Origin of the sequence: Sporichthya brevicatena (assembly GCF_039525035.1) — a bacterium.
GTDB classification, from domain to species: domain Bacteria; phylum Actinomycetota; class Actinomycetes; order Sporichthyales; family Sporichthyaceae; genus Sporichthya; species Sporichthya brevicatena.
In genome coordinates this window covers 71810-129480 of record NZ_BAAAHE010000014.1, presented here as the reverse complement: position 1 = coordinate 129480, position 57671 = coordinate 71810, and the positions used below count along the sequence as shown (strand labels likewise).

General features: G+C 72.2%; 51 protein-coding genes (1 of these 51 cut by a window edge). 19 read left to right on the top strand and 32 right to left on the bottom strand.

What is annotated here, in order from left to right; genetic code table 11:
- Positions 1-602, top strand: the 3' portion of a protein-coding gene (locus ABD401_RS09545; RefSeq protein ID WP_344604006.1) for a TetR/AcrR family transcriptional regulator. 4 nt of this gene lie to the left of the window's left edge; only the last 602 of its 606 coding nucleotides appear in the window; the start codon falls outside the window, past its left edge; it ends in the stop codon at positions 600-602.
- 21 nt (positions 603-623) lie between these two features.
- On the opposite strand, the gene ABD401_RS09540 is transcribed toward ABD401_RS09545, so the two are convergent.
- From ABD401_RS09540 to ABD401_RS09475, 14 genes are all read right to left on the bottom strand, one after another.
- The gene (locus ABD401_RS09540) at positions 624-1187 is read right to left on the bottom strand and encodes a TetR/AcrR family transcriptional regulator (protein ID WP_344604004.1); all 564 of its coding nucleotides are present in this window, start codon (positions 1185-1187) and stop codon (positions 624-626) included.
- Between the two features lie 140 nt (positions 1188-1327).
- Entirely contained in the window at positions 1328-4009 is a 2682-nt protein-coding gene (locus ABD401_RS09535; protein WP_344604002.1) for an NAD-dependent epimerase/dehydratase family protein, read from the bottom strand.
- Complete coding sequence (locus ABD401_RS09530) at positions 4006-4665, bottom strand: nitroreductase family protein (RefSeq protein ID WP_344604000.1); 660 nt, start codon at positions 4663-4665, stop codon at positions 4006-4008. Before ABD401_RS09530 ends, ABD401_RS09535 begins: the two co-directional genes overlap by 4 nt.
- Positions 4665-6902, bottom strand: coding sequence for a molybdopterin-containing oxidoreductase family protein (locus ABD401_RS09525; protein ID WP_344603998.1), 2238 nt, complete (start codon positions 6900-6902; stop codon positions 4665-4667). The genes ABD401_RS09530 and ABD401_RS09525 overlap by 1 nt, the downstream gene beginning before the upstream one ends.
- Positions 6857-7423: a carboxymuconolactone decarboxylase family protein gene (locus ABD401_RS09520; RefSeq protein ID WP_344603996.1), complete on the bottom strand. Its 567-nt coding sequence runs from the start codon at positions 7421-7423 to the stop codon at positions 6857-6859. Before ABD401_RS09520 ends, ABD401_RS09525 begins: the two co-directional genes overlap by 46 nt.
- Positions 7424-7435: 12 nt before the next feature.
- On the bottom strand, positions 7436-7891 hold the full coding sequence (locus tag ABD401_RS09515; RefSeq protein ID WP_344603994.1) for a nuclear transport factor 2 family protein: 456 nt from the start codon (positions 7889-7891) through the stop codon (positions 7436-7438).
- 6 nt (positions 7892-7897) lie between these two features.
- Positions 7898-8914, bottom strand: a complete 1017-nt coding sequence (locus ABD401_RS09510; RefSeq protein WP_344603992.1) for an NADP-dependent oxidoreductase — start codon at positions 8912-8914, stop codon at positions 7898-7900.
- A 24-nt stretch (positions 8915-8938) separates the two neighbouring features.
- A complete protein-coding gene (locus tag ABD401_RS09505) occupies positions 8939-10435 on the bottom strand; it encodes an ABC transporter substrate-binding protein (protein WP_344603990.1) in 1497 nt (498 codons plus the stop codon).
- The gene (locus ABD401_RS09500) at positions 10432-11154 is read right to left on the bottom strand and encodes an ABC transporter ATP-binding protein (RefSeq protein ID WP_344603988.1); all 723 of its coding nucleotides are present in this window, start codon (positions 11152-11154) and stop codon (positions 10432-10434) included. Before ABD401_RS09500 ends, ABD401_RS09505 begins: the two co-directional genes overlap by 4 nt.
- A complete protein-coding gene (locus tag ABD401_RS09495) occupies positions 11147-11962 on the bottom strand; it encodes an ABC transporter ATP-binding protein (RefSeq protein WP_344603987.1) in 816 nt (271 codons plus the stop codon). The genes ABD401_RS09500 and ABD401_RS09495 overlap by 8 nt, the downstream gene beginning before the upstream one ends.
- A complete protein-coding gene (locus tag ABD401_RS09490) occupies positions 11959-13923 on the bottom strand; it encodes an ABC transporter permease (protein WP_344603986.1) in 1965 nt (654 codons plus the stop codon). The genes ABD401_RS09495 and ABD401_RS09490 overlap by 4 nt, the downstream gene beginning before the upstream one ends.
- Complete coding sequence (locus ABD401_RS09485) at positions 13920-14351, bottom strand: hypothetical protein (RefSeq protein ID WP_344603984.1); 432 nt, start codon at positions 14349-14351, stop codon at positions 13920-13922. The genes ABD401_RS09490 and ABD401_RS09485 overlap by 4 nt, the downstream gene beginning before the upstream one ends.
- Entirely contained in the window at positions 14348-14695 is a 348-nt protein-coding gene (locus tag ABD401_RS09480) for a hypothetical protein (protein WP_344603982.1), read from the bottom strand. Before ABD401_RS09480 ends, ABD401_RS09485 begins: the two co-directional genes overlap by 4 nt.
- Positions 14692-15927: a hypothetical protein gene (locus tag ABD401_RS09475; protein ID WP_344603980.1), complete on the bottom strand. Its 1236-nt coding sequence runs from the start codon at positions 15925-15927 to the stop codon at positions 14692-14694. Before ABD401_RS09475 ends, ABD401_RS09480 begins: the two co-directional genes overlap by 4 nt.
- Positions 15928-16139: 212 nt before the next feature.
- Here ABD401_RS09475 and ABD401_RS09470 point away from each other — a divergent pair, with 212 nt between their 5' ends.
- Entirely contained in the window at positions 16140-17438 is a 1299-nt protein-coding gene (locus tag ABD401_RS09470) for a cytochrome P450 (RefSeq protein WP_344603978.1), read from the top strand.
- Positions 17439-17554: 116 nt separating this feature from the next.
- On the opposite strand, the gene ABD401_RS09465 is transcribed toward ABD401_RS09470, so the two are convergent.
- The gene (locus tag ABD401_RS09465; RefSeq protein WP_344603976.1) at positions 17555-19471 is read right to left on the bottom strand and encodes a linalool dehydratase/isomerase domain-containing protein; all 1917 of its coding nucleotides are present in this window, start codon (positions 19469-19471) and stop codon (positions 17555-17557) included.
- Positions 19472-19561: 90 nt separating this feature from the next.
- Here ABD401_RS09465 and ABD401_RS09460 point away from each other — a divergent pair, with 90 nt between their 5' ends.
- Positions 19562-20176 (top strand): TetR/AcrR family transcriptional regulator, encoded by a 615-nt coding sequence (locus ABD401_RS09460; protein WP_344603974.1) that lies wholly within the window; start codon positions 19562-19564, stop codon positions 20174-20176.
- Positions 20177-20247: 71 nt separating this feature from the next.
- Here the strand turns inward: ABD401_RS09460 and ABD401_RS09455 are convergent, their stop codons facing one another.
- The 4 genes from ABD401_RS09455 to ABD401_RS09440 form a co-directional block, all read right to left on the bottom strand.
- On the bottom strand, positions 20248-21807 hold the full coding sequence (locus ABD401_RS09455) for an AMP-binding protein (protein WP_344603972.1): 1560 nt from the start codon (positions 21805-21807) through the stop codon (positions 20248-20250).
- Positions 21808-21819: 12 nt separating this feature from the next.
- Positions 21820-22590 (bottom strand): SDR family NAD(P)-dependent oxidoreductase, encoded by a 771-nt coding sequence (locus tag ABD401_RS09450; protein WP_344603970.1) that lies wholly within the window; start codon positions 22588-22590, stop codon positions 21820-21822.
- 40 nt (positions 22591-22630) lie between these two features.
- Entirely contained in the window at positions 22631-23779 is a 1149-nt protein-coding gene (locus ABD401_RS09445) for a thiolase family protein (RefSeq protein WP_344603968.1), read from the bottom strand.
- Between the two features lie 65 nt (positions 23780-23844).
- Complete coding sequence (locus tag ABD401_RS09440; RefSeq protein ID WP_344603966.1) at positions 23845-24612, bottom strand: enoyl-CoA hydratase/isomerase family protein; 768 nt, start codon at positions 24610-24612, stop codon at positions 23845-23847.
- Between the two features lie 105 nt (positions 24613-24717).
- Between ABD401_RS09440 and ABD401_RS09435 the strand changes: the two genes are divergently transcribed.
- From ABD401_RS09435 to ABD401_RS09400, 8 genes are read left to right on the top strand one after another with little or no spacing between them, the layout of a single operon-like run.
- Positions 24718-26223, top strand: coding sequence for an ABC transporter substrate-binding protein (locus ABD401_RS09435; protein WP_344603964.1), 1506 nt, complete (start codon positions 24718-24720; stop codon positions 26221-26223).
- Positions 26211-27536, top strand: coding sequence for a hypothetical protein (locus tag ABD401_RS09430; protein ID WP_344603962.1), 1326 nt, complete (start codon positions 26211-26213; stop codon positions 27534-27536). Before ABD401_RS09435 ends, ABD401_RS09430 begins: the two co-directional genes overlap by 13 nt.
- Positions 27533-27889 (top strand): hypothetical protein, encoded by a 357-nt coding sequence (locus ABD401_RS09425; RefSeq protein ID WP_344603960.1) that lies wholly within the window; start codon positions 27533-27535, stop codon positions 27887-27889. The genes ABD401_RS09430 and ABD401_RS09425 overlap by 4 nt, the downstream gene beginning before the upstream one ends.
- A gap of 15 nt (positions 27890-27904) precedes the next feature.
- Complete coding sequence (locus tag ABD401_RS09420) at positions 27905-28333, top strand: hypothetical protein (protein ID WP_344603958.1); 429 nt, start codon at positions 27905-27907, stop codon at positions 28331-28333.
- Positions 28315-30228, top strand: coding sequence for a branched-chain amino acid ABC transporter permease (locus ABD401_RS09415; protein WP_344603955.1), 1914 nt, complete (start codon positions 28315-28317; stop codon positions 30226-30228). The genes ABD401_RS09420 and ABD401_RS09415 overlap by 19 nt, the downstream gene beginning before the upstream one ends.
- A 1-nt stretch (position 30229) precedes the next feature.
- On the top strand, positions 30230-30922 hold the full coding sequence (locus ABD401_RS09410; protein WP_344603953.1) for an ABC transporter ATP-binding protein: 693 nt from the start codon (positions 30230-30232) through the stop codon (positions 30920-30922).
- The gene (locus ABD401_RS09405; protein WP_344603951.1) at positions 30919-33561 is read left to right on the top strand and encodes an NAD-dependent epimerase/dehydratase family protein; all 2643 of its coding nucleotides are present in this window, start codon (positions 30919-30921) and stop codon (positions 33559-33561) included. Before ABD401_RS09410 ends, ABD401_RS09405 begins: the two co-directional genes overlap by 4 nt.
- Positions 33561-34691 (top strand): acyl-CoA dehydrogenase family protein, encoded by a 1131-nt coding sequence (locus ABD401_RS09400; RefSeq protein WP_344603949.1) that lies wholly within the window; start codon positions 33561-33563, stop codon positions 34689-34691. Before ABD401_RS09405 ends, ABD401_RS09400 begins: the two co-directional genes overlap by 1 nt.
- Before the next feature lie 134 nt (positions 34692-34825).
- Here the strand turns inward: ABD401_RS09400 and ABD401_RS09395 are convergent, their stop codons facing one another.
- Positions 34826-35986, bottom strand: a complete 1161-nt coding sequence (locus ABD401_RS09395; protein ID WP_344603947.1) for an acyl-CoA dehydrogenase family protein — start codon at positions 35984-35986, stop codon at positions 34826-34828.
- A gap of 80 nt (positions 35987-36066) precedes the next feature.
- Between ABD401_RS09395 and ABD401_RS09390 the strand changes: the two genes are divergently transcribed.
- The 4 genes from ABD401_RS09390 to ABD401_RS09375 are packed head-to-tail and all read left to right on the top strand — an operon-like array spanning position 36067 to position 39787.
- Positions 36067-37230: an acyl-CoA dehydrogenase family protein gene (locus tag ABD401_RS09390; protein WP_344603945.1), complete on the top strand. Its 1164-nt coding sequence runs from the start codon at positions 36067-36069 to the stop codon at positions 37228-37230.
- Positions 37231-37234: 4 nt separating this feature from the next.
- Positions 37235-38212, top strand: coding sequence for an acyl-CoA dehydrogenase family protein (locus ABD401_RS09385; protein WP_344603942.1), 978 nt, complete (start codon positions 37235-37237; stop codon positions 38210-38212).
- Between the two features lie 58 nt (positions 38213-38270).
- Positions 38271-39038, top strand: a complete 768-nt coding sequence (locus tag ABD401_RS09380; protein WP_344603940.1) for an SDR family NAD(P)-dependent oxidoreductase — start codon at positions 38271-38273, stop codon at positions 39036-39038.
- Positions 39038-39787 (top strand): cytochrome c oxidase assembly protein, encoded by a 750-nt coding sequence (locus ABD401_RS09375; RefSeq protein WP_344603938.1) that lies wholly within the window; start codon positions 39038-39040, stop codon positions 39785-39787. The genes ABD401_RS09380 and ABD401_RS09375 overlap by 1 nt, the downstream gene beginning before the upstream one ends.
- 4 nt (positions 39788-39791) lie before the next feature.
- Here the strand turns inward: ABD401_RS09375 and ABD401_RS09370 are convergent, their stop codons facing one another.
- From ABD401_RS09370 to ABD401_RS09355, 4 genes are all read right to left on the bottom strand, one after another.
- Positions 39792-40967: an amidohydrolase family protein gene (locus ABD401_RS09370; protein WP_344603936.1), complete on the bottom strand. Its 1176-nt coding sequence runs from the start codon at positions 40965-40967 to the stop codon at positions 39792-39794.
- A gap of 149 nt (positions 40968-41116) precedes the next feature.
- Entirely contained in the window at positions 41117-41746 is a 630-nt protein-coding gene (locus ABD401_RS09365) for an HAD family hydrolase (protein WP_344603934.1), read from the bottom strand.
- Positions 41743-42927 carry an amidohydrolase family protein gene (locus ABD401_RS09360; protein ID WP_344603932.1) on the bottom strand — a complete coding sequence of 395 codons (1185 nt, stop codon included), beginning with the start codon at positions 42925-42927 and terminating at the stop codon, positions 41743-41745. The genes ABD401_RS09365 and ABD401_RS09360 overlap by 4 nt, the downstream gene beginning before the upstream one ends.
- A 41-nt stretch (positions 42928-42968) precedes the next feature.
- The gene (locus tag ABD401_RS09355) at positions 42969-43895 is read right to left on the bottom strand and encodes a ferredoxin--NADP reductase domain-containing protein (protein WP_344603930.1); all 927 of its coding nucleotides are present in this window, start codon (positions 43893-43895) and stop codon (positions 42969-42971) included.
- A 41-nt stretch (positions 43896-43936) separates the two neighbouring features.
- Between ABD401_RS09355 and ABD401_RS09350 the strand changes: the two genes are divergently transcribed.
- Positions 43937-45421: an aldehyde dehydrogenase family protein gene (locus tag ABD401_RS09350; protein ID WP_344603928.1), complete on the top strand. Its 1485-nt coding sequence runs from the start codon at positions 43937-43939 to the stop codon at positions 45419-45421.
- 184 nt (positions 45422-45605) lie between these two features.
- Here ABD401_RS09350 and ABD401_RS09345 read toward each other — a convergent pair whose 3' ends face one another.
- The 7 genes from ABD401_RS09345 to ABD401_RS09315 are packed head-to-tail and all read right to left on the bottom strand — an operon-like array spanning position 45606 to position 53494.
- Complete coding sequence (locus ABD401_RS09345) at positions 45606-46697, bottom strand: acyl-CoA dehydrogenase family protein (protein ID WP_344603926.1); 1092 nt, start codon at positions 46695-46697, stop codon at positions 45606-45608.
- Complete coding sequence (locus ABD401_RS09340; protein ID WP_344603924.1) at positions 46688-48088, bottom strand: NAD-dependent epimerase/dehydratase family protein; 1401 nt, start codon at positions 48086-48088, stop codon at positions 46688-46690. Before ABD401_RS09340 ends, ABD401_RS09345 begins: the two co-directional genes overlap by 10 nt.
- Positions 48085-49242: an ABC transporter substrate-binding protein gene (locus ABD401_RS09335; RefSeq protein ID WP_344603922.1), complete on the bottom strand. Its 1158-nt coding sequence runs from the start codon at positions 49240-49242 to the stop codon at positions 48085-48087. Before ABD401_RS09335 ends, ABD401_RS09340 begins: the two co-directional genes overlap by 4 nt.
- Positions 49239-50123 carry an SDR family oxidoreductase gene (locus ABD401_RS09330; RefSeq protein WP_344603920.1) on the bottom strand — a complete coding sequence of 295 codons (885 nt, stop codon included), beginning with the start codon at positions 50121-50123 and terminating at the stop codon, positions 49239-49241. The genes ABD401_RS09335 and ABD401_RS09330 overlap by 4 nt, the downstream gene beginning before the upstream one ends.
- The gene (locus ABD401_RS09325) at positions 50120-51406 is read right to left on the bottom strand and encodes a cytochrome P450 (protein ID WP_344603918.1); all 1287 of its coding nucleotides are present in this window, start codon (positions 51404-51406) and stop codon (positions 50120-50122) included. Before ABD401_RS09325 ends, ABD401_RS09330 begins: the two co-directional genes overlap by 4 nt.
- Positions 51407-52387 carry a hypothetical protein gene (locus ABD401_RS09320; protein ID WP_344603916.1) on the bottom strand — a complete coding sequence of 327 codons (981 nt, stop codon included), beginning with the start codon at positions 52385-52387 and terminating at the stop codon, positions 51407-51409.
- On the bottom strand, positions 52388-53494 hold the full coding sequence (locus ABD401_RS09315) for an NAD(P)H-dependent amine dehydrogenase family protein (RefSeq protein WP_344603914.1): 1107 nt from the start codon (positions 53492-53494) through the stop codon (positions 52388-52390).
- Between the two features lie 142 nt (positions 53495-53636).
- On the opposite strand from ABD401_RS09315, the gene ABD401_RS09310 reads away from it, so the two are divergent.
- The gene (locus tag ABD401_RS09310) at positions 53637-55073 is read left to right on the top strand and encodes an ABC transporter substrate-binding protein (protein ID WP_344603912.1); all 1437 of its coding nucleotides are present in this window, start codon (positions 53637-53639) and stop codon (positions 55071-55073) included.
- A 39-nt stretch (positions 55074-55112) separates the two neighbouring features.
- Positions 55113-55961: a mycofactocin-coupled SDR family oxidoreductase gene (locus tag ABD401_RS09305; protein ID WP_344603910.1), complete on the top strand. Its 849-nt coding sequence runs from the start codon at positions 55113-55115 to the stop codon at positions 55959-55961.
- A 14-nt stretch (positions 55962-55975) separates the two neighbouring features.
- On the opposite strand, the gene ABD401_RS09300 is transcribed toward ABD401_RS09305, so the two are convergent.
- Positions 55976-56566, bottom strand: coding sequence for a TetR/AcrR family transcriptional regulator (locus tag ABD401_RS09300; RefSeq protein ID WP_344603908.1), 591 nt, complete (start codon positions 56564-56566; stop codon positions 55976-55978).
- Positions 56567-56656: 90 nt separating this feature from the next.
- On the opposite strand from ABD401_RS09300, the gene ABD401_RS09295 reads away from it, so the two are divergent.
- Entirely contained in the window at positions 56657-57622 is a 966-nt protein-coding gene (locus ABD401_RS09295; RefSeq protein WP_344603906.1) for a hypothetical protein, read from the top strand.
- The last annotated feature ends 49 nt before the right edge of the window (positions 57623-57671 follow it).

The following is a 57671-nucleotide window of genomic DNA, read 5'->3' as shown; positions in this document are numbered from 1 at the left end:
GCACTCCGCCCCGCCGTCCGGCGCACCGGCCCTCGCGCCGCGCCGTCATCGTGCGCACGGCGCTGGAGCTCATCGCCGAGAGCCAGGCCGACGCGGTCACCATCGCCGACATCGCCGCCGCCGCGGACATGACGCCGGCCGCGATCTACTACCACTACGCCTCGCGCGAGGCGATCCTCATCGAGGGGTTCCAGGAGGTCAGCAAGACCTACCGGGCCGCCATCGACGCCGGGGTCGGCCGTGTCCAGGCCGGCGAGTCCGTCGGCGTCATCGCCGGCGAGATCCTCACCTGGGCGAAGTCCTCCCCCGGCGCCCGCGCGTACGTGCTCTCGGGCTCCGGCCTGTCCAGCGCCGTCGAGGGCGTCCTGCGCCACGACCGCATCTACGCCGTCGAGCAGTTCCGTGAGGCCGTGAAGGTGGCGCGGTCCAGTCTCAAGCCCGCCGAGTACGCGGTGCTCGCCGTCGCGCTGCTCTCCCTCATCGAGGCCGCCGTCGCGTCGATGCTCACCCTCGACCGCGCCCGCAAGGGTCTGTCCGAGAGCCGCTTCCGCCAGGAGGTCGAGTCGCTCGCGGAGAGCATCATCCACCCGCCGGCGGCGTGAACCGACCTCGAAGAGGGAGCGTCAGCTCCGCTCCTCCGCCGCGGCCATCATGCTCAGCGACACCTCTTCGTAGGCCTTGCGCAGGGCGGCCTCGGAGTGGCCGGCCAACGGGCCGTCGCCGAGTCGCAGCGAGTGCATGTTGGTCCCGAGGGCGAAGACGCTGCGCATGATCAGCGACAACGTCGTCCACCGCAATGCGGCGTCGCGCCGGTTGCTCGGGGCCGAGGGGGCCTTGAGGTAGTCGACCATCCGCTCGATGTGGCGGCGTTCGAACTCCTGCCGGATCTGCAGCGAGTTCGCCGTCGCGCCCGGGAGCTGGTGGTAGAGCAGCTTCGCGGGCTCGGGGTTGTTCTCCACCCAGTCCCACACCGCGCCCATGACGCGGCTGAAGCTCAGCTCGCCCTCCGGTTCGCGGGCCTCCTCGACGACCTCGTCGAGCTGCCGGAAGACGCTCTCGAGCGCGGCCTCGTACAGCTCGTCCTTGCTGGAGAAGTGGTAGTAGACCGCGGTCGTGACGACGTCCGCCTCGGCGGCGACGTCCTGGATCGACGTGCCCTGGTAGCCCTCCCGGGCGAACACGGTCACCGCGGCTCGGATGACGTGCTCGCGCCGGTTGGGCCGCCGTGCAGGCTGTCCCGACCGGGCCATCGCCAGCGTTCCCCTCCCCCGCGCATACCTCGCCTGGGGAGAATCCTGCCGGACGACGGCCTCGGGCCGGGCGGGGGTCACGGTGTCGCCAGCACGGTGACGGTGCCGGCGGTCCCGTCGACCTCGACCTCCATGCCGTCGACGAGACGGGCGGTCGCGGTCGCGGTGTCGCAGACGGCCGGGATGCCGAACTCGCGCGCGACCACCGCCGCGTGCGAGAGCAGCCCGCCGATGTCGGTGACGACCGCGGCGGCGTGGCCGAACAACGGGGTGTACCCGACGTCGGTGACGGCGGTGACCATCACCTCGCCCGGCTCGACCAGGTGCGCGGTCTCCGGGGTGACGACGCGGACGACGCCGCGCGCCTTGCCCGGCGCGGCCGCCACGCCGGAGAGCTGGTCCCCGACCCCGAGCGCCGTCGTCGCCGGCTCCGGTTCCCACGGCGCGACGAACGCGATCGGCAGCCGGATCGACGCCAGCCGCTCCCGCTCCGCGCGCCGCCGGGCGACGGTCTCCTTCGCGTCCGCGCCGGGCGCGAACAGCTCGTCGAACGTCAGGTAGAAGACGTCGGCGGAGGAGTTGAGCACACCCGCCGAGGTGAGCCGGCGGCCCTGCTCCCGCGCGATCGAGCGCATCAGGTGGATGACCCGCACCAGCGCGTCGCGGTCGCGCTCCCGCTCACCGGTCGCCCAGCGCGCGAGCTTGACGGCCGGCCGCGCCCGCCGCGGGACCAGCGGCTCGGCGTGCTCGGCACCGCTGCTGCGCTCCGGCGCGGTCGCGGCCTTGCCGACCGTCCGCAGGACCAGGTCCGGGTCGTCGGCGAAGACCCTGGACGCGAGCTCGCACTCCGCCGGGCCGCGGTGCCCGAAGCTGCTCAGTGCTTCCTTGACCGCGTTCGCGAACCGCGGCGAGACCTCCTGCACCCGCTGGTACAGCCCGGTGCCGCCGGAGGTGAGCACCTCCAGCACCGCCGGGTCGGCCGCGGCCAGGCGCGCGAGACGACGGACGCCGCCCAGACCCTCGGCGCTGGTCAGGCCCTCGCCGACGGAGCTGACGACGCCCTTCGAGCCCGCGAGCTGCTCCGCGGTGTTCGTCGCCGCACCGGCGAGGACGGCGCCGAGGCCGGCCAGGCGCCAGCCGTGGCACTGCAGGTCGTAGCCGAGGCTGAACAGCGACTCCAGCTGCGCGTCCGTGCGGTCGGCCGGGTCACCGACGAGACGGGAGAAACGCTTCACCTCGGCCAGCATCGTGTCGATGTCGCGGCGGTAGCCGGCGAGCACACCGGTCAGCCGGACACCCATGCCGCCCGCGACCTTGATCTGGCCCTGAATGCCCTCGGGCTTGTCCATGGGCAGGTCGGAGAAGTCGAGCGCGGGCAGGTCCTGGATGTGGCGGCCGAGGTACTGCGCCGCGAACGAGTCCGCGTCCCAGCCCGGCGAGAGCTCGCCGACGGCCGCGCCGGTCGCGACGTTCATGTAGACGCGGTGGCCCTGGATCGAGAACATCCGGGCGTAGGCCTCGTTCTTCGCGACGCCGGTCATCCCGAGGAAGTCGACGACCGCGACGCCGGCCTGCGCGAACGCCGGCGCGACCGCGGTCAGCGACAGCGGCGTCGCCGGGCCCGGCAGCGCCTCGGAGAAGTTCGTCGCGATGAAGCACGTGAACCGCGGGTCGACGGGGCTGTCGAACTCGCCGACCTGGTCGGGCTTGCCACCGAGCTCGAGCTTCACGCCGTCGAGCGCCGGGGTGTCGACGGGGACGCGGCCGGGACGGAACGCGCGCCGCCACGGGACGTCGACGGCCTTGTCGCCGATGCCCATCACACCGGTGAGCGAGAGGCGCGTGTCCTCGAGGGTGTCCGGGCCCGACCACGCGCACTCGAAGCCGAACTCCTCCTTGAGCTTCGTCGTGTCCAGCAGCGGCTGGAACAGCACGAACTCGAAGTCGCCGCGGTTCACCGGCATCAGCTTGCGCCGGTACAGGGTGTCGATGCCCTTCTCCAACCAGTCCTGACGCACCGCCACGACGCGCTTGCCGAACGCGCGGCCGACCTGCTCGACGTCGAGGATCTCCTCGCTCGCGAGGTTGACCGGCCCGGCGGGGCCGCGCTCGCAGGCGAGGGTGAAGAAGCGGCCGACGTCGTCGGCGTGGACGACCTGCCACAGGCTCGGCTGCCCCTTGACGACCGCGAGCGCCGGACCCGCCATCAGATTCCGGACGCGGTTGTCGATCCGGCGCCCGAGCACGATGCCGGCGCGGATGCTGATCGCGTCGACCGGCGCCGCCGCGAGCATCGCCTCGACCTCGGCCTTGTGGACCGCGTACGCCGCCTCGGGGTGCGGCGCGAGCGCGACCGACTCCTTGAGCTTGCTGCGGTCGTGCGGCCGGGGGCCGTACGCCGTCGACGAGCTCGCGAACACGATCCGGCTCGCGCCGGTCCGCTCCATCGCGGTCAGCACGTTGGCCGTGCCGTCGATGTTGATCGCGCGCTCGGCGGGGTCACCGAAGTGCGCGTCCATCGCCCACGCGCAGTGCGCGACGACGTCGCAGCCCTCCATCGCGCGGGTGACGGCGTCGACGTCGCGGATGTCCGCGGGGATGAAGGTCGTGCCGGGGTGGATGGACTCCGGTGGCCGGCGGGAGAGCCCGACCACCCGGTGCCCACGGCGGACCAGGTGTTCGGTGATCTCGCGGCCGAAGACGCCACTCGCACCGGTGACCAGGATGGTCCGGGGTCGGAACTCGGTGTCCGTGCTCATGGTGCTCCTTCAGGTTCCGGCCAGAGCGGCCGGTCGCAGTTCCAGTCGGGCGGGCAGGCCCAGCGTTCGGTGTAGACCATCTCGTGCAGCGGGCGTCGTTGCGCCACGCCCCAACGGCCCAGCGGGCGGCCGATGGGGATCATCGCGAACATCTCGTACTCGCTGTCCGGCGGCCGGCCGAGGAGAGCGTCCACCTCGGCCCGACGCGCCTTCAGCAACGTGGTGACCGTGCTGCCGAGCCCTTCGGCCCGCGCGGCCAGGCACGCGCTCCAGACCGCCGGGAACACCGACGACGCACCGTTGCTCAGTCCGTAGGCGAACAGCAGGACCGGCGCGGTGTGCAGGGAATCCGCGAGGTGGTTCGCCGACGCCGTCACCCGCTGCTGCGACGGATCCGCCGTGCCCGCGCGGACCGCGTCGGCGGCCCGCGCGTAACGCGTGCGGTACAGCTCGTCGAGCGCCTCCCGGTAGAGGACCTGCAGCGCCTTCTTCGTGTCCGCGTCGCGCACGACGAGGAACCGGAACGCGTGCGCGTTGCCGGCCGACGGTGCCCGGATCGCGGCGTCGAGGATGCGCATCAGCACCTCGTCCGGCACCGGGTCCGGTGCCAGCCGTCGCATCGCCCGGGTGGTGTAGAGCGCCTCGCGGACGTCCATCACCCTCCGACCGGAGCGGGTTGGCGCACGGGTGACAGGACCACCGGGATCCCGCTCATCCGGGGCTGGCCGGAGTAGCGGTCGTAGTCGTCCTCGACGTCCGCGAGCCGGGCGGTGCTGGCCCCCGCGCCCCACGGGTCGTCGACGTCCGCCTCGGCCGGGCCGTACGCGTGGCTCAACGCCACGACCCCCGGCCGCATCGAGTCGTCGACGCTGACGACCGCGACGACCGCCGCCCGCGCGGAGGCGATCCGCACGAGGTCGTCGTCGCGCACGCCGAGGCGCTCGGCGTCGGCCGGGTTCAGGTACACCGGGTTGTACCGGCGGATCCCGCGCGCGGCCTTCGCGTTGTAGGACGAGTTCGCCGCGTGCGTCTCCCGGCGGCCGACGAGGACGAACGAGTCGTCACTCGTGCCGTGGGAGCCGAGCGAACCCGCGATCGCCTCGAGGTCGGCCATCATCTCCGGGTTCGCCGCGTCGAGCTTCGCCGTGCACGCCGGGTCGGCGGGGGCGACGACGACGCGGGGCTCCGCCGCAGCCTCGCCCTCGAGCCCGTCGCGGTACTGCCGGACGGTGTCGAGCGGGATCCGGGAGCCGGCGCAGACGATGTCGAGCAGCTCCTCCTCCGTCGGCGGCTTGCTCATGTCGAGCGCGACCGGGTCGACCATGCCGAACGGGTGCGGGACCTCGATCGACAGGTTCAGCCGCTGCGCGAGGCCGTAGAAGAACTCCCACTCGCTCAGCAGGTCACTGCCCTCGGGCACGTCGAGCACCGCCGGGCCGTACTGGGCGTACGGGGCGCCGGGGCCGATGCCGAGCACCTGGAGGAAGTCGAGGATCTGCGTGACGTGCGGGACCTCGAGCGGCATCCGCGGCGCGATGACGTAGTCCGCGAACTGTGCGGTGTTCGACAGGAACGGGTCGACCGTGACGAGCAGGTCCAGCGCCTTCATCGCCGCCGTCGTACGGACCTGGTCGGGCCACGCGACGACGGGGTTGCCACCGACGCTGAACAGCGCGCGGACCTGCCCCTCCCCTTCGAGGAGGATCTCGTCGGCCAGCGCCGAGACCGGCAGACCGGCCGGGCAACTGGTCAGGTTGCGGACGCGCAACTGCTCCCCGAACCCGGTGGCCGGGGCCGGCGGCATCGGCTGCGCGATCGCCGGCAGCGCCGGGTAGAGCGTCAGCGGGTCCGGGACCGCCTCGCCCGCGCGGCGCACGTGACCGCAGACCGAGCGCAACACCGCGATGAGGTACTCCAGCGTCGACCCCGACTGGGCCATGTTCGGCCCGGTCCCGGCGTCCACGAATCCGGAGCGGGCGCTGCCGTACATCCGCGCGGCGCGGACGAGGTCGTCCGCGTCGATGCCCGCGTTCCGGGCGACCGCCTCGGGCGTGAACGGCGCGACGGCCGAACGCAGCCGGTCGATGCCGTCGACCCAGGACGCCATGAACTGACGGTCCCCCAGATCCTCGGCGAGGATGACCCGCAGCATCGCGGCGAGGATCGCGACGTCGTGGCCGGGCCGGACCTGCAGGAACAGCTCGGCCCGCCGGGCGGTCTCGGTCCGGCGCGGGTCGACGACGATCAGGCGCGCGCCCTCCTCCAGCCGCCGGTTCAGCCAGGTGCCCGGGTTGCCCGAGGGCAGCCCGAGCATGCTGACCAGCGGGTTGGCCCCGAACAGCAGCAGGACCTCGGCCTCGTCCGCCGTGTGGGCCGGCGCGAGCCAGCTCCCGTGCAGCGCGCGGGCGACCATCTTCCCGGGCTGGTCGATGGTCACCGAGTCGAACACCATCGGGGTGCCGATGGCGTTCAGGAACCCCTTGATGACCGGCATCGACGAGCCGGCGGTCTGGAACGCCTGGGTGCCGAAGTACAGCGCCACGGCCCGCGGGCCGTGCTCGGCGAGGAGGCCCTGCAGACGCTCCGCGATCTCGTCCATGACCTGGGCCGAGGAGATCGGCACGAACTCCCCGCTCGGCAACCGCTTCTGCGAGTGCAGGAGGCGGTCCGGCGAGTAGTGGTAGGCCAGCTGACGGCGCCCCTTGCCGCAGCTGAAGCCGGCGTAGTGACGGTTGTTCTTGTTCCCGGTGATCTCGACGGCCCGTCCGGCCTCGACCGCCACCTCGATCGGGCAGCAGTTGTGGCAGACCTGGCAGACCGTCGAGTGCACCGTCCGGAGGCCCGCCATCAGCTCGTGGCGGCGGCGACCTTCTGCGCCCCCGGGATCTCGCACGCGACGTTCATGGCGTCGATGACCGCGAACATGCGGCCCACCCCGATGAACTGGGCGACGTCGACGCAGAGCTCGACGACCTCCTCGACGCTGAAGTGCTCGTAGAGGCGGGCGAAGTCGGCGTCCCCGACCGAGTAGTGGTCGGTCGCCATCTTCTGCGCGTAGGAGATCGCGGCCTTCTCCCGCTCGGTGAACAGCGGCGAGTTCTCGGCGTCCGGGAGGGCAGCGACCAGCTCCTCGGTCAGACCCTCGTCGATCGAGTCCTGGTAGCGGCCGGCCAGGCAGTTGCGGCACTGGTTGATCTGCGCGATCGAGAGCCGGAACAGCTCGATCAGCTTGCGGTCGAGCTGACCGGTCGTCTGCAGGTTCCAGTAGAACTGCGCGAACGGACCGAGGATGTCGGGCCGGTGCGCGAGCGCACGCAGCGCCGTCGAGTCACCGGTCTGCTCCTCGACGGCCGCCACGAGTCCGGCGATCTCGGGGGGCATCTGGTCGGTCGTGGCCAGGGGGATGCGCGACATGTCCGGATCTCCTCAGTACTCGAACGGGGCCAGGCGGCCGTTGGTCGGGCTGTTCTCCGGGTCGTAGAAGAGGACCTGCTCGGCGAGCTTGGTGTCGAAGAACTCCCACACCTGACGGATCAGACCGTCGCGGACCTCGAAGATGTGCACGTAGCGCTGGTCGTAGCGCTCGCCGTTGGTGCCGGGACCGTCGGCGTCCATGATCCCGACGACGCGCTGGTCGTCCTGGCACATGATCTTCCAGTTCGTGAAGCGGAACTGGTTGAGGTCGAGCCGGCCGAAGACCTGCGGGAGAACCTCCTCCTGCAGTTGCTGGAAGTCGCAACGACCGGAGATCGGGCTGTGGCCGCTGATGTTGTACATGCAGTCGGACGCGTGCAGCTTCAGGAACCCTTCCAGGTCCAGGGTCTGCAGCGCGCGGTACCAGTCCTCGACGATCTGGGTGTGGGCGGGGTCGGCGGTTCCCATGTGGTGTCAGGCTTCCGGTGAGATGCGGATGAGTTGCATGCCGTGGTTCTCGCCCCGGGACAGCCGGTTCATCGCCACCGGTGCGTTCTCGAGGCCGTCGAGGATCTCCTCGGGGTGGACGAGGCTGCCGTCCAGCACCCAGGGCGTCAGGATCCCCATGACCTCGGCGTAGTGCGGGAGGTAGTCCAGGACGATGAAGCCCTGCATCGTGCCGCGCTGGTTGACCAGGTTCATCAGCCCGCGGCCGGCGGTCTGCTCACCGCCGAAGTAGGTCGAGACGAAGCCGCACAGGACGATGCGCGCCCGCAGGTTGATGCGGTCGAGCATGAGGTCCAGGACCGGACCGCCGACGTTCTCGAAGACGATGTCGATCCCGTTCGGGCACAGCTCGTCGAGCTTCGCGCCGACATCGTCGGACTTGTAGTCGATCGCGCCGTCGACCTTGCACACGTCGCGCAGCCACTGGCACTTCTCCGGGCCGCCGGCGATGCCGATGACGCGCAGGCCGAGCTTCTTGCCGATCTGGCAGACCAGCGAGCCGACGCTGCCGGCCGCGGCGGTGACGACGAGGGTCTCCCCCGCCTGCGGCTTGCCGACGTCGGTCAGGCCGCAGTAGGCGGTCAGGCCCTGGAAGTCCAGGACGTGCCGGTAGTTCGACAGCGGGATGTCGGGGTGCTTGTGCGTCAGGGGCATCAGCTCCTCGACGGCCGCCACCGCGTACTCCTGCCAGCCGCACATGCCGTTGACGTACGTGCCGACCGGCAGCCGCTCGTCGTTCGACTTCTCCACGATGCTCGTGGTGATCCCGCGCATCACGGTGCCGAGCGGGACGGCCGGGAGGTAGGTGTCCCGCTCGTTCATCCAGATCCGCATCGAGGCCGGGATCATCAGGTAGATGTTCCGGACCAGGACCTGGCCAGGACCCGGATCAGGCACCTCCTCCGTGCGGACGTCGAAGTGGCTGGCGTCGACTTCACCGGTCGGCCGGGAACGCAGGTACCAGGCCGTGTTCTTCAGGGTCACGCGGGTGTCCTCTCCGGGCGGGAGCTACAGGCAGCTGGGCTTGTTGCCGAACGGCGCGGTCCACTTTCCGTTCTGGATCTGCATCGGGAAGGCGCAGACGTTCTTCAGGTGCGCCGGGGGCTGACCCTTGACGTAGGTCAGGGGCTGGCTGGTGCCGCCGAGCGTCACGTTCTTGAAGCTCCACAGCCCCTTGAGGATCAGCTCCGTCGACGGGGTCGCGTCCGGCGCGATGCCGCGCTTGACCGCCTCGGCGAAGATGTTCGCCACGTTCCAGCCCTGGGCGTGCGACGCGAAGATCTGGTCGACCGAGATCACGCGGGACAGGACCGAGCGGAACCGCTTCTCCTCCGGCAGCTTGTCGTTGATGAACGGGAACTGCTGGCTCGGGGTGATGATCTTGTCGAACGCCGGGTTCGACGGGTAGCTCGGGTCGGTGAGGACCGGCGCCGTCACGTAGACCGGCTTGTAGCCCTGGCGCGAGCAGTCCCGGGCGATGCGCTTGACCGAGTTGATGTCGATCCGGAGGAACAGGATCTCGGCCTGGGCGTTACGCGCCTGGAGGCAGTTCGCGGTGAAGTCCGGGGCGGTCAGCGACGCGCGGCCGGCGAACACCGGGGTGAACCCGGCCTTCTTCGCGTACTCCGCGAAGCCCTGCGCGTAGTCCGCGCACTGCTGCACCTCCTGGCAGGAGATGAAGCCGGCCTTCTTGCCCTTGCCGACGAGGTCCCGCGCGGCCGCGAACTCGGTGCCGTTCAGGCCGAGACCGGCGGCGCCGAAGCCGAAGATCATGTGGCTGGTCGGGGCGAGCAGGTTCGAGTCGTCGCCGTCGAGGATCGGGATCTGCTTGGACTCGACGTAGTCGATCGCGGCCTGCGAGAGCGACGCGGCGTGCGTGTTGCCCACGAACGCGAGGACCTTGTCGCTCTCGACCATGCGCCGCAGCTGGGCCACGTAGGTCGACGGGTCGCCCGCGTCGTCGGCGACGATCAGCTTGATCGGGTGGCCGTTGACGCCGCCCTTGGCGTTCAGGTCGGTGATGTTCGCCTGGATGGCGTTCAGCGCGGGCCGGAACGAGGTCCCGTACAGGCCGGTGATCGAGCCGACGAAGCCGACGGTGATCGGCAGGTTGTTCGCCTTCGCCGTGCTGCCGGTCGCGCCGGTGGTCCCGGTGTTGCCCTTCGAGCCCGTCGAGTCGGTCGTGGTGGTCCCACCCGTGGTCGTGGCGGGACCCGCGGCCCCGGTGCCGGGGGCGGTCCCGGTCGAGCCGGGCTCGGTCACGGATCCGGGGGCGGTGCCCGGGTCGACCCCGGGCGCCACCGCGCCGGTCCCGGTGTCGGTGCCGGGGGCGACTCCCCCGATGGTCGACGGATCGACGCCCGCCTGGGCCCCGGCGCCGGCGGCGGCCGGGGCGCCGCCGGTCTGGGCGGCCACGATCTCGGCACGGTCGAGCCGGCTCGCGCAGCCACTGAGGACGACGAGGCTGCACACGATCGCGGTGGTCCGGAAGGTCCGGCGTTTCATCGCGGTACTCCTTGGGCTGACGACGCTCCGGCGGACTCGAGGCCCGCGTAGGAGGAGAAGATCTTTTCCTCGTCCAACTCCTGCGGTTCGCCCACGAACTGGACGCGCCCGCGGGCGAGCAGGACGACGTAGTCGGCGAGGGCGAGTGCCTTGCCGACGTACTGCTCGACGAGCAGCAGCGACGCACCCCGTTCCCGGACGGTCGCGAGGAACTCGAAGACCTCGTCGACGACGACCGGTGCGAGGCCCATCGAGACCTCGTCGAGCAGGACGAGCCGGGGGTTCTGCAGGTACGCCCGGGCGAGCGCAACCATCTGCTGCTCACCACCGCTCATCGATCCCGCGCGCTGGTTCATGCGCCGGCCGAGCGTCGGGAACGCCTCGACCGCGAGGTCGAGGGCGGAACTGTGGCCGTCCGCGAACAGCGTGAGGTTCTCGCGGACGGAGAGGTTGGGGAACACGGCGCGGCCCTCGGGGACCGTGCAGACCCCGTACCGGACGAGGTCGTGCGGCTGACGGCCTGTCACGTCCGAACCGTCGACGAGGATTTGGCCCCGCATCGGGCGCAGGGTGCCGCCGGCCACGCGGAGCAGCGTCGTCTTGCCGGCGCCGTTCGGGCCGAGCAGGGCGACGGTGCTGCCCGCCGGGACGATCAGGTCGACGTCGTGCAGCACCGCGGCGCCGGTGTATCCGGCGCTGATGCGTCGCAGCTCAAGCATGGGCGGGCTCCTCGACGGTGCCGAGGTAGGCCTGGCGCACCCGGTCGTCCCGCAGGACGGCCTCGGTCGGGCCGTCGCAGAGGTGGACGCCGAAGTCCAGGACGTAGAGGTAGGCGCAGATCTCGCGGACCAGCGTCATGTCGTGCTCGACGACCAGCACCGAGGCCCCGGTCGTGTCGACGATGCTGCGCACGATGCTCGCGAACGTCTCGGTCTCGCTCGGGTCCAGACCGGAGGACGGCTCGTCGAGCAGCAGCACCGAGGAGCGGCCGCACGCCGCGCGGGCGAGCTCCACCAGCCGGCGCTGACCGGTGGACAGCGAGCCGACCCGGCGGCCGGCGAGGTCCGCGATGCCGCAGGTCTCCAGGGCCTCGGTCACCCGCGCCTGCTGCTCCGCCCGCGAACCGCGCGGGGCGAGGAAGCAGCGCCAGGGGCGGCCGCCGGAGTCACGGGCCTCGGTGGCGAGGCCGACGTTCTGCGCGACCGAGAGCGAGTCACAGAGCGCGAACCGCTGGAAGGTCCGGCCGAGGCCGGCCCGGGCGCGCCGCGCCGGCGTCCAGTCGGACACGTCCGAGCCGAGCAGCTCGACGGTGCCGGCCGCCGGCCGGACGGTGCCGGCGCACGCGTTCAGCGTCGTCGTCTTGCCGGCGCCGTTCGGCCCGATCAGACCGACGATCTCGCCGCGTCGCACCTCGAGGTCGAACTCGGACACCGCGCGCGTGCCGCCGAACTGGACGGTGAGGCCACGGGTCACGAGCACCCGCTCGTCGGGACGGTGCAACATCGGTTCAGCGTTGGGCGTGGTCATGAGCGCACCCCTGCTCCCACGGGCCGGCGGTCGTCGTCCGGGGCGGCCGGCCGGGGCGGTCGTGCGGCCCGCACCGGCCGCGACGGCAAGTAGCCGGGATGGCGCAGGCGCGAGGGCACGCGGCCCGGACCCCAACCCCGGGTGAGGTCGAACTGACGGTCCGCCACGAGGCTGGCGGTGATGGCCGCGGCGCCGAAGATCGCGGTGTACCAGCCCGGGTCCATCTCGATCAGCGTCGGCATGACCGCGAGGGAGAACGCCGCCGCGGACGCGCGGAGCACCGTGGCCCGCGAGCCGAACAGCGCGAGGACCGCGACCCAGGTCAGGCCGACGGTGTAGCCGTAACCGCGGCTGGAGGCCTGCAGCGTGACGCCCGAGGCGAGCGCACCGCCGAGCGCGCCGAGGAAGCCGGCGACGCAGAAGACGGCCGTGCGGATCGTCGTGCTGTCACCGCCGTTGGCCGCGACCGCGTCGGGCGACTCGGCGTTGGCCTGCAGGAGCCGGCCGAGGCGGGCGCGCTGGATGCCGAACACGAGACCGGCCGCGGCCGCCGCGACCGCGACGCACAGGTAGTAGTAGCCCTTGTCCGTGGTGAGGTCGAGACCGAACAACGAGATGTCGGGGCGCGAGACCGCGCGGACACCGCCACCGAACATCGCCTCGGTCGGGTACACGAGCTGCTGCAGGAGCACCGCGAAGGTGAACGTCGCCAGCGCGAGGTAGAGGCCCGAGAGCCGGAGCGTCGGGAGCGCGACCGCGGTCGCGACCGGCACCGCGACCAGCCCGGCGAGCAGCAGCGCGATCCCCCACGGCAGTCCGTTGCCGAGGAAGTGGCTCATCGCCGCCGCGCCGATCGCCGCGAACGCGGCGTGCGCGAGGGAGATCTGACCCGACGTCCACACCATCAGGCCGAGGCCGAGGAAGACCAGGACCAGCGTGACCGCCGTGGTCCAGACCGGGAGCGAGGTGTCGACGAAGGTCGGCACGAGGAGCGCGAACACCCCGAGCGCGGCGACGGCCTCCCAGTGCACCCGCGGGGTGACCGCGCGGCCGCTGGCGGTCCGGTTGCTGCTCGGGACGTCGAAGAACTTGCGCGCCGGCGTCACGATCAGCAGGACGAACAGGACGATGAACGGTGCGACGTCGGGGATGCTCGCCCAGAACACCGAGTTCGGGAGCTGGTCACCGATGACCTTGCCGCTGCACGCGCTGCCGACACCGATCACGATGCCACCGGCGAAGGTGAGGCCGATCGAACCGAACCGGCCGACGGCCGCGGCGCCGAACGCCTGCACGACGAGCAGCGCGAGCACCACGGTGTCGAGACCGAGGCTCGGGGCGAGCAGCAGACCCGTCACGCTCGCGAAGACCGCACTGATGATCCACGCGCCGCGGCGGACCGCCGTCGGGTTGTCGCCCTCGTAGGAGAGCAGCTGCGGGTTGTCGACGACCGCGCGCATCCGCAGACCGGTCTTGGTCCAGCGGAACAGCGCGAGCAACGCGAGGACGCCGACCAGCGCGATGCCCGCGCCGATCATCTGCTCGTAGGAGACGAAGGTGCCGCCGATGTCGACCGTGCCCTGGGGCAGGAACGGCTCGAGCGGAATCGTCGACGGCCCGTAGTGCACGGCGGCGAGGCCCTGCACGACGAGCAGGAGGCCGACGGTGGCGACGATCCGGTAGACCGCCCGCACACCCTGCAGGCCGGCGGCCATGCGCTCGAGCAGCAGACCCATGACCGGGGCGAAGACGCCGAGGACGACCAGCGCCGCCGGCGGCCAGGGCATGCCCCGAACCTCCGTCAGTTCGTAGAAGACGTAGGCCGCGGCGGCCGCGACGGCGCCGTGCGCGAAGTTGAACAGGCCGCTGGTGCGGAAGGAGAGGACGAGGCCGACGGCGGCGAGACCGAGCAGCGAACCCGCGACGAGCCCGGAGACGATGAAGGGGGTCCATTCGTTCACGGACGACACCACCCGCAGGGCTCCAGGGCCTCCGCGCTGCTGCGCGGCGCCAGCGGTTCGGCGGGCTTGCCCACCACGAGACGGCACTCGGGCCGGTGGTACAGCCGGCCACCGGGCACGACGACGCGGCGTGCGTCGTCCACGTCGACCGGACGGCGGGCCGCGGTCCTGGACCGGCGCAGCGCGGCCTGGCGCGCACCGATGCGCGAGCGGGCCACGAGGATCAGCCGCGCGTTCCCGAACGCGGCGAGCACCAGCCCGATCGCGGAGAGATTGGCCCACGGCGTGGCGTCCGCCAGCCGCGCCTCACCGGCGACGCCGTACCAGGCGACGACCAGCAGGACCGCCGCCACGGCGTTCGCGGCCACGGTCAGGCGCAGGGCGCCGGCGGTCCACGGCCGGGCGTCGATCGCCCGTGCTCCACTCATCGTGCGGTGGCCCGGGCTCCGTCGTGGGAGCGGTCGTCCGCCCGGGTCTGGGCCGCGGCATCGGTCCCGCGCGCTTCGGCGGCGGCGACGGGCTCGGTCCCGGTGAGCTCGTCGAGCTTGTGCCACTCGTCGCGCAGGTCGGCCGAGAGCCAGAGCGTGGCGCCGATCCCGAGCAGGAACAGCGACCCCACCCCCGCCGACATGAGCAGCGGGAGCTGCTCGGCGGGGTACGGGGTGTCACTGATGCGGAAGTACCCGACCACCAGCATCAGGAGGCCGACGACCGTCAACCCCAGCGCCAGGGCCCGGTCCCAGTGGGCGCGGATCGCGTCGAACGGTTTCACGACTGTCGGACTCCTCGGTAGCGGAGCAGCTGGCCCAGCAGCAGCACGCCGAGCGCGGCCACGACGAAGGGCGGGAACAGGTTGAGGTCGAACCCGTCGGGCTGCGTCAGCCCGGCCGGGGCGACCTGAACGGTCGGGACGGTGTTGCCGGGGACGGCACCGGTCGGGGTCGAGCCGGGCAGCTCACCCGGCAGCGCGCCGGGGACGGCGGCGCCGTCGGTCGTGGGCAGGGCGCCCAGGTCCGGGGTGGCGGCACTGTCGACGCCGGCGTCGGTCGCCGGGGCGGCCGGACTGAAGGCGTCGCCGCCCGAACCGGTCGCGTTGAGCGAGACGTAGCTGCGCCCCAGCGTCAGGCTCTGCGTCACGGTGCCGAAGGGCGAGCCGTCCGGTGGGTTCCAGAGCGAGCTGATCTCGATACCCGCCGTCAGGACCGAGTCCTTCGTGGTGATCGGCTCCAGGTAGCGGACCTTGATCCCCTGTTCCGCCAGCGGCTTGAGGATCGGGCTGCTGTCCGGCAGCGGGGTGTTCTGGCCCGGGAGCATGAAGCCCTCGGGGCCGAAGGCCAGCGGGACGCCCGCGACCGAGACGCCGGTGACGAGCAGGTCCGAGGCCTGCGTCGGCTCCTTGCCGTCCGAGGTCATCGACGCCACCGACTTCACGGCGCCGATCTCGATCGCCGCGACGGAGATGCCCGTGGCGAGCGTCGTCGCGCGGGAGGTGACCTTGTTGCCGTCGGTGCTGGTCTCGGCGAGCGAGGTCGCCCGGCCGATCACGACACCGGACTCGTGCACGGTGTCCCCGCCGGCGGTGGCGACGCTGCGGTCGGGCTCGCTCTCGGCCTTGAGCAGGTACGGCCCGACTTCCTGGGTCGCCACCGGCGTCGAGGGTGAGCGGGAGACCGCGAAGTACGGCCAGTCCGGCAGCGCCGCGAGCTGCGGGTAGAGACCGCGCGCCGTGTTCGGCAGGGACGTCAGCTGGTCGCCGGGGTTGCTCGCCGCGGCGATCGCGGTGCTGTTGCCCAACGCGTCGAGCACCGCACTGGCGCTCGGGCTGCCGCCGGCGAAGATCGTCTCGGACACCGGGGCGTCCTTGACGACGTAGGTCAGGTGCACGACGTCGGCCGACGCCGTGGCCGTGAAGCTCAGCGCCGCACGCGCGTCGGTGGCGCCGAGAAAGGGCGCTGCACCGATCAGGACGGGCACGGCCATCAGGCCGAGAATCCGCAGTCTCACCGCGACTCCGCATCGGGAGAGGGGTCATGGGGGCAGTTCGGCTACTTACTGGAGATGGTGACCAGATTCACCGTTGACGGGACGATACCCCCGTGCGTGGACCTCGACAAGACCCAATAACTCGGTGTCGTGACAAGTAACTGTGCGGTGTTGCTGGGGGAATCCCGCGTCTTTCTTGACAACCGGTCTAGTTAGCCGTCACCCTTCGGGGCATGTCTGAAAAGCCCTCAGACCACGACTTCGAGTCCGCGGCTGAGCGGTTTCTCCTCGCCGACACGGACGTCATCGCGGACCCGTTCCCGATGTTCGGCCGTCTGCGCGAGAAGTCACCGGTCCACTACGTGGAGAGCGCCGGCGTCTGGCTGGTCACGCGGTACGAGGACATCTGCGCAGTGGCCCGCAATCCGCAGGTCTTCTCCTCCCGCTCCGCCACCGGTCCGCACAGCCACCGGCGTCACGCGGTGCTGAAGGAGCTGACCGAGGAGTCCGCCGACCTCAAGGCGGCCGTCGAGGCCGCGGCGTTCCGCGACCGGGAGCCGGTGCTGTTCCGCTGCGACCCGCCGCGACACACCGCGCAGCGCAAGATCGTCAACAAGGCGTTCAGCCCCAGTCGCGTGCGGCAGATCGAGGACACCGTCCAGGCGATCTGCGACAGCCTCCTCGACGACGTGCTCGACAAAGGCAGCATGGATCTCGTCGCCGACCTGGCCGTCCCGCTGCCGATCACCGTGATCGCCGGCGCGCTCGGCGTCTCGAACCACGACCTGCCGACGTTCAAGCGCTGGTCGGACGCGCTCGCCGCGACGATCGGCAACGACAACATGACGCGCGATCAGATCCGACGCATGGTGGAGAGCGGCGCCGAGTTCGCCGAGTTCTTCACCGCGACGATCGCCGACCGCCGCGCCCACCCGCAGGACGACCTGATCAGCGACCTCGTCCACGCCCGCGTCGACGGCGACTCGCTCAGCCAGGACGAACTGCTGACGATGCTCACCCAGTTCCTCATCGCGGGCAACGAGACGACGACGACCCACATCACGGCCACCGTGATGCTGCTGCTCGAGCAGCCGCACCTGATGGCCCAGGTGCAGGCGGACCTGTCCCTGCTGCCGAAGCTGATCGAGGAGTCGCTCCGCGTGGAGTCCCCGATCACCGGGCTGTACCGGACCGCGCTCGTCGACACGGAGATCGGCGGGGTCGCCGTCCCGGCCGGCGCGCACCTGCTGCTCTGCTACAGCTCGGGCAACCGGGACCCGGAGCAGTACGCCGACCCCGAGACGATCAAATTCGACCGGAGCGGCGAGGGCGCCCACCTTGCCTTCGGTCAGGGTCCCCACTTCTGCCTCGGCAGCAACCTGTCCAAGGCCGAGAGCCGGATCGCCCTCGAGGCCCTCCTGACCCGGACCAAGAACCTCCGCCTCGACCCCGACGGCCGGACCCCCGAGCGGATCCCGAGCTACATCCTCCGCGGGGTCTCCCGCCTCGACCTCCTCTTCGACCGCGCCTGAGCCCCTGGTTCGCGCCGGCGCCGCCCCGTCGTCAAGAAAGGGTGACACCCCTTACTGCGCAGTAAGGGGTGTCACCCTTTTTTGACAGGGAAGCGGCCGCGAGGTCGGTCGCGGACCTACGGGGCCGGGGTCAGGCGGAGCTCGGTGCGGATGTCGAGGGCGGCGGTCGCGCGGGCGGTGCCGGCGGCGTCGGCGGTGACCTCGACGCCGGTGCCGGCAGTTCCGCTGGTCAAGCGGTAGCGCGCGGTCGGGCGGAGGCGCTCGAAGTGCAACTCGTACTCCCCCGGCGTCCGGGCGGAGAGGACGAGGTCGAGCGCGGCGCCGTCGGAGCGGGCCGCGGCGACGAGGACCTCCGGGAAGCCGGCGCGACCGAGGATCGGCCCGGACAGGATCTTCGGGTCGGTCGGGACGGTGATCGCCGTCCGCCAGGCGTCGACCTCGAGCAGCCGGTCGGTCGCGATCGTGGCGTTCACCAGCGTCGAGCGGCCCGGGAAGTAGGTCTCGGTCTCGTCCCACTCCAGCACGTCGAGCAGGCGGGCCATCGCGAGGTCGGCGACCTCGTAGTCCCCCATCTCGCGCGCGGATCCGTGGTAGCAGGCGAGCGCGAAGGCGTCGGAGAGGGTGTAGTTGCCGAAGTCGACGTTGGCCTTGTCGAGGATGATCCGGCGCTCGCCGTCGATCACCGGCAGGAGCTCGTGGCGCACCAGTGCCCAGTAGCGGTGGGCCAGCTCGGGCAGGACGGCGTTGAGCTCCTTCGCCAGCACGGAGTCCGGCATCGGGAACGGGACGGCGAAGCCCGTGTGCTCGGAGCGCAGCGAGATGCAGGTCCCGTCGGGGCGCATGAACTCCGCCTCGAGCTTGGCGCGGAAGGCGTCGCGCAACTGCGACCAGTGGTCGGTGCCGCGGGCGCGGTCGTAGCCGGCGAGGGTCACGGCGCCGCGGAAGTTGCAGGCCGGGTAGATCCAGTTCGGCTCGCACGGGAACAGGCAGTAGTCGTCGGTGTGCCGGCCGTAGTTCTCCAGCAGCGAGTCGCGGACGTCCAGCGAGCTGTGCGGGTAGATGCGGCGCTTGCCGACGGCGAAGGGCAGGGCGTCCGGGGCGTCCCAGCGGAAGTCGCCGGTGTTGCCCTCGTAGAGCGCCAGGTTCAGGCCGATGTACCCGGTGAGCATGATGTTGTCGCGGACGATCGGGTCGGCGTCCAGCCGCAGGTGGCCCCAGGCCCGCTCGTATCGCCAGTAGCTGCAGACCTCCTTCTGCAGGTACCGCTCGACCAGCCGGATCTGACTCTCACTCAGCTCGCCGTGGTGACTCGGGGCGTAACGGCTCTGCGCAAGCGCGAGCAACCAGCCGAGCTGGTTGATCTGGTAGCGAAGGGCCGAGGTCTGGAACTGGTCGACGCGGTTGAAGCCGGTCCAGTCCTCTTTCGGCTGCATCGCGAGCCTGATGGCATACCGGATGCCCTTGAGCTGCTCGGCGCTCATTTCCGGCGCCTTGGGCGCGGCGATCGCCCGCGCGCGGATCGCGTTCACCTCGTCGAGCTGCGCAGGCAGGACGGTGTTGCGCGCCTCCCGCCGGGCGACGGCCTTGCGTTGCTGGGCCCGGGAGGCGACCACCCCGCCGAGCAGCCCCGCGACGGTGACGGCGGCGACGATCGGCAGTCCCGCGTCGGTCGTGTCCCCGACGAGCGCACCCGCGGCCGCGGCGGAGCCGAGCCAGACGATCACCGGCGCGACGACCATGCCCGAGCCGAACCACGCCACCCACGCGATGCCCATCAGGAGCAGACACGGCAGGACGAGGGCGACCATCCAACCCTCGGCCGCGAGGAAGCCCGCTCCGGGGAAGAACATGCCGAGCCCGGCGGCCTGCCAGCCGGCGCCCGCGTCGAGCAGGCTCGGCAGGGCGCCGAGGACGCAGAGCACGACCCAGACGGCGACGCTGCGCCGGCGTCGCGCCCTCCCGACCGGGCCTCCCCCGGTCCGCGGACTGATCAGGAGGTCTGCTTCGGCGTTCGGGTGGGCCAGGGTCGTCACGCCACCGGTTCCTCTCGGGCGAGCGGGCACTAACTGGTACCGTGCGGTACCAGAATCTTCCGTCGTCGCCGGGGATGTCAACCTTTCGCCATGACCACGTCGCCCGAGAAGACCTACGGCGGCCTCGGAGCCGGCGAGCGTCAGGCCGCGCGCCGGACCGCGTTGCGCGAGGCCGCCCTCGGCCTGATCGCGACCGGCGGCACGACCGCGGCGACCGTCAACTCGGTCTGCGCCGCGGCCGGCCTGAACAAGCGCTACTTCTACGAGAGCTGGGCGACCCGCGACGCCCTCCTCGTCGACCTGCTGACCTCGTTCTTCGACGACTTCTACGCCCGGACCACCAGTGAGATCGTCGACGTCCCCACCGAGGTCTCCGAGCGCCTGCGCCACGCGGTCCGCTCCCTGCTCGCGACCCTCGAGGCCGAGCCGGGCATGGCCCGCCTGTACGCCGAGGCCGAGTCCGAGCCCGCCCTGCTGGAACTGCGGACCGCCGCGTTCGACCGGTTCACCGGCCTGTTCGGTGCCGTCGCCGACCTCGATCCCGCGGTCCCGTCGACCCGGTTCGCGCTCTACGCCCTCGTCAGCGGCGTGACCGAGGCTCTGACCCACTGGCTCCGCGGCGACCCCGCCGACCTCTCCCGGGACGAGGTCGTCGAGACCTCCGTCCGGCTCTGCCTCGCCGCGATCGCCGTCGCCTCCCACTGACCCCACGATCACCAGTGGGGGTGACACCCTTTCTGGCGCCGAAAAGGGTGTCACCCCTTCTGGCGGGGGCGTCAGTTGTCGAGGGGAGAGAGGCGGGCGAGGAGGTCGCGGCGGAGGAGCTTGCCCGTGGGGAGGCGGGGAACCTCGTCGACGACGACGTAGCGCCGCGGGCACTTGAACGTCGAGAGGCGGTCGCGTACGAACGCGTCGAGCTCAGCCGGGAGCGCCGCGGCGTCGGCTCCGGCGGCCGGCTGGACGGCCGCGGCCAGGACCTGGCCCAGCTCCGGGTCGGGGACGCCGACGCAGGCGACGTCGGCGACGCCGGGGTGGAGGACCAGCACGTCCTCGGCCTCGCGCGGGTAGATGTTCACGCCCCCGCTGATGACCAGGTCCGCGCGGCGGTCGGCGAGGTAGAGGTAGCCCTCGGCGTCGAGGTACCCCAGGTCACCGAAGGTTGCCCAGCCGCGGTCGTTCCACGACTGCGCGGTCCGGTCGGGGTCGTTGTGGTAGTCGAAGGTGTTCGGGGTGTCGAACCAGATCTGGCCGATCTGACCAGTCGTCAGCTCGTTGCCGTCGTCGTCGAGGATGTGCGGGACGCCGAGCGCCGGGCGGCCGACCGAGCCGCGGTGGGCCAGCCACTCCTCGCTGGAGATCATGCAGAAACCGACGCCCTCGCTGCCGGAGTAGAACTCGGTCACGATGGGGCCGAGCCAGTCGATCATCGCCTCCTTGACGTCGACCGGGCACGGCGCGGCGGCGTGGATGACGACCCGCAGGCTGGACAGGTCGTAGCGCGCCCGGACCTCGGGCGGCAGCTTCAGCATCCGCACGAAGTGCGTCGGGACGAACTGCGCGTGGGTGATCCGGTACCGCTCGATCGCGGCGAGACACTCCTCCGCGTCGAAGCGCTCGAGGACGACGACGGTGCCGCCCACGCGGTGCGCCGCGATCGACCACCCCAGCGGAGCCGCGTGGTACAGCGGCGCGGGGACGAGGTAGCGCAGGTTCTCGTCGTACCCGAAGTGGTGGCGGACGATGTGGTCGAAGGGCTTCAGCGTCCCGAGCGGGTCGCCGACGGCGTCGGGCACGATCCCCTTCGGCCGACCGGTGGTGCCGGACGAGTAGAACATCCAGACACCCTCGGCCGCGTCGTCCGGCAGCGTCGGCGACTCGGCCGCGCAGAGCGCCTCGTAACTCAGCGCCGCGTTACTCAGCCCCCCGGCCGGCGGCTCCCCGTCGACGACGACCAGGAACTCGACTGCACAAGAGATGTCATCTGCACAAGAGATGTCATCTGCAGTGCAGGCGGGGAGGAGGTCGGCGTGGGCGACGAGGACGCGGGCCCCGCAGTCGCGGACGATGTACTCGGTCTCCGCCGCCTTCAGGTGGTGGTTGACCGGGACGTAGTACAGCCCGCTGCGCTGGGCCGCCCACGCGATTTCGAGGTAGCGCAGGCAGTTCGGCAGCAGGATCGCGATCCGGTCCCCCGGCTGCAGCCCGAGCCGCCGCAGCGCACGGGCGAACCGGTTCGCGGCGGCGTCGAGCTCGGCGTAGGTCTGCACGAGCCCGGCCGGGTGCAGCACCACGGCCGGGTGGTCCGGCCGTGATGCCGCGAAGGTCCCCGGGTGCACGGTGAGGGTGCGTTACTTCAGACCGAAGCGCTGCGCCCCGTCGATGCGGATCGTCTCGCCGTTGACGTAGTCGTTGCGGGCGAGGAACGCGACGAGGTCGGCGTACTCGGCCGCACGGCCCATCCGCTTCGGGAACGGAACGGTCCTGCCCCAGAGCTCCTCGGCCTGGTCCTGCTCCATCTTGAACGCAGGGGTGAAGAACGTCCCGGGCGCGATGGTGACGACGCGGATCCCGACGGCGGAGAGGTCGCGCGCCGCGACGAGCGTGAGCCCGTGGACGCCGGCCTTCGCCGCGCTGTAGTCGCTCTGCCCGACCTGGCCCTCGAACGCCGCGATGCTCGCGGTGTTGACGACCAGCCCGCGGACGCCGGACTCCAGCGGCTCGAGCGCCGCCATCCGGGCCGCCGCGAGCCGGAGCACCTGGAAGGTCCCGGACAGGTACAGCGACACCGTCCGGTCGAACAGCTCCTGCGGCATCGGCGAGCCGTCGCGGTTCAGCACGCGCATCCCCGCGACCGGCCCACCGTGGCTGTTCACCGCGACGCGGAGCTCACCGAGCTCGGCCGCCGCGTCGAGGGCCGCGTTGACCGACGCCTCGTCGGTGACGTCCGTGCGGACGTACACCGCCGCGCCGCCGAGGTCGGCCGCCAGCTTGGCGCCCTTGTCGTCGGCGAGGTCGGCGATGACGACCTTGGCGCCCTCGGCCACCAACCGGCGGACCGTGGCCTCACCGAGGCCACCGGCGCCGCCGGTCACGAGAGCGGACTTGCCCGAGATCTCCACCTTGGGGAACTCCTTGCTGTCGATGGATCCTGACGGGCAATCAGCCCAGCAGCTCGAAGATGGTCGCGTTGGCCTGGCCGCCGCCCTCGCACATGGTCTGGAGGCCGTAGCGGATGCCCTCGCGGCGCATGTGGTGCAGCAGCGTGGTGGCGATGCGGGCGCCGGAGCCACCGAGCGGGTGACCGATCGCGATCGCGCCGCCGTTCGGGTTCAGGCGCTCGTCGTCGGCGCCGAGGTCCTTGGCCCACGCCATCGGGACCGGGGCGAACGCCTCGTTCACCTCGTACGCGCCGATGTCGCCGATCGACAGCCCGCTGCGCTTGAGCGCCTTCTCCGTCGCGGGGATCGGGGCGGTCAGCATGATCATCGGGTCGGCGCCCGCGAGCACGCCGGTGTGGTACCGCGCGATCGGCGTCAGACCGAGCGCCTTCGCCTTCTCGCTGCTCATCACCAGCAGGGCGGCAGCGCCGTCGGAGATCTGCGAGGAGTTGCCGGCGTGGATGACGCCGTCCGGCTTGAAGGCCGGCTGCAGGCCCGCAAGCTTCTCGACCGTCCCGCCGCGGCGGATGCCCTGGTCGACACTGAAGTCGCCCTCGTCCGTCGGCACCGCGACGATCTCGGCCTCGAAGGCCCCGCGATCCTGGGCGGCCGCGGCGCGCTCGTGGCTGCGGAGGCTGAACTCGTCGAGCTGAGTGCGCGACAGACCCCAGCGCTCGGCGATCATCTCGGCACCGATGCCCTGGTTCGGGAGCTCGCCGTAACGGTCCATCCAGCCCTTGGCGGTGTAGGGGTTCGACTCGGCCGAGATCGTCGCGCCCATCGGCACGCGCGTCATCGACTCGACGCCGCCGGCGACGATGACGTCGGCCGCGCCCGACATCACGGCCTGCGCGGCGAAGTGGATCGCCTGCTGCGAGGAGCCGCACTGGCGGTCGACGGTGACGCCGGTGACGTCCTCCGGCCAGCCCGCCGCCAGGACCGCCATGCGCGCGGTGTCGTAGGTCTGCTCGCCGAACTGACCGACGACGCCCCAGATGACGTCCTCGACCAGGGCCGGGTCGACGCCGGTGCGGCGGACCAGCTCGTTCAGCACGAGCGCCGAGAGGTCGACGGGGTGGACGCCGGCGAGGCCTCCGTTCCGCTTGCCGACCGGGGTGCGGACGGCCTCGACGATGACTGCGTCAACCATGGGAATCCTCACTGCTCAGGGGAAGAAGGGGTGAGCACAAAATCCTGTATCGATTTTAGCTCACGTCAGGGCGACGATAGGCGGGCCTGTTTGCGGGCGCGGTAGTCCTCCCCCGCGAACAGCGCGACCTGCCCGGCGAGCTCGGCGCGCATCGCGGCGCGCACGGCCCCGTCCCAGATGCCGTCGACGGTGCTCTTGATCAGCGCGAGGGCGTCGGCCGGCTTGTCGGCGAGCTCGGCCGCCAGCGTCGCCGCGACCTCGTCGAGCCGCTCGGGCTCGACGACCTCGTCGACCAGTCCCCACGCAAGCGCCTGCTCGGCGCCGACCGCGCGGCCGGTCATCAGCATCCACTTCGCGCGCGAGGGGCCGGCGAGCATCGTCGTCAGCGGCGTCCCTCCGGTGTCGACCATCAGGCCGAACCGGATCTCCGGGAAGGCGAGCTGGACGTCGGTGGCCGCGACCCGCAAGTCGGCGGCGAGCGCCATCTCCAGGCCCCCGCCGAAGGTCGCGCCGCGCAGCGCTGCGACGACCGGCTTCGGCGAACTCAACTGCCGCTCGCGGAACTCCTGGTGCCGCCGGATGAAGGCGAGGTCGCTCTCCCCCGCCGGCCGTTCGCCCAGCTGCGCGGTGTCCCGGCCGGAGCAGAACGAGCGCCCTTCGCCGCGGAGCAGGATCACGCGGACGTCCGGGTCGGCCAGCGCCGCGTCCCAGGCCTCGACGAGCTGTTCGTGGAGCGCGTCGTCGATCGCGTTGTGCCGGTGCGGCCGGTTCAGCGACAGCGTCGCCACACCGGCGGCGACCTGCACCCGAACCGGTGCCGTCTCGTCCGTCATGGCGACAACTCTACAAATTATCTTCACTCTTTTCTTCCCGAAGTGACCTGCAGCACGTATCGTCCTGCTGAGCAGACGCACCGTTTCCGCACGCCCGGGAGATGCATGTCCGGCCCCCGATTCCGCGCCTTCCCCGCCGCGCTCGCGCCGGCGCTGGCGTCGGTGCTGGCACTGGCGCTGCTGGCCGGGTGCGGGACGCGCCTGACGCAGGACGAGCTCGTCGCGATGAACGGCGGGGCGGTCACGACGGTCCCGGGCGCCGACCCGGCCGGCACGGCCGCCGACGTCCCCGGCGCCGTCCAGGCCGACCCCGGCGCGCCGGCGCCCGACCCGAACGCCGCGGCCCCGGGCGCCCAGCCCGTCGCGACCCCGGTCGCCGGCGGCACGGCCGCCAAGCCCGGGACGACGACCGCGACGACGGCCCCGGGGGCGAGCACCTCGGGCGGCGGGAAGAGCAGCCGCCCCGCGACCGCCGCGCTGAAGACGGACAACAAGCCGCTCACCATCTGCTCGATCTCGGAGATGGGTGGTCCGGCCGGTGCCGCGCTGGCCCAGGGCGTCAACGGTATGCAGGCCTGGGTCGGTGACGTGAACTCCCGCGGCGGCGTGGCGGGGCATCAGATCCGCCTCGTGGTGAAGGACTCGGGGTCGGACCCCAACGTGGCCCTGTCGCACGCGCGGGCGTGTGTGGAGAACGAAGGTGCGGTCGCGATCGTCGGCTCGATGGCGCCGTTCACCAGCCGCGGCATGATGGGTTACCTGCAGAGCAAGGGTGTTCCCGCCATCGGCGGTGACTGCGGCTCCAGCGCCTGGAACGACTCGCCGGTGATGTTCAACCAGTGCCCGGCGGTCGCGACCAACTACTGGTCGCTGGCGGCCGAGGCCGCACGGTCCGGCGCGCAGAACAAGAAGTTCGGCTTCCTCTACTGCCAGGAGGCGCAGACCTGCGCCGAGGGCAAGCGATTCATGATCGACGAGAAGTTCGTCGCTCAGAACGGGCTGGAGCTCGCCTACAGCAAGCAGTTCAGCCTCACCCAGCTCGACTTCACGAGCGAGTGCTCCGCGATGAAGTCGGCGGGAGTCACGGCCGTGACGATCGTGGCCGACCCGTCCGCGCTCCAGCGCATGGGGCAGTCCTGCTCCCGACAGGGCTTCAACCCGATCTACGTCCTGTCGTACGCGAGCGTGTACCCGGACACCCCCACCAAGGCCGGACTCGCGAACATCCGGTTGGCCCTGCCGGTCGTTCCCTTCTGCTGCGTCACCGGCGCCGACGCCGAGAACGAGACCTTTCAGCGTTACCTGACCAGCTTTCAGCGCTACGGCGGCGGCAAGGAGCCCGGGCCGGCGGCCATCATCGGCTTCACCGCCGGCCTGTTGTTCGAGCGCTTCGTTCTCGGCGTTGCCGAGACGACCCCGACCGTCTCGTCGGCGGCCCTGCTCAAGGCCGCCGGTGGGCTGAAGAAGGAGACGCTCGGCGGCATGGTCGCCCCGATCACGCTGACGCCCGGCCAGAAGACACCGGACACGAAGTGTTGGTCCGTGATGGAGGCGAGAAACGGTGGCGCCTTCACCACCCCGTACGGATTGACGATGTCATGCCGGAAGTGACGGACCCCCGGACCGGGAGGCGACGCGCGGTGCGTGCCGCGCTCGCGCTCGTCCTGCTCGCGACCGCCGCGGCCGGGACCCTCGCGACGACGACCGGCAGCGCGACCGCCGCCGGGAGCTACCAGGCGAGCGCCGCGGCCCACGGCCTCCGGTTCACGATCTCGTCCGAGGCGTTCCCGGTCGAGCGGAGTCCGATCGACGTGACCGCGCCGATGGCGCAGGCCTCATCGTCGTCCGTGGAACAGCAGGCGTTCGCCAGCTACCCGTACCCGGGGAGCCTGGCTGCTGCGGCACCCGGGCTGATCGGCGGTCTCGCCGCCGACCAGGGCTACCCGCTGCCGTTCGCGGTGCCCGGTTACCCGATGGTCGCCAACACCCGGTGCACGGACGACCACCGCACCACGAAGGTGCCCGACACCGAGGGCGCCGGCCTGCCCGGCTCGCTCCCCTACACGATGACCTCGGCCTGCGGCCCGAGCAGCGCGGAGGCCAAGGCCGCCTCGGGCAGCTCCAGCGTTCAGGGCGGGGTCGGGCTGACGGTGGCTCACGTCGCTGCGATCGCCCGCGCCGAGCAGGCTGCCGACGGCCTGACCTCGGCGGTCGGGACGTCGGAGGCGACCGGCATCAACATCGCCGGCGGGCTGCTGCAGCTCTCCGGGCTGACCGCGACCGCGGCCGCGACGGTGAACGCGAGCGGGACGTTCAACCCGAACAGCACCTTCGGCATCGGGACCATCTCGGTCGCGGGGACGCCGGTCAGCTTCGGGCCGAAAGGCTTCACCAGCCCCGCGAACAGCACCCCGGTGGACGTCAGCGCCATCAACTCGATCCTGAAGAACGCGGGCATCGAGCTGACCTGGATCACCGAGACGCGGACGAGGACGAGCATCACCTCGGCCGGGCTCCAGATCACGATGACCCAGCAGGACCCGCAGAGCGGGCTGCCGATCATCACCCGCTGGGTCTTCGGACAGGTCACCGCCAGCGCGGACGCGCAGAGCTTCGACACCGCCGCCGGCCCGGCGACGTCCCCGGTCGACGCGACCGGGACACCGGGCGCCGCGCTCGCGGCCCCCGTGCCCGGCGTCGACGCGGCGGGCGCGCCCGGGCTGGTGCCGAGCACCGGCGTCCTGCCCGGCACCGCGCCCACCGTCAACCTCACCTCGCCGGCGACGCAGGTGATCCGCACCGGGTGGTTCTCCTCCGGGTCGATCCTGTCGTTCTACGCCGTCCTCGCCCTGGCCGGGCTGGCGTTGCTCGCCACGAGCGGTCTGGCCGCCCCGTTGCGAAAGGTCGTCCCGTGGACCCGGTGACGTTCGTCCGATCCCAGCCCGACCGCGCGGCCGCCGTCCTGGCCGCGGTGGTCGGTGTGGTCCTGCTCGTCGTCGGGTGGTTCGGCGTCAGCGACCAGGGCATCGTCGCGGGCCAGATCCCCTACCTGATCTCCTGCGGGCTCGGTGGCGTCTTCGCCCTCGCAACCGCGACCACGTTGTGGGTCTCGGCCGACCTCCGCGACGAGTGGCGGAAGATGGACGCCGTCGAGGCCGCCGTCCTCGAGCAGAACGAGATCCTCCGGAAGCTGGCTCCCGGGTCCCTGCCCACGACCGCGGCGCCGGCGGACCGGAACTCCCACGACATCCCGGCCCCGGCGCGCGAGCACGCCTGAGCCGTGGCGGCCCCCGTGACCTCCCCTGCCGCGGCCCCCGCCGTGCCCTGGCTCCCCCGCGAGACGCGGTGGGTCGGGGGCTTCGGGCTGGTCGCGATCGTGCTGCTCGTCGTGTGCTGGTGGCAGGCCGCCGGCGAGGGCGACCCGAGCGACCAGCTGCCGTGGCTGAACCTCGGCACGGCGGCGGTCCTCGTCTACTGGGTCCTCGCGGGACGCACCCTGGCCCGCGCGCGGCGGCGGGTCGCCGAGCGGCGGTCGGCACAGCTGGCGGCGCTGGGATCGCGCCCGTGGCTACGTTCTGACGCCCCGTCCACACCCGCCGGCGACGGTCTCGTCGTCGCGGCCGGCATGACCCGGGCCCATCGACCGGAGTGCCCGCTGGTCTCCGGGAAGCCGACGTCCCCCGCCCCGGCCGGGGCGCCGACGTGCGGGATCTGCGGCTGATGGACGCCTATCTCGCCGTCCTCGTCGTCGGGCTCGCGGCGGGCGCGATCTACGCGCTGACCGCGACCGGCCTGACGCTCACCTACGTCACCAGCGGGGTCTTCAACCTCGCCCACGGGTCGACGGGCGCACTCGGCGCGTACGCCTACTACGAGTTCCGCGCGAAGCAGGGGCTGCCCGCGTGGCTGTCGCTGTTGCTCGTGCTCGGGGTGGTGGCGCCGCTGTTCGGCCTGCTGCTCGAACTGCTCGCGCGCCGGCTGGCCGAGACGACCGTCGCGTACAAGGTCGTGGCGGTGATCGGGCTGCAGATCGGCATCGTCGGGCTGTTGATCGCGCACTACGGCGCGACCCCGCTCGTGTTCCCCGGCTTCCTGCCGACCGACGGGTTCCCGCTCGCCGGCATCGTCGTCGGCTACGACCAGCTCGCGACGTTCCTCATCGCGCTCGGCGCGGTCGGCGCGCTGGTGGTGTTCTTCCGGTTCTCCGCCCTCGGCACGCAGATGCGCGCGGTCGTCGACAACCCGGCCCTGCTCGCGCTCGCCGGCACCAGCACCTCCCGCGTGCGCCGGACCGCGTGGGTGACGGGGTCGGTGTTCGCCGCGCTGTCGGGCATCCTCATCGCGCCGACCTCCGGGCTCGACGCGCTGTTCCTCTCCCTGCTCGTGCTGCAGGCGTTCGGCGCCGCGGCCGTCGGGCTGTTCCGCAGTCTCCCCCTCACGCTGGTCGGTGGCCTCGGGATCGGCGTCGCGCAGGCCCTGGTCGGCAAGGAGGTCGCGCAGTACCAGTCGCTGTCCGGCCTGCCGACCGCGGTCCCGTTCCTCGTCCTGGTGGTCGTGCTCGTGACGGTGAAGTCGTCGCGGCTCGGGGCCGCCGGCGCCGACCGCCGCCTCGCGCCGCCCCTGCAGATCGTCCCCCGCCCCGCGAAGGCGCCGCTGCTGGTGCTCGCCCTCGTCGGCGCGGTGCTCGTCCCCGACCTCGTCGGTGCGCGACTGCCGCTCTACGCGACCGGCGCCGCGTTCGTCGTCCTGTTCGCCTCGCTCAACCTCCTGGTGCGGACGTCGGGTCAGATCTCGCTGTGCCACGCGGCATTCGCGGCACTCGGCGGCACGACCTTCCACCACCTCCAGGACGCCGGGGTGCCGTGGCTGCTCGCGCTGCTCGGGGTCGGGATCGTCGCGGTCCCGGCCGGCGCGCTGGTGGCGCTGCCTGCGATCCGGCTCACCGGCATCTACCTGGCGCTGGCGACGCTGGGCTTCGGCGTACTGATCCAGCAGCTGCTCTTCACGACCGACTTCATGTTCGGGGCGCTGAACAACCAGCCCGTGGCGCGGCCCAGCGGATTCACCTCCGACCGCTCCTTCTACTACGTCCTGCTGGTGGCGGCGGTGGTCGCGCTCGCGCTGGTCGCGGCGATCAACGCCGGGCGACTCGGCCGCCTGCTGCAGGCGATGGCGGACAGCCCGCTGGCGCTGGCGACGGCCGGGACGAGCGTCAACGTCACCAAGGTGCTGGTGTTCTGCATCTCCGCGTGGATGGCCGCGATCGCCGGCGCGCTGCTCGGCGCGCAGGGGTTGTCGACGTCCAGCCAGGCGTTCTTCCCGATCACCTCGCTGCTCTGGCTCTCCGTGCTCGCGATCAGCGGGCGCGGGGCGGTGACCGCGCCGATCATCGCCGCGGCGCTGCTCACGCTGCCGTACGGCTACATCAGCGACCCCGACGTCACCGAGCTGTTCCTCCCCGGCTTCGGGCTCGCCGCGATCGCGGCCGTTCTTCTGACGGGGCGTCCGACCGGCCGCGTCGCCGGCGGGGCACTCGCGAGCACCCGTGAGGAGCTCCGGGCCAAGGGCGGGCCGGTGCGGGCCCGCGTGGCCGTCGCTGCGGGCCGGGAGGTATGACGTGCTCGAGCTGACCGACGTCCGCGCCGGGTACGGCGGCGTCACCGTGCTGCGCGACCTGTCGCTGTGGGTGCCGCGCGGCAGCGTCGTCGCGCTGCTCGGGCCGAACGGGGCCGGGAAGACCACGACGTTGCGCGTGGCGAGCGGGCTGCTGCGGCCGAGCGGTGGGCGCATCACCGTCGACGGGCGGCCGTTCCCCCGCGGCGCCGACGCGGTCTCGCGGGCCGGGATCTGTCATGTCCCCGAGGGGCGCGGGGTGTTCCCGTCGCTGACGGTGCGGGAGAACCTGCTGGTCCAGGCGCGGGGCAGGAACGTCGGCGACGCGATCGAGAAGGCGACCGCCGCGTTCCCACGGCTCGGGCAGCGGCTTTCCCAGCTCGCCGGGACGATGAGCGGCGGGGAGCAGCAGATGCTCGCGCTCGCGAAGTCCTACGTGTCGTCCCCCGCCTACGTCCTGCTCGACGAGGTGTCGATGGGGCTCGCGCCCAAGGTCGTCGACGAGATCTTCGAGTTCCTGCGCCGGCTCGCCTCCGAGGGCGTCGCGCTGCTGCTCGTCGAGCAGTACGTGACGCGGGCACTGGAGATCGCGGACTACGTCTTCCTGCTGAACCACGGGCGCGTCGCCTTCCGCGGCGAGCCCGGCGAACTGGACAGCTCGGCGATCTTCGCCGAGTACATGGGGGTGGGTGCGTGAGGGTCCTCGTCACCGGGGCGTCCGGGGTGTTCGGCCGGGACGTCGTCCGGCGCCTCGCGCTGCACGGACACGAGGTCGTCGGTCTGTCGCGGTCGCGGCCCGAGCGGCTTCCGGCGGGCATGGCCGACTACCGCGCCGCGGACATCCGCGACGCCGACGGGGTCCGGCGCGCCGTCGAGGGCATGGACGCGGTCGTCCACCTCGCGTGGAACCTCGTGCCGAACAAGGACGTCTCGATCACCCGCAGCATCGACCTCGGCGGGACGCGCAACGTCGTCGACGCCATGAACGCGCACGGCGTCAAGCGACTGGTGTTCGCCTCCAGCGTCATGTCCTACGGGTGCCACCCGGACAACCCGGCGCGGCTGAGCGAGACCTCGCCGCAGCGGCCGGACCCGGAGAGCCCGTACTCGCTCCACAAGGTCGACGCCGAGCGGATGATCGTCGACGCCGGACTGGACGCGCTGATGGTGCGGGCCGGCACCGTGATCGGGCGTCAGGCGGACAACATCATCGCGACCAACTTCGCGACGCCGGTGCTGCCGGGCGTGAAGGGTTACACGAACACGATGCAGTTCGTGCACCCCGAGGACGTCGGGCGGTTCTTCGCCCAGGCGGTCGGCGAGCGCTGGGCGGGGCCGGTGAACCTCGCCGCCCCCGACACCCTGACGATGCGTGAGATCGCGTCGATCCTCGGCCGCCGGTACGTCGAGCTCTCGCGTTCGTCGCTGGAGAAGCTGGTCGCCGGCCTGTGGCACGCCGGGGTCGGCGAGCTCGACCCGGGCAGCTTCCGCGGCCTGCTGTGGTTCCCGATCGTCGACACCGCGCGGCTGGAGGAACTGGGCTTCCGGTGCGGGTGGACCTCACGCGAGTGCGTCGAGGACTTCGCGCGGGCGGCGGCCGGGCGGACGCACCTGCTCGGCCGGGCGCTGCCCGCCCGCTCCCCCTTCGGCTACCGCGGTCACGTCCGGCCGCCGGCGCCGGCGACCGACGTCATGCGCCCGGCCGGGCCCGACGGGCTCAACGGCGAGTTCGACTCCCTCGTCGACCCGGCGCTGCCGGACTACTCCTCGGCGAACACGTCCGAGGCGATGCCGGGGCCGATGACGCCCCTGGCGCTCGAGCTCTCCCTGAACTGCATGCGCACCGCGGGTGCCGTGATGGGCGACCTGGTCAAGCTGCCCTCCGAGATCGCCGAACTGGTCGCGGACCGCTCGACCGCGTCCTTCGGCCACGGCGTGTTCGCGAACATGTCGGTGATCGTGGCGCTGTCCAACGCGATGCCCGGCGCGAGCGAGGACGCCGGCTGGGAGTCGCTGTTCGGCGACCACAAGGTCACCGCCCCCCACTTCACCCTGACGGTGCGGGACAAGGTACGCATCGGCGCTGCGGCGGTGCGCGCGATCACCGCGGTGCGGCGCGAGTCGGAGCGTGTGGACCGCGAGGTGCGCGGCGTGGTGCTCGACGCCGGCGCGCTGCGCGAACTGACCGACGAGCAGCTGATCGCCCGGCTCGGGCTGCTGCACGACGTCACGATCGACGCGTCAACGGTGTCCTCGAACGCGGCCGCGTTCGTGGCGGCGGTCGCCAGTGCGCTCGAGCAGCGCGGCCTGGGCGTGCTCATCACCGGACGGGCGGACGACACCGATCTCGCGAGCGCCGCGGCGCTCCGGGCCGCGGGCCGGCTCGCCGACGAGGTCCGCGCCGACGGCGCTCTCGCCGCGGCCGCGACCGCCGCGCTGTCCGACGGCCCGGCCGCCCCGGCCGTGCTGGCCCGGACGCACCCGGCGTTCGCCGACCGGGTCCGCGCCGCGCTGGCCGAGCACGGGCACCGGGGCCCGCGGGAGCTGGAGCTCGCGAGTGAGGTCTTCGCCGTCGCCCCGCACCGGTTCCTGGAGGTGATCGCGAAGCTGGCGCAGCACCCACCCCGCGCCCTGACGCCGCCGCCCGCGGTCCCGGCTCACCTGCGGCCGCTCGCCGCCTGGTGCCACCGGCTGCAGCACTACCGCGAGCTCGGACGTGACGCCTGGGTCCGGGGCACCCACGGCTACCGGCTCGCGGCGTTGGAACGGGGCCGGCGGCTGATGACCTCCGGCGTCCTCGACCGTCCCGACGACGCGTTCTACCTGACGCTGGATCAGTTGCTCGCCCCGCCGGCGGACGCGCGCACGGTGGTTGCGCGACGGCGGGCCGAGCGCGAGCGGCTGAAGAGCATCCGCGTCCCGACGTTCTTCTCGAGGACGTGGAAGCCGGAGGCCGCCGACGAGTCCCTGCACGCCGGCAACGCGGCGACCGGGATCGGCGTCTCCCCCGGGGTCGTGCGCGGGACGGTCCGGGTGCTCGACGCCGACGCCCTCGAGGATCTGGAGCCCGACGAGATCCTCGTCGCGGCGTACACCGACGCGGGGTGGACGCCGTACTTCGGTCTCGCGGCCGCCGTCATCACCGACACCGGTGGGCAGATGTCGCACGCGGCGGTCGTCGCGCGGGAGTGCGGGATTCCCTGCGTCGTCTCGGTGCCGGCCGCGAGCCGACGGCTGCGGACCGGCCAGACCGTCGAGGTGGACGGCAGCACCGGCCGGGTTACCGTGCTGAGCGACGCACTTGAGATCGGCGCCCGACCCGACGAGGAGAACTGATGCCCGCTGTGGAGGGCGAGAACGAGGACCGCACCGCGCTGCGCGAGGCCGTGCGCGACGTGCTGGCCGACCACGCGAGCCCCGAGCAGGTGCGGGCGGCGCTGGACGCCGGCCCGTCCGAGGCGTTGTGGTCCGCGTTGGTGAAGGTCGGGCTGCCGACGCTGCACGTCGGCGAGGAACTCGGCGGTCAGGGTGGATCGCCCGGTGACCTCGCCGCCGCGCTCGAGGAGTGCGGCGTCGCCCTCGCGCCGTCGCCGTTGCTGTCGGTGGGTGTCGCGGTCTCGTTGCTCGCGGCCACCGGTGCCCCGTCGGTGCCGGCGCTGCTCGCCGACGCGGCCGCGGGATCGGTCGTGACGGTCGCGCTCGCGGAGGGCTCCGCGGGCTGGCTCGCAGCCCCCGGGACGAGCGCGGTCCCGGCCGGCGACGGGTGGGAGCTCACCGGCGTCAAGTGCTACGTGACCGACCCGGTGGGCGCGCGGCTGGTCGTCAGCGCGACGACCCCCGACGGGCCCGGGCTGTTCGTGGTGGAGCCCGGCGTCGCCACCGTCGAGGTCCACGGCGGCCTCGACCTGCTGCGTCCGGTCGGGACGGTGACCCTGTCCTCCGCGCCCGCGACCCTGCTGCTCGAGGGCGTCCCCGCCGCCGAGGCGCTGCTGACCTGGTCGCGGACGGCGGCCGTCCTCCTCGCCGCTGAGCAGGTCGGCCTCGCGCAGGCGTGCCTCGATCTCGCCGTCGAGTACGCGAAGGTCCGCGTCCAGTTCGGCAAGCCGATCGGGTCGTTCCAGGCGATCAAGCACCTGTGCGCGGACATGCTCCTCGCCGTCGAGGGCTCACGCAGCCTGCTGTGGAGCGCCACCGGGATCCTCGACGACGGCCGCGGTGCCGACCCGACCGACGACGAGGCCGAGCTCGTCTGTGCCACCACCGCCGGCCACTGCGCCGACGCCGCCGTCACCGTCGCCCAGGACTGCCTCCAGGTCCACGGCGGCATCGGCTTCACCTGGGAGCACGTCTGCCACCTCTACCTCCGCCGTGCCAAGGCCGACGAGGTCCTCTTCGGCTCCCCGTCCTACTGGCGCGAACGCGCCGTCTCCGTCCTCGAGCGCCAGGTCGCCGCCGCCGCTTCCTGACCCCTCGCCCCTGCCTCGTCGCCCCTGTTCTGCGGGATGACGTCCCGCAGAGTGCCCCTGTCAGCCCATGCAGGGGCTGACACCCCACCCCTACGGGACGTCATCCCGCAGTGGGGAGGCGGGCGGCGGTGAGGTCAGTCGCGGGGGAGGCCGAGGACCTTCTCGGCGAGGGTGTTGCGCTGGATCTGGGAGGTGCCGGCGCCGATGGTGGAGGCCCGGGTCATCAGGTAGCCGTAGGCCCAGGCGCCGCGGTCGGGGGCGTCGGGGCCGGAGCCGAGGAGGGCGTCGGGGCCGAGGATCCGCAGCGCGAGTTCGTGCAGGCGCTGCTCGGACTCGGCGCGGCCGAGCCGGTTCAGGCTCGAGAGCGGGCCCGGGGCGCGGCCGGCGAGGGCGTCGGCGAGGGCGCGGGCGTTGTGCTGACCGGAAATGCGGACGTCGGCCTCGGCGCGGGCGATCTCCTGCCGGATCAGCGGGTCGGTGAGCGCACCGGTCCGGGCGGCGACGCCGACGATCCGCTCGAGCAGCGCGCGGCTCTTCATCTCCCCCGCGGCGAAGGCGGTCGAGCGCTCGAAGCCGAGGCTGGTGCGCGCGACCTGCCACCCCTCCCCCTCGGCGCCGACGCGGTTGGCGACCGGGACGCGGACCTCGTCGAAGAACACCTCGGCGAAGTGCGCGGTCCCGGTGATGTCACGCAGCGCTCTGACCTCAAGGCCCGGCGAGTCCATCGGCAGCAGGAGATACGTGATGCCCGCCCCGTTCGGGCCGGCCGGGCCGGTGCGCACGAGCGCGAACATCCAGTCGGCCTGCTGGGCGCCGGTCGTCCAGACCTTCTGCCCGGTGAGGACGTAGTCGTCGCCGTCGCGGACGGCCTTGGTCGTGAGCGCGGTGAGGTCGCTGCCCGCGCCCGGTTCGCTGAAGCCCTGGCACCACAGCTCTTCCGCGCGCAGCAGCGGACGGAGGAAGCGTTCGCGCTGGGCCTCGGTCCCGACCGCGACGAGTGTCGGCCCGACGATGAAGCCGATCGGCGCCGGGTGCGACGGCGCGCCCGCCTTCGCGAGCTCGTCGTGGTGGACGAGCTGCATCCGGACGGTCAGGCCCATGCCGCCCGCCTCGACCGGCCACGACGGGGCGGCGAGCCCCGCGTCGTACAGCGACGCCTGGAAGCGCCGGGCCCACGCGAGCCGCTCGGCCTTGTCCTTCGGCCGGGGCGGCAGGTGCGAGGCCACCAGGTCGCGCAGGCGCGCGCGCAGCTCGGTCTCCGCCTCCGCGTCGTCTCGCCCCGCCAGGTCAACCATGGCGCTAGGGTACCCGAACAGATAAAATCATCTTCACAGTTGGCGGTCCTCCGCCGCCGCCGCACCCCGACCGGAGCGCCGTGGATCTCACCCTCAACGCCTCCGAGCGCGCCTTCCGCGACGAGGTCGCGACCTGGCTCGCCGAGAACGCGCCCCGCGAGCGCCGCCCACCGGCCGGTCCGGCGATGGTCGAGTTCGACGTCGCCTGGCAGCGCCGGCAGTTCGACGCGGGGTGGGCCGGCATCTCCTGGCCGGCCGAGTACGGCGGCCGAGGGCTCTCGCTCGTGCAGCAGGTGATCTGGTACTCCGAGTACGCCCGCGCGGGGGCGCCGACCGAGACCGGTGTCTGCTTCGTCGGCAACGCGCACGCCGGCCCGACGCTGATCGCCTGCGCCGACGAGGAACTGAAGCGACGTCACCTGCCGAGGATCCTCTCCGGCGAGGAGATCTGGTGCCAGGGCTTCAGCGAGCCCGGCGCGGGCAGCGACCTCGCCGGCCTCTCGACGCGCGCGGTGATCGACGGCGACCACCTCGTCGTCAACGGCCAGAAGATCTGGACGTCCTACGCCCACCACGCCCAGCAGCAGGAACTGCTGGTGCGCACGTCCACCGGCGCACGCCGCCAGGACGGGATCACCTGGGTCGTGTGCCCGATGGACACCCCGGGCATCGAGGTCCGCCCGATCCGCACGATCACCGGGCACGACGACTTCTGCGAGGTCTTCTACGACGACGTCCGCATCCCGCTGACCAACGTCGTCGGTGCCGTCGACGACGGGTGGCGCGTCGCGATGTCGACGCTCTCCTTCGAACGCGGCACGGGCTTCCTGCCCGAGCAGGTGGAACTGGTCGCCCGGGTGGACGAACTCGTCGACCTGGCGCGGACCCGGACCGACCGCACCGGCCGCGCACTGATCGAGGACTCCGGTCTCGCCGAACGCCTCGCCACTGCCCGCGCCGAGGCCCACGCGGTGCTCGCGATGACGCTCGCCGTCATCAGCCGCAACGCCCGTAGCTCGCTGCCCGGACCGGAGGCGTCGATGGTCCGCCTGCTGTTCTCGCAGCTGCAGCAGCGCGTCGCGGCGCTCGCCGTCGACCTGCGCGGGCTCGAGGGCCTGGCCGAGGGCAGCCCCTGGGTCCACGACTACCTCTACCTGTTCGCGACGACGATCGCGGCCGGCACCAAGGACGTCCAGCGCGGCATCGTGGCCGAGCGTGTCCTCGGCCTGCCCCGGGGGCGGTGAGCCGATGCCTCTCGACCTCGTCCCCGACGACGTGCAGCGCGCGATCGTCGACGCCGCCGTCGACCTGCTCGACCCGGCGGCGGGCGCCGCGGCCCTGCGGTCCCGGGGGGACGGCCCAGTCCGCGACGCCGGGGTGTGGGAGAAGGCCGCTGACCAGGGGTGGTTCGGCCTCGCCCTTCCCGAGGACGCGGGCGGCCTCGGTCTCGGCGCCGGAGAGCTCGCCCTTCTCCACCGCGAGCTCGGCCGCACCCTGACCGCGGGGCCCTACCTCGGGACCACGGTCGCCGCGACCCTGTTCCCGTCCCCCGAGCTGATCGGCGGCCGGCCGGTCGGCGTCCTGATTGCTGACGGTCCGTCAGAGGTCGGGCCCCGCGTCACCGGGACCTTCCGCACCGACGACCGCGAGGACGCCGCCGCCTGGCTCGCCCTCTCCCCCACCGGAGCGGCGTTCGTCGAGACGGCGGTGACGGTCGAGCCGACGCCGGACTCGATGGACCCCGGCGCCCGCCCGGCCCGGGTCGTCGTCGACACCGCGGCCCGGTACGCCGAGGGCCCGGAGGCCTGGACGCTCGCGACCGTCCTCGTCGCCGCCCACCTCGCCGGTCTCGCCCAGGGCTCGGTGGCGGCCAGCGTCGCCCACACCGCGGTCCGCGAGCAGTTCGGCCGCCCGATCGGGTCGTTCCAGATGGTCCAGCAACGCTGCGCCGACATGGCCACCCGCGCCGACGCCGCCACCCAACTGACACTGCTCGCGGCCCTGGCGCGCGAGCCGCAGCTCGCCGCGAGCGCGCTGCTGGTCGCGAGCGACGCGGCGGTGACGAACGCCCGCGACGACATCCAGAACCACGGCGGGATGGGCTTCACCTGGGAGGTCGACGCCCACCTGCGCCTGCGGCGGGCCCACGGGCTGCGAGCCCTGTTGGGCGACGCCGCGGACGTGCGCGCCGCCGTGCTCGACGGACCCGCCGCTCGGGCCTGGTGAAACACCCCCGCAGCGCCTACGATTGATCTGGAACCGGCCGGTACCAGATGGAGGTCAGATGGCTCAGCCGATCGCTCTTGTGACGGGCGGCGCCAGCGGGATCGGCCTCGCGGCCACGCGCCGGCTCGTCCAGCGCGGGTACCGGGTCGCGGTGCTCGACGTCGCCAAGCAGAACCTCGACGCGGTCGTCGAGGAGTTCGGCCACGCCGTGATGCCGTACAACACCGATGTCGGCGACCGCGCGGCCCTCGCCGAGACGGTGCGTCAGATCGAGGCGGTCGGGCCGATCGAGCACGTCCTCGGCAGCGCCGGCATCGCGCGCGTCGGTCCCACGCTCGAGGTCTCCCAGGCCGACGTCGAACTCATGGTGCGGGTGAACTTCTTCGGCGTCGTGAACCTCGTCGACACCGTGTTCCCCCTGATGCTCGCGCGCGGCCGGGGAGAGTTCGCCATCCTCGCCTCCGCGACCGGCCTCGTCCCGCCGAAGAAGATGGCCGCCTACGGCGCGACGAAAGCCGCCGTCATCAACTACCTCGTCAGCCTGCACCACGAGCACGGCAACGAGGGCGTGACGATCGGCATCGTCTGCCCCGCCGCGGTCGCGACGCCGATGGCGAATGACTTCTTCGCCGACCCCAGGAAGCGCAAGCGCTCGATGGCCACGACGCCGGAGAAGATCGTCGCCGCGATCGAGAAGGGCCTCGCGCACAAGAAGCTGATGATCGTCCCCGGCGCCGTCGCGAAGGGCGGCGCGATCGCCGAGCGGATCAGTCCGGCCATCATGCGCAAGGTCCAGAACACCCGACTCGCCGACCTCGTGGACTGATGGCCTGCTGCCTGCTCGTAGCGATGATGATCGCCCGGCTGCGGCGGGCGCTCGGGCTGGGCGACGGCGCGCGGTCGCGCGGGCCGAGTCTCGGCCTGCTGCTCGGCGTCGCCGTCGTGGAGCTCGGGACGGCCTGGGCGATCGCGCGGGGTCTCACCGCTCCGGGAACGGGTCATCAGCACGGCGGGTCCGGTTCGCACCTCGTGCTGATGACGCAACTTGTCGCGCTCGGGGTCCTGGTGCCGTTGGTGCTCGCATTGCTGCTGCCGGCGAGCGACCCCCAGCCGCGCCCCGGCGCCCGGCGGCAGCTGTTCGCGGCTGCCGTCGCCGCCCCCACGGTCATGTGGCTCTGGCACCTGCCCGACGTGCACGGCGCGGTCGAGGAGGCGACCGGGGAGATCGTGCGCGCGATCAGTGTCCTCGTGACCGGCTACGTGTTCTGGCGGTGCGTCCTCGGGACCGGGCACCGCGTCGCCCCGCCGGCCGCGCGGCAGATCGCGCTCGTCCTCGCCGGCCAGGCGAACGCGCTGCTCGGCCTCGCGCTGCTGCTCACCACGGACCCCATGCACGGCGGCACGGACGGGTTCGGCGGGCTCTCCGTCGTCGCCGACCAGCGCCTCGCCGGCCTGCTGATGCTCGTCGTCGACCTCGGCGTGATGATCCCGCTGCTGGCCCGCCTCGACGCCGCGCGCCGCGCGAATCCCGCTCCCCCGGTCCAGCTCCGGATGCCGCCCGCGGTCCAGCCCTGAGGCGCTACGCCCAGGGCCGCCAGCCGAGCAGCTCGCAGGCGTTGAGCTCGACGATCCGGTGGGCCTCGTCGTCGGGGACGTCGATCAGCGCCTCGGCCAGGTGCTTGCGCGAGTGCGGCCACAGGCTGTCCGAGTGCGGGTAGTCGCTCTCGTAGAGCAGACGGTCGACGCCGATGCGGTGGCGCAGGTCGATACCGGCCTGGTCGGTGATGAAGCAGCCCCACATGTTCCGGGCGAACAGCGTCGAGGGACGCGTCTCCACGTCGACGCCGGAGTACCAGCGGTGTCGCTCCCACACCTGGTCGATGCGCTCCAGCATGTACGGGATCCACCCCGTCCCGCCCTCCGCGAGGGCGACCTTGAGCCGGGGGAACTTGTGGAACGTCGGGGACAGGAGCAGGTCCGCCGTCGCCGACATGCTGTTCAGGCCCATCTGCGACACGACGACCGGTGACGGGGCGTCAGGGCTGACGTAGGGCGTCCGCTGCGAGGTGCCGAAGTGCATCATCAGCGGCATCCCGGCCTCCTCCGCGCGGGCGAAGACCGGGTCCCAGTGGTCGGTGTGGAACGACGGCAGCCCGAGCGGCGAGCAGTTCTCCGGGAACGAGATGCAGCGTGCGCCGAGGTCGATCGCGCGCAGCAGTTCGGTCACGCACGCGTCGAGATCCCACAGCGGCAGTACACAGACGGGGACGTACCGGTCGGGCGCTGCGCCGCACCACTCCTGGAGCATCCAGTCGTTCCAGGCGCGGATGCAGTCGAGCGCGAGGTCGCGGTCGTCACCCTCGAGGAAACGGGTGCCGGCGAACCGCGGGAAGCTCGGGAAGCACAGCTGGGCCCACACCCCGTCGGCGTCCATGTCCGCGAGCCGCGCGGTCGGGTCGTAGCAGCCGGGGCGCATGTCGTCGAACCGGGCGGGCTCGACGTCCCACGTCCGCGGATCCTTGCCCGCCACCGCGTTCAGCCCGATCGAGGGGTAGGTCTTCCCGGCGTAGACCCAGGTCTGCACCCGGCCGTGCGCCGTGGCGTTCAGCTGCAGCCGGACGGTGTCGACCTCCACCTCCTCCACGTGCGGGATCGCGTCCCCGTACTTCGCGGGGACGCGGGAGGTCCAGACATCCGCGGTCTCGATCGCGTGGTCGTCGACGGAGACCAGCTTCATGTGATCCTGCAGCGGCATGCGACCGCTCCTCACTGAGCCGTTTCGGCCGTCCCACCGTACCGCGAACACCGCAAATCATCTACGGTCTTTCGCCTCATCCACCCAGTGGGGGTGACACCCTTTCTGGCGCCAGAAAGGGTGTCACCCCTACGGGGACGGGTGGGGCGTCAGACGTCGAGCGGGACGCCGAACCAGGCGGAGAGCTGACGGAGCGTCGCATCCACGTCCTCGTGGAGGATCGTGCGGATCCCGAGCGCCGCGGCGCCGGCGGTGTTCACCTCGAAGTCGTCGACGAAGACGCACTGCGCGGGCTCGACGCCGAGCTGCTTGGCGGCGAGCTCGAAGATCTCCGGGTCGGGCTTGCGCATCCCGACCTCGCCGGAGACGACCACGACGTCGAAGCGGGCGAGCACCTCGGGCGGGTACTCGTTGCCCCAGCTGTTGCTGACCAGCGCGACGGGAACCCCCGCGGCGCGGAGCTGCGCGACGGCCGCGTTCATGCGCGGCTCGGGCTGGATCAGCTCGCCCATCCGGTCGAGGAAGCGCTCACCGTCGACACCGCCGAGCGCCGCGGTCAGCTGGACGTGGAAGTGCTTCAGGAACTCCTCGCGGACGAGTTCGCCGCGCTCGATCCGTTCGACCGGGTCGTCGACGTCGCGCAGCGCGCGCAGCGCCGCCCGGAAGTGCGGGTAGTCGACGCCGAGCTCGGCGCAGACCTGCTGGGCGGCGCCATACATCGACGTCGTCAGGACACCGGCGTAGTCGCACATCAGCGCGACCGGCGCCGACGGGGTCATGCCGACTCGGCCCAGGGCCGCCAGCCGAGGAGCTCGCAGGCGTTGAGCTCGACGATGCGGTGCGCCTCGTCGTCGGGGACGTCGATCAGCGCCTCGGCCAGGTGCTTGCGCGAGTGCGGCCACAGGCTGTCCGAGTGCGGGTAGTCGCTCTCGTAGGTGATGCGGTCGACGCCGATGCGGTGGCGGAAGTCGATGCCCGCCTGGTCGGAGATGAAGCAGCCCCAGACGTTGCGGGCGAACAGCGTCGAGGGACGCGTCTCCACGTCGACGCCGGAGTACCAGCGGTGCCGCTCCCAGACCTGGTCGATGCGCTCGAGCATGTACGGGATCCAGCCCGTGCCGCCCTCGGCGAAGGCGACCTTGAGCGAGGGGAACTGGTGGAACGTTCGCGACAGCAGGAGATCCGCCATCGCCGACATGCTGTTCAGGCCCATCTGAGCGATCGTCACGGGCGTGGGTGCGTCCGGGCTGACGAACGGCGTCCGGCCCGAGGTGCCGAAGTGCATCATCAGCGGCGTCCCGGCCTCCTGGGCGAGGGCGAACAGCGGGTCCCAGTGGTCGGTGTGGAACGACGGGAGGCCGAGCGGCGAGCAGTTCTCCGGGAACGAGATGCAGCGCGCGCCGAGCTCGATCGCACGGCGGAGTTCGGTCACGCAGGCCTGCACGTCCCACAGCGGCAGGACGCAGACCGGCACGTAGCGGTCCGGCGCCGCGCCGCACCACTCCTGGAGCATCCAGTCGTTCCAGGCGCGGATGCAGTCGAGCGCGAGGTCGCGGTCGTTCCCCTCGAGGAAACGGGTGCCGGCGAAGCGCGCGAAGCTCGGGAAGCAGAGCTGGGCCCAGACGCCGTCGGCGTCCATGTCCGCGAGCCGGGCGACCGGGTCGTAGCAGCCGGGGCGCATGTCGTCGTAGCGGGCGGGCTCGACGTCCCACGTGCGCGGATCCTTGCCGGCGACGGCGTTGAGGCCGATCTGCGGGTACTGCTTGCCGGCGTACACCCACGTCTGCACCCGGCCGTGCGCCGTGGCGCCGAGCTGCAGCCGGGCCGCGTCGACCTCGACCTCCTCGACGTGCGGGATCGCGTCGCCGTACTTCGCCGGGACCCGCGAGGTCCAGACGTCGGCGGTCTCGATCGCGTGGTCGTCGACCGACACGAGCTTCATCCAGTCCTGCAGCGGCATGGACAACAGTGTAAATGATTCACGCAGTTTGTGCAGGGCCCTCAGTCGTCGTCGGCGTCCGCGAGCAGGGCGTCGTAGTCGGCCAGCGGCCGCGTCCCCTCCCCCGCGAACCGGGCGAGCAGCGTCTTTACCTCGGCGATCGGGTCCCAGGACCCGAGGCCGGTGCCCAGGTCCGGGAGTCCGGCGGCCGGGACGGGGTCGGCGCCGAGGACGGCGTCGGCGACGGCCGCGGCGTCCTCGCGGTGCGACCCGCCGGCGACCGGGTCGCGACCCGCCCAACCCGCGCGCAGGACGTCGGCGGGCAGGGCGTCGCCGGCCCCGGGGTCATGGGGACGCAGGACCAGTTGTGCGCGCTGGTCGCGGATGTGCAGGCGGCCGTCGGGGCCGCGCTCGGCGACGCGCACCGCGCGGGCCCGGTTGCGCCCGACGATGCCGACGAGCTCGACGCCGGCGAGCAGCTCGACCCGCGGAACCTCGGCGAGCAGGTCCGACACGTCGGCCGCGGTGGGTTCGAGGGCCACGGCGGTGTCGACGACGGGATCGATCGCCGGCGTGTACGTGTCCGCGCTCCCCGCGCGGGCAGCGCGCAGATAGGTGAGCGTCCCGACGCCGACCGCGTCCGCGCCGGGGATCGCCAGCGGCCGGTCGGCCGGGGCGCCGGTGGCGGCGACGACCGCGGTGCAGCGGTCACACAACTCGTTCCAGGAGAGATCGGTTCCGACCGAGACGTTTCCGCGGAAGCGCACCCGCGGGTCGGCGAGGACGGCGGCGAGCCGGTGCGCGACGCCGCGGAGCACCGCGGGCCCGGGAGCCGGGCCGTGGCGGAGCATCGCGTCCGGACGGGGCGAGCGCTCGAGCCATGCGACGGCGAGCGAGGAGGTCGACCGGGCCAGCAGGGCCTCGACGACGGCCAGCCCCGCGGGGCCCGCACCGACCACCGCGACGAGACGTTCCGCGGATGCCGGCACGGGTTAGAGTGTAAATGATTAGCGGACTTCGAGGAGGACCGATGGCGGCTGCGGCCCCGGACCTGCGCGTTTTCGACGGCCTGTACGTCGACGGACGCTGGGTGCCCACCGCGAACAGCGAACCGGTGCTGAACCCCGCGACGGAGGCCGCGATCGCGACGGCGCCGGTCGGCGGGACGGCCGAGACCGACCTCGCCCTCGCCGCCGCCCGCCGCGCCTTCGACACCGGCCCGTGGCCGCAGCTGACGCCCCGTCAGCGAGGCGCGGCGCTGGAGCGTCTGCTCGGCGTCTTCACCGACTGGGCCGACGCGATCGCCGACGTCGTCATCGACGAGGTCGGCACCTCAGCCATGACCGCGCGGCGCGCACAGGTGGACACTCCCCTGCGCCACCTCGAGTGGTTCGTCGAGCACCTGCACGGCTGGCGGCCGGAGACCCCGCTGCCGGCGACGACCATCACCGGCCGGCACGGCCGCGTCCTCGGGTCGGGCGTCCTGCGACGCGAGCCGATCGGTGTCGTCTCGGCGATCACGCCGTTCAACGCGCCGTTCTTCCTCAACGTCATGAAGCTGGCGCCGGCGCTGGCCGCGGGCTGCACGCTGGTGCTCAAGCCGTCGCCCTACACGCCGCTGGAGGCGTTGCTCATCGCGAAGGCCGCCGAGGAGGCCGAGCTCCCGCCGGGCGTGCTGAACGTCGTCACCGGCGGGCTGGAGGTCGCGCAGCAGCTGACGACCGACCCCCGCGTCGACGCCGTCACGTTCACGGGTTCCGACGCCGTCGGCGAGCAGATCCTCGTCCAGGCCGCGCCGACGATGAAGCGCGTGCTCCTCGAGCTCGGTGGCAAGTCCGCGATGATCGTGCTGCCGGAGGCCGACCTCGCGCAGGCCGTCGCCGGCGGCGTCGCGCAGGCCGCGACGTTCTCCGGCCAGGGCTGCGCACTGTGGACCCGTCACCTCGTCCACCGCAGCCGTTTCGACGAGTACGTCGGCATGCTCGCCGGCGGGCTCGACAAGGTGACGGTCGGCGACCCCCGCGACCCGTCGACCGTGATGGGCCCGCTGATCCGCGAGTCGCAGCGCGCGCGGGTCGAGTCCTACGTCGAGCTCGCCCGCTCCGGCGGTGGTGAGGTCGTCGCCGGCGGCACCCGTCCGGAGGGCCTCGACCGCGGCTTCTACTACCGCCCGACGCTCGTCACCGGGCTCGACAACTCCAGCCCCGTCGCCCAGGACGAGATCTTCGGCCCGGTGCTGGTCGCGATCCCGTTCGACACCGACGACGAGGCCGTCGCCATCGCGAACGACTCGAAGTACGGCCTGTCCGGCGCGGTCTTCGGCGACCCCGCCCGCGCGTACGACCTCGCCTGCCGCCTCCGCACCGGCAACGTCTCCATCAACGGCGGGACCGGCGGCATGAGCCCCTGGGCCCCCTTCGGCGGCTGGCGCCGCAGCGGCCTCGGCCGCGAGCTCGGCGAAGGCGCCCTCGACGAGTTCACCGAGCTCAAGACCGTCCAGTGGCACGCCGGCTGACTCCCCCACGCGCTCAGCAAGGGGTGGCACCCCTTAGTCAATGCACTAAGGGGTGACACCCCTCGTTCGACGGCGGCCTGTGGAAAAGAAAGGGTGACACCCCTTACTGCGCAGTAAGGGGTGTCACCCTTTCTTGACAGCGGCGGCGGGACGGCGAAACCGAGGGGCCCTCAACGGGGGGACCTCAGCGGCGGGGGAGGCCGAGGACGCGGTCGGCGAGGAGGTCCCTGACGATCTCGGTGGTCCCGGCGGCGATGGTGGCGGCGCGGCCGTAGAGGTACTCCCCCGAGGCGGGGTTCGCGAGCAGACCGTCGGGGCCGGAGAGGTCCTGGACGGTCTCGGTCATCCGCTGCCGGGCGACGCTCCACGCCAGCTTCACGACCGACTGGGCGGGACCGGGCTGCTCGGCGAGCAGGGCCCGCTCCCCCATCAGCCCGGCGACGCGGGCCTCGGCGAGGCGGCGGCCGACGAGGTCGCGCTCGATCGCGTCGAGCGGGCGGCCCAGTGCGGCCAGCGCGCGGCGCAGGTCCGCCTCGACGGCCTGGGCGAGTGCGACCTGGCCCGAGCGTTCGTGGGCGAGCGTCGTCATCGTGACGCGCCACCCGTCGTTCTCGGCGCCGAGCAGCGCCGACGCCGGGACGCGGACGCCGTCGAAGAACACCTCCGCGAACTCGGTCGCGCCGTTGGCCTGCCGCAGCGGACGAGCCGTGACGCCCCGGGCGTCCATCGGCACCAGCAGCGCCGAGATCCCCTTGTGCGCCGGGGCGTCCGGGTCGGTGCGGACCAGCAGCTGGCAGTGCGTCGCCTCGACGCCCTGCGAGGTCCACACTTTCTGACCGTCGATCACGTACTCGTCGCCGTCGCGGCGGGCACGCGTGCGCAGCGAGGCGAGGTCGCTCCCCGCCTCCGGCTCGCTGAAGCCCTGGCACCAGATCTCGGTCGCGTCGAGGATCGCGGGCAGGTGCGCGACCTGTTCCGGCGTCCCGAACGCCATCAGCGCCGGCGCGACGTTGTTGATGCCCAGCACGCCCGCGACCATCGGCGCCCCCGCCCGCGCGAGGACTGCCTCGACCGCGACCCGTTCCGCCGCCCCGAGACCGCGACCCCCGTGCTCGACCGGCCACCCCGGCGCCGCCCAGCCGTGGGCGTGCAGCCGCCGCTGCCAGGCGACCCGCGAGGCCCAGTCGTCGGCCGGATGTTCGCGCCGGTGCGCGGGGAGTTCCTGCGCCACCAGCGCGGCGAAGTCCGCGACGGCGGCGGTACCGCTCACTGCCACGCCGTCGGACCCGTCCGCACCGCGGCGACGAGCTCCCCCAGCGAGGCCGTCCACGGCTCGCGGTCCACCGCACCCGCGAGCGCCGGTACCGCGCGCTCCAAAGCCTCGGCCACCGCGCGGAGCTGCGGCAGCGCCGCGGGTTCGTCGGTCGCCAGCGCGACGAGGTCGACGAGCAGGTCCCCGAGCTGGTGCACCCGGCCCACCGCGACCTGCGGGTCGTCGGTCCCCGGCCGCGGCCCGAGCAGCAACGCGGCCTCGCGCTGCGCCCACACCGCGACGAGTCGCCGGTCATGACTCCGCCGCTGCGCCCAACCCCCGCCCCCGCGGGCGAGCAGGTCGTCGCGGAACGGCGAGGGCGGCAGGACGTCGGAGACCGTCCGGACCACCGCCGGCGCGAGGTTCGCCGCGGAGCCCGGCGCGCCACCCACCGGCGGCAGCACCGGGGCGTCACGGCGCCGGACCGACCTCGTCCCGAGGACGTTGACGCCCGCGATCGCCCGCCGGGTGTCGCGCAGCGCGTCCTCCATCGACCAGGTCGTCCGGAACCCCCACTGCTCGCGCAGCGCGGTGGTGTCGGCGACCGGGAACTCCTGAAGCATGTCGAGCGCGACGCTGTCGACGTCGCTGAGCCCGAGCCGGAACATCACGTCCATGCTGCGGCCGAGCATCCCGGCGGGGAACCGCACCACGCGCCGCCCGAGGATCTCGCCGACGCGCTCGAGGCTCACGGTCCCGGAGTCGGCGAGGTTGACCAGACCGGTGCGCTCCCCCGTCGTCACCGCGTAGAGGAAGCGCATCACGTCGTCCTGGTGGACGAACTGGAACGGGTTCTCCTCGCCGCGGACGCCGACGAGCACAGGCGTCGCGAGGACCGCGACCGACATCGAGGACACGCTGCGGCCGATCACGATGTTCGGCCGGACCATCGCCAACGGGACGCCACTGGCGAGCAGCTCGTCCTCGACGACCATCTTGTGGTGGGCGTACTGCAGTTCCGGGTCCGGCCGGCGTTCGTCGTCCTCGCGGTACGGCCCGTGACCCGGCGTCACGCCGTAGGCGGTGACCGACGAGGAGAAGATCAGCTTCTCGGTCCCGTGCCGTCGCGCCGCCGCGATGACGTTGCGGGTGCCGCCGAGGTTGATGCGCTCCGCCGCTTCCCGGTCCTTGGCCACGCCCATGAACCAGGCGAGGTGCACGACCCGGTCGACCTTGGCCACCGCGGCGTCGACGGCGTCCGCGTCCTGGATGTCGCCGGTGACGAACTCGGCGCCCGCCGGGAAGTCGGCCGGCCGGCGCCGAGCCATGCCGAGCACCTCGACTCCCCCGGCGACCAGCGCCTCGCACAGCGGCGCTCCGAACGCGCCGCTCGCCCCGGTGACGAGGACCCTCATGACGGCTGGTCCCACCCCGAGACCGGCGCCGTGCCCTCCAGAACGCTGCGTCCGTCAACGGACCGACGGAGGATCAGGAAATCGGGACCCTTGAGCCCGCGGTGGTCCTCGGGCCCGAAGGTGATCGACGTCCCCGGGCCACCGGTGCACGCCGGCAGGCGACGGATCGTCTCGAGACCGTCGCGCAGGCCCCACGGACTCGCGGTCCGCATCCGGCCGAGACCGACGGCGAAGCAGTGCCCGATGTCGTAGCCGCACGTGCCGCCGCTGTTCGCCGGCCGGTAGCCGTACCGCGCCTCGAACCGGTCGAGCACCGCGGCGTAGACGGTGTTGTCCTCGGAGTACTGATCGACGCCGACCCAGCCCTCGATGCGCCGGGCCCGCTCCTCGCTGTACCCGGCGGACACGTACGCGGTGGTCTGGATCCGCGGCGGGTCCCAGCCGATCTTCTCCAGCGCCGGGCGGACGGTCTGGTTGACGCCGCCGAGGCCGAGGTACACGAGCGCGTCGGGGTCGGCGGCGCGGCACTCCTCCAGCACCGTCGCCAGTTCCTCGACGTGGATCGACGGGTACACCGGCGGCTCGGCGACGACGGCGATGCCGTACTGCGCGATCGCGCGGCGGAAGTGCTCGGCGTACTCCTCGCCGATCTGCGTCCGCTCGCGCAGGACCGCGACGCGGCGGTGGCCGTGCTGCGCGAGCCACGGCGCCATCACGTACGGCTCGTCGGCCAGGCCGCCGTTGGCGACCGCGAACGCGAACGGCCCGCGCCAGTGCAGCGTCCCGCAGATCGAGATCGTCGGCAGCCGCAGTTCCTCGGTGAGGTCGAGGACCGAGAGCGAGTTGTCGGTCGTGAACGGGCCGATGACGCCGAGGACGTCCTGCTCGGCGAGCTCGCGGTAGACGCGGCGCAGGGCGTGGGAATTCGTCCACGGCTGGCCGTACACCTCGCGCACGACGAGCTCGACCGGTCGTTCGACGATGCCGCGCGCGTGCGCCTCGTCGAGGGCGAACTGGGCCATGTCCGGGAACGCGTCGGACAGACCCGGGTGCTCGGGCAGGTCGACGATCACGCCGAGCCGGTAGGGCTCGATCGGCCGACCGTGGTAGAGCCGCTGCGGGGGCGTGCCGGGCAGGGGCGGACGTTCGCTCACGAGCGGTCCTTCGCGTCGGGCGGCGGCGGGAACTGCTCCCGCACCGGGAGGAAGTCGGGCATGCGCAGGCCGCGGCGCAACCAGTTGCCGCCGTCGAGCACGAGCGTGTGGCCCGTCAGGTACGCCGCGTACGGCGAGCAGAGAAACGTCGCCGCCCAGCCGAGTTCGTGCGGCGAGCCGACCCGTCCCGCAGGCACGGTGCGCGCGAGCGAGGCCAGGCCCTCCGGGGTGTCCGCCCGCATCTGCGGCGGGACGTCCTCGTGCGGGAACAGGCCCGGCGCGAGGCCGTTGACGCGGATCCCGTCCGGCGCCCACTCGACCGCCAGAGACTGCGTCAGATTCACGACGCCCGCCTTGGCCGCCGCCGAGTGCGCGGTGCCGGGACCGCCGGTCCAGGCGTAGGTGGCGGCGATGTTCAACACCGCACCGGGCCGGCCGCCGGCGCGCGCACGACGCGCGAACTCCGTGCTGGCGAAGAACGTCCCGTCGAGCACGATGTCGGTGACGGCCCGCCAGCCGCGCGGGCTGATGTCCTCCGCCGGCTGCGGGAAGTTCCCGGCCGCGTTGTTCACCAGCACGTCGACGGGTCCGAGCGCGGCCTCGACCTCGTCGAACGCGACGGCGATCGCCTCGGGGTCGCGAACGTCGACGGCGAACGCGCCCGCCTTGGCCCCGACCACCTCGATCGCCGCGACGCCCTTCGCGTGGTGCTCGGGCTTGCGGGAGAGCACCGCGACCGCGGCGCCGAGCCGCGCGAACTCGACCGCGATCGCCTTGCCCAGCCCGGTGCCGCCCCCGGTGACGGCGACGACCTGCCCGGCGAACGTCCCCGCCGGGAGCATCGCGGTCCCCAGCGGCGGGGGCACCGGCAGGCCGCTCATGACGCCTCGAAGATCACCGGCAGCGTGCGCGGCGAGCGGAAGCCGAGGCCGAGCGCCTCGGGCCGCGGGACGTCGGGGTCGAGCCGCAGTCCCGGCAGGCGGCGCAGCAGCGTCGTCAGCGCGACGCGCGACTCGGCGCGGGCCAGGTGCACGCCGAGGCAGTGGTGCGGGCCGGCGGCGAACGCCAGGTGCTGCGCGGACGGGCGCGTGATGTCGAAGCGGTCGGGGTCGGGCCAGACCGCGGGATCCCGGTTCGCGCCGCTCATGTTGCACTCGACGATCGCACCCGCGGGGATCGGCACCCCTGCGACCTCGGTCTCCTGCGTCGTGATCCGGTTGACCGACGTCAGCGGCGGCTCCCACCGCAGCGCCTCCTCGATCGCGCGCTCGGCGACCTCCGTCGACCCGGCCGCGACGTCGGCGCGGACCATCTCCAACTGCTCGGGGTGTGAGAGCAGGCCGAGCAGCAGGCTGCCGGTCGATCGCGCCGTGGTCTCGGCTCCGGCCGGCAGCAGGATCCGGCAGAAGTTGACGATCTCCTGATTGGTCAGGCGCTGGCCCTCGATCTCGGCCTCGATCAGCAGACTGATCAGGTCGTCGCCCGGGGCCGCGCGGCGCTCGGAGATCGCGGCGTCGAGGTAGGTCTGCAGCGCGGCGGAGGCAGCCAGCGCCGTCCGCGGGTCGAAGAAGATCGTGATCGTGTCCGCCGCCCACGACGTGAACTTCGGGACGTCCGCGCGCGGCAGGCCGAGCATCTCCGCGACGACGTAGACCGGAAACAGCAGCGTGAACTCACCGATCAGGTCGGCGCGGCCGCGCCCGGCGAACCGGTCGATGAGCCCCTCGACGATCGGGACGACCGCGTCGCGCTCCCACCGGTCGAGCACCGACTTGCGAAAGGCGGACGCGATGGTGTTGCGGTACTTGCGGTGCTGCTCGCCGTCCATGCCGAGCAACGTCTCGCCCCACACCTGCGCGATGGTCTCGTTGTGGATCGAGGACGAGAACACCTCGGTGTCCATGAAACCGCGCTTGGTCTCGCCGTGGCCGATCAGCGCGAACACCGGACGCTCGGAGAAGACCGACATCGCTTTGCGGTAGTCCTCGAAGCCGACGAGCGTCGACTGGCTGTGCGGCTGGACCGGGCAGCGCGCGCGGGCCTCGGCGATCGGCCGGTGGAACTCGGCCACCTGCGCCCGCGGCGAGGCCTCCTCCGCCTTCGCGAGGTGCTCGCTGTACGCGCGGTCGTCCGCCTCACGGATCCAGGTGCGCAGGTCGGTCATCTAGGAACGCCCGTCGTTGAAGGCGTCGAGGAAGCCCGCCGCACAGACGACCTTGCGCGTCTCGCCCTTGCGGGTGGTCGTGCCGTCGCACGGCCGGTACGTCGGGTCCTTCGCGTAGTACGGCATGGTGCCGTCGGGTGAGGCAACCCAGTCCCACTCCTCACCGTCGATCAAGTACTCGACCTTCCGCGGGAACTCGTCGTCGCCGAAGGTGATCTTCGACGTGACGTCGGTGGTGAGCTTGAACGGCCCGTCCTGATTGAGCATCACGGCGAAGCCCCAGTCCTTGCCGCCGTGACAGATCTGGCCGACCTCGATGGTGCCGTCGTCGTACTCGGTCGTCATCGTGTGCCAGGCGATCTCGAGCTCGTTGAAGTACGGCGCGGTGCGCCAGATCGTGCCCGGCCGCAGGTGCTGCTGGTCGAAGCCGAAGAAACCCTCGACGGCCTCGCCGAGGATGTGCCCGCTCGCGCGGATCATGTACGAGCAGTAGAGGTTCCCGCCGTCGCGCATCGGGTCGTACATCTGGACCCCGGCGTTGCCGACGATGAAGCCTTCCAGGTGGAGGATGTCACCCTCGTCCCACACCACCTTGTACTGCGCCCGATCCTTCGTCACCTCGAGCAGGAACGGCTCCCCCGGCGAGCGAGCCATGCCCACGTGCATCCGGAAGTGGTCGTCGTCCGCACTGAAGCGCACCGACCCGCCGCGGAAGGCGTCGGGCTGTCGCGGGGACGTCTGCAGCGCCGTCCCGTCACTGACGTTGAGCACGAGTCCGTAGGACAGTTCGCTCGCGACCTTGCGCAGCAGCGTGTGCAGCTTGCCCTCGGCGGTGCGGAACGAGCCGTACAGGTACAGGCCGTCCTGGATCAGCGGTCCGTACGTCCACGTCGGGAGCATCTCGCGGAAGTTGACCTCGATCGCGGACACCACCGTCTGGTGGTTGAAGTCGCCGCGACGCTGCGGAACCAGGGTGACCATTCAGTGCGCTCCAGTCGTTCGGGTCTCGCCGCGGCGGATGCGTTCACTCAGGCCCCAGGCGGCCGGGCGGTGCTCGCCACCGACGGTGGCGCCGCGGATGATCGGAAGATCGAGGACGGTGACGAGGCCGGGCGCCGCGGCGACGACCGCGGGCACGGCGTTGACCATGTACATCGCCGTCCCCCACAGCGCGGGGCGGGGCTGGACGCCGTCGGGGTCTTCGAGGTCGAGGTGCAGGTGGTAGCGCGGCGACCCCTCGACGTGGACGCCGTAGCCCTGCCGCACCATCCACTCCGGCGCCAGGTCGCGCCGCAGCCGGTTCACGTGCTCGATGCGGATCCGCTCGACGCCGTCGATGATTCCGCGCAGACCGAAGCGCACCGCGGCGATCGAGCCCTTCGGGATCGGCATCGCCGGGACCTCGAAGTCCTCCGGCGCCGGCGCGGTCTCGTGGAACTCGACGATGTCGTCGAGCTCCTGACCGAGTGCTTCGGCGATCAGCCGCAGCGGCGACTCCCACGTCCCGCGGATGCCGCCGGGGGTGAAGAAGCGCGCGCCGTCGGTGGTCTCGCGACCGAAGTTGAAGTAGTCGAGCTGATGCAGCGGCAGCGGGTCGTAGTCGCGGACCTCGTAGGAGGTCAGCAAGTCGATCCGCTCGCAGATCGCCGAGAGTGTGACCGGCAACGTGTGCGCCGCGAAGCCGGGGTCGATGCCGCCGTAGAACAGCGTCGATCCGCCGGCGGCGCAGGCGGCGGCGAGCGGGTCGCGCAGCTCGGCCGGAGCTGACGCCGGATGTGCGAGGCGCGCAGAGCCGAGGGTGACGACGTTGACGCCGGCGGCGAGGAACTCCGGCAGTCCCTCGACGTTGCGCGACGGTCCGCAGTGGATCAGCACGTCCGGGCGCGCGGCGAGGATCTCCGCGGTCGAGGTGGTCGCGGCCACGCCGGTCACGTCCCAGCCGAGGAAGTCGCCGGCGTCGCGGCCGGCCTTCTCCGGGTTCCAGACCCGCAGGCCGACGAGGTCGAGGTCGGGGCGTTGCAGGACGCCCCGCAGGACGAAGTGCCCCACGTCGCCGGTGCCCCACACCGCGACCCGATGCGTACCCATGCCGCGTACCGTAACCCAGAAGAGCGCAAATCATCTACAGTTTCTCTTCCGTTCGGGGTCCGCGCGGCGCTACGGTCGCACGGTGGGACATGGAGCCCGTTTCCGTTCTTCGTTCGGGGTGCGGCGGCACCCCGGTCTCCCGGTGGTGCTGGCACTGGCGCTGCTCACCGGGTGCGGCTCCCGGCTGTCCCAGGACGAACTGATCGCCCTCAACCCCGGCACCGCGTCCGTCGTCGCCCCGGACGCGCCGGCGGCGGAACCGGCGGACGTCGTCGGGGCGCCCGTCCCCGCGTCCGGGGCCGCCGCGGCCGTCGATCCGGCTGTCGCCGCCCCCACGAGTTCGGCGGCCCCGGCCGGCGGCACGGTCGGGGGCGCGGCGCCGACTCCGACACCCGGCACCGGCGGGGCGAGGACCGCGGCGGACCGGACGGCGCCGGCGGCACCGAAGACCGACAACCAGCCGATCACCATCTGCTCGGTCTCCGAGATGGGCGGCCCGGCGGGTGCGGCGATCGCGCAGGGCGTGAACGGCCTGCAGGCCTGGGTGGGTGACGTGAACAGCCGCGGCGGGGTGCACGGTCACCGCATCCGGCTGATCGTCCGGGACTCGAACTCGGACCCCAACGTGGCGCTCTCGCACGTCCGCGCGTGCGTCGAGAACGACGGCGCCGTCGCCCTGGTCGGCGGGATGGCGACACTGACCGCCGCCGGCTATCGCTCGTACCTGGAGAGCAAGCGCGTGCCGTCGATCGGCGGCGACTGCGGGACGTACGTCTACAACTCCTCCCCGGTGTTCTTCAACCAGTGCGCGGCGCCGGAGACCAGCGTCTGGGCCATCGCGCAGGAGGCGGCCAAGGCGGGGACGGCGAACAAGAAGTTCGCGTTCCTGTACTGCCAGGAGGCCTCCGCCTGCGCCAACGGCCGCCGCTGGATGGTCGACGACGGCTTCGCGAGGCGGAACGGCCTCGACCTCGCCTACGCCAAGCAGTTCAGCCTGACCCAACTCGACTTCACGAGCGAGTGCACCGCGATGAAGGCCGCCGGCGTGACCGTGGTGTCGGCGATCGTCGACCCGTCCGGTCTGCAGCGGATGGGCCAATCCTGCGCCCGGCAGGGGTTCAACCCGGTCTGGGTGCAGCTGTACGCGAGCGTGTACGCCGACACCGCGACCAAGCCCGGGCTCGGCAACATCCGGCTGCAGATGCCGACGATGCCGTTCTGCTGCCTGACCGGCAAGGACGCCCAGAACGCCGCCTTTCAGCGCTACCTGACCTCGTTCGAGCGTTACGGCGGGCTGCGCGCACCCGGGCCGGCGGTGCCGCTGGGCTGGACGTCCGGGGTGCTCTTCGAGCGGTTCCTCGACGAGGTCGCCAAGGTCTCGCCGACCGTCACCTCGGCCGCCCTGCTTCAGGCCGCGGACGGGATCAAGAAGGAGACCCTCGGTGGACTCGTGCCCGCCATCAATCTGACGGCGGGTGAGAAAACGCCGGACTCCGGCTGCTGGTTCGTCATGGAGGCCCGCAACGGCGGCCCGTTCGGAGCACCCGACGGGCTGAGACTGACCTGTCGGCCGCGGTAGCGCTGGTCGACAGAAGCGCAAATCATCTACAGTTCTGCCATGACGAATCGCTTCGCGGGAACCGTGGTCCTGATTTCCGGCGTCGCGCGGGGGCAGGGCCGCAGCCACGCCGTCCGGCTCGCCGCCGAGGGCGCGGACATCATCGGGTTCGACATCTGCTCCGACATCGCGACCAACGAGTACCCGCTGGCGACACTCGACGACCTCGAGGAGACCCGCAAGCTCATCGAGTCCCACGACCGGCGTGCAGTGTTGGTCCAGGCGGACGCCCGTGACCGGAACGCCGTGCGGGACGTCGTCGCGCAGGGCGTCGCCGACCTCGGCGGCCTCACGCACGTCGTCGCCCAGGCCGGGATCTGTCCGCTCGGCAACGAGGACCCGCAGGCGTTCGTCGACGTCGTCGACACGAACCTCGGCGGGGTGCTCAACACCGTCGGCGCCGCGATCCCCCACCTGAGGCCGGGCAGCGCGATCGTGTGCACCGGGTCGCTGGCCGGCCTGATCTCCGGCGGGACGTCGCGCAACGCCGGCGGCGGGCTCGGCTACAGCTGGTCGAAGGTGACGATCGCGAGCTACGTCCACGACCTGGCGAAGGTGCTCGCGCCGAAGAGCATCCGCGTCAACGCGGTGCACCCGACGAACACCGACACCCCGATGCTGCAGAGCCCGCCGATGTACCGCGCGTTCCGGCCGGACCTGGAGAACCCCACCGCCGACGACGCCCGCGTCGCCTTCCCGGCCCTGAACGCGATGCCGACCCCGTGGGTCGAACCCAACGACATCAGCGACGCCGTCCTGTTCCTGCTCTCCGAGCAGGCCCGCTGGATCACCGGCGTCCAGCTCCCCGTCGACGCCGGCGCGTACGTGAAGGCGAGCCCGCGCCCCTGACCTCTGACGATCCGTCAGGTCCGTCGCAGTTCGCCGCGGACGAGCAGGCGCAGCGCATTCGCGGCCTGTTCGTAGCGGTCGGCGTCGATGCGTGCACTCATGCGCATCTGGCCGTACACGATCGCCTGGAACATCAGCGCGACGTCGGCCCGCGGGGCCGCGAGGTCGTCGTCGGAGTCGCACATCGCGGCAAACAGGGCCGGGATCCGGGTGGCCTGCTCGACCAGGTCCGCGAGCTCGGGGTGATGCGCGAGCTCGTCGTCCAGACCGCTGACGAGGCGGGCCAGCGAGGGGTCGACGCGCATGAACTCGATACCGACGTCGATGGTCGCCTCGAAGCGGTCGAGCACCGCGGGCTCAGGCATCACGCGTCGTTCGAGCTCGGTCACGATCTCGTCGATCGCCGCCGTCACCGCGGCTCCGTAGAGACCGGCCTTGTTGCCGAAGTGGTGGTACAGCGCGGGTTTGGTGACCCCGGCCGCAGCAACGACGTCGCCGACGTTGGTTGCCGCATAGCCGAACTCGGCGAAATGGCGCCGCGCCACCCGCAGGATCTCGTCCCGCGCGGACGGCGCGTCCGCCGCGGGGCGCCCCGCTCTCGCCATGTGGACCCCTTGCCGTCGCCGAAACCACTCCCTAATATACCCGAAGGTATATTATTGACCTGACGATCCGTCATCCCGGAGGCGTTCTTCATGGGCCGGCAGAACCACCCCGTCCGTCCGAGCGGCCGTTTCGGCTTCCAGCCCGTCGGCGGGATGGTCTCCCCCGACGGCCACAGCCAGTGGGGGTCGATCCTCGGCCTGCCGATGAACATGGCCTACGCCTACGGGACGCTGCGCGCCGAGGACGGCACGTACTGGTGGCCGATCCGCGGCTCGTACGAGACCGTCAGCCGGCGGATGCACCTGTCGGAGGCGCGCGACGCGGTGGACTTCGTGTGGGCGCCGGAGGGCGAGGCGTGCGACGTCGGTCCGGTCGTGACCGAGAAGCGCGACGGCTGGACCGGCACCTGGCGCGCCGACGGCTCTCCGGTCCTCGCGACCAACGGGCCGGAGTTCCGCTGGACCGAACCGGGATTCCTCGACGTGCACGGCGAACTCGTCGGCCCCGCGATCCAGTTCTACATGCCCGACGCGAACGAGCCGCTCGTCTACACCTCGCGCCTGTTCCGTGGCAGCGGGACCATCAAGGGCCAGCCGGTGCGGGGGTTGTTCTACCACGACTCGATGCACATGCCGGCGGACCAGGACTTCATCCGCAGCGCGTACATCACCGACCTGCAGGCCGCGTGGGTCGCCTTCGCCACCGAGTTCGACGACGGCACCGTCCACGCCGGCCACCTGGTCTGGGGCACCGAGGGCTTCGACATCCTCCTAATCCACCGGACCGACGGCGAGTCTCTCGTGCTGCGGGATCTCGACGTCGCCGTGCGGATCTCCGGCGACTACCCCGTCGAGGTCCGGTACTCCGGCGGCGGCGAGACCTGGATCTGGACCGCCCACCCGAAGGGCTACCGCGACCCGATCCGCGCCGACCTCCCCGAGGGCCACCGCCGAATCCAGGGCTGGGTCGTCCGCGAGGGCGAGACCCGCCGCCCCGTCCACACCGAGGCCCTGATGGAGACCTACAACGGCCGCCTCACCGACGTCCTGATGTAGCTGCATCCCCGCCCCCGCCCCGCCCCCGCCCCCGCCCCCGCCCCCGCCC

What these genes read in the sequence shown, in the direction of transcription:
- ABD401_RS09395 (WP_344603947.1), bottom strand. Translation starts at nt 35,986, where the DNA reads ATGGTTGACCTGGCGGGGCGAGACGACGCGGAGGCGGAGACCGAGCTG.
- ABD401_RS09445 (WP_344603968.1), bottom strand. Translation starts at nt 23,779, where the DNA reads ATGGTTGACGCAGTCATCGTCGAGGCCGTCCGCACCCCGGTCGGCAAG.
- ABD401_RS09495 (WP_344603987.1), bottom strand. Translation starts at nt 11,962, where the DNA reads ATGACCACGCCCAACGCTGAACCGATGTTGCACCGTCCCGACGAGCGG.
- ABD401_RS09295 (WP_344603906.1), top strand. Translation starts at nt 56,657, where the DNA reads ATGGGCCGGCAGAACCACCCCGTCCGTCCGAGCGGCCGTTTCGGCTTC.
- ABD401_RS09385 (WP_344603942.1), top strand. Translation starts at nt 37,235, where the DNA reads ATGCCTCTCGACCTCGTCCCCGACGACGTGCAGCGCGCGATCGTCGAC.
- ABD401_RS09360 (WP_344603932.1), bottom strand. Translation starts at nt 42,927, where the DNA reads ATGCCGCTGCAGGACTGGATGAAGCTCGTGTCGGTCGACGACCACGCG.
- ABD401_RS09380 (WP_344603940.1), top strand. Translation starts at nt 38,271, where the DNA reads ATGGCTCAGCCGATCGCTCTTGTGACGGGCGGCGCCAGCGGGATCGGC.
- ABD401_RS09485 (WP_344603984.1), bottom strand. Translation starts at nt 14,351, where the DNA reads ATGAGTGGAGCACGGGCGATCGACGCCCGGCCGTGGACCGCCGGCGCC.
- ABD401_RS09300 (WP_344603908.1), bottom strand. Translation starts at nt 56,566, where the DNA reads ATGGCGAGAGCGGGGCGCCCCGCGGCGGACGCGCCGTCCGCGCGGGAC.
- ABD401_RS09375 (WP_344603938.1), top strand. Translation starts at nt 39,038, where the DNA reads ATGGCCTGCTGCCTGCTCGTAGCGATGATGATCGCCCGGCTGCGGCGG.
- ABD401_RS09505 (WP_344603990.1), bottom strand. Translation starts at nt 10,435, where the DNA reads ATGAAACGCCGGACCTTCCGGACCACCGCGATCGTGTGCAGCCTCGTC.
- ABD401_RS09340 (WP_344603924.1), bottom strand. Translation starts at nt 48,088, where the DNA reads ATGAGGGTCCTCGTCACCGGGGCGAGCGGCGCGTTCGGAGCGCCGCTG.
- ABD401_RS09430 (WP_344603962.1), top strand. Translation starts at nt 26,211, where the DNA reads ATGCCGGAAGTGACGGACCCCCGGACCGGGAGGCGACGCGCGGTGCGT.
- ABD401_RS09460 (WP_344603974.1), top strand. Translation starts at nt 19,562, where the DNA reads ATGACCACGTCGCCCGAGAAGACCTACGGCGGCCTCGGAGCCGGCGAG.
- ABD401_RS09500 (WP_344603988.1), bottom strand. Translation starts at nt 11,154, where the DNA reads ATGCTTGAGCTGCGACGCATCAGCGCCGGATACACCGGCGCCGCGGTG.
- ABD401_RS09305 (WP_344603910.1), top strand. Translation starts at nt 55,113, where the DNA reads ATGACGAATCGCTTCGCGGGAACCGTGGTCCTGATTTCCGGCGTCGCG.
- ABD401_RS09365 (WP_344603934.1), bottom strand. Translation starts at nt 41,746, where the DNA reads ATGACCCCGTCGGCGCCGGTCGCGCTGATGTGCGACTACGCCGGTGTC.
- ABD401_RS09325 (WP_344603918.1), bottom strand. Translation starts at nt 51,406, where the DNA reads ATGACCGACCTGCGCACCTGGATCCGTGAGGCGGACGACCGCGCGTAC.
- ABD401_RS09435 (WP_344603964.1), top strand. Translation starts at nt 24,718, where the DNA reads ATGTCCGGCCCCCGATTCCGCGCCTTCCCCGCCGCGCTCGCGCCGGCG.
- ABD401_RS09520 (WP_344603996.1), bottom strand. Translation starts at nt 7,423, where the DNA reads ATGTCGCGCATCCCCCTGGCCACGACCGACCAGATGCCCCCCGAGATC.
- ABD401_RS09315 (WP_344603914.1), bottom strand. Translation starts at nt 53,494, where the DNA reads ATGGGTACGCATCGGGTCGCGGTGTGGGGCACCGGCGACGTGGGGCAC.
- ABD401_RS09320 (WP_344603916.1), bottom strand. Translation starts at nt 52,387, where the DNA reads ATGGTCACCCTGGTTCCGCAGCGTCGCGGCGACTTCAACCACCAGACG.
- ABD401_RS09400 (WP_344603949.1), top strand. Translation starts at nt 33,561, where the DNA reads ATGCCCGCTGTGGAGGGCGAGAACGAGGACCGCACCGCGCTGCGCGAG.
- ABD401_RS09535 (WP_344604002.1), bottom strand. Translation starts at nt 4,009, where the DNA reads ATGAGCACGGACACCGAGTTCCGACCCCGGACCATCCTGGTCACCGGT.
- ABD401_RS09470 (WP_344603978.1), top strand. Translation starts at nt 16,140, where the DNA reads ATGTCTGAAAAGCCCTCAGACCACGACTTCGAGTCCGCGGCTGAGCGG.
- ABD401_RS09370 (WP_344603936.1), bottom strand. Translation starts at nt 40,967, where the DNA reads ATGCCGCTGCAGGATCACATGAAGCTGGTCTCCGTCGACGACCACGCG.
- ABD401_RS09350 (WP_344603928.1), top strand. Translation starts at nt 43,937, where the DNA reads ATGGCGGCTGCGGCCCCGGACCTGCGCGTTTTCGACGGCCTGTACGTC.
- ABD401_RS09330 (WP_344603920.1), bottom strand. Translation starts at nt 50,123, where the DNA reads ATGAGCGGCCTGCCGGTGCCCCCGCCGCTGGGGACCGCGATGCTCCCG.
- ABD401_RS09530 (WP_344604000.1), bottom strand. Translation starts at nt 4,665, where the DNA reads ATGGACGTCCGCGAGGCGCTCTACACCACCCGGGCGATGCGACGGCTG.
- ABD401_RS09515 (WP_344603994.1), bottom strand. Translation starts at nt 7,891, where the DNA reads ATGGGAACCGCCGACCCCGCCCACACCCAGATCGTCGAGGACTGGTAC.
- ABD401_RS09440 (WP_344603966.1), bottom strand. Translation starts at nt 24,612, where the DNA reads ATGACGGACGAGACGGCACCGGTTCGGGTGCAGGTCGCCGCCGGTGTG.